Annotated in this window: 45 protein-coding genes, 8 tRNA genes, 3 rRNA genes and 1 riboswitch (2 of these 57 running past the window's edge); of the genes, 44 read left to right on the top strand and 12 right to left on the bottom strand. The window is 54.6% G+C overall.

Annotated elements, in window-relative coordinates; all coding sequences use genetic code 11:
- Positions 1 to 1,074 carry the 5' portion of an acetylornithine deacetylase gene (gene argE, locus G163CM_RS17345; RefSeq protein ID WP_015966482.1) on the bottom strand. It extends 78 nt beyond the left edge of the window, so only the first 1,074 of its 1,152 coding nucleotides appear in the window; its start codon is at positions 1,072 to 1,074; its stop codon lies beyond the left edge, outside the window.
- Between the two features lie 181 nt (positions 1,075 to 1,255).
- Here argE and argC point away from each other — a divergent pair, with 181 nt between their 5' ends.
- The 4 genes from argC (at position 1,256) to oxyR (ending at position 5,793) form a co-directional block, all read left to right on the top strand.
- Entirely contained in the window at positions 1,256 to 2,260 is a 1,005-nt protein-coding gene (gene argC / locus G163CM_RS17340) for an N-acetyl-gamma-glutamyl-phosphate reductase (protein WP_231825748.1), read from the top strand.
- Between the two features lie 12 nt (positions 2,261 to 2,272).
- Positions 2,273 to 3,046: an acetylglutamate kinase gene (argB, locus tag G163CM_RS17335; RefSeq protein WP_015966480.1), complete on the top strand. Its 774-nt coding sequence runs from the start codon at positions 2,273 to 2,275 to the stop codon at positions 3,044 to 3,046.
- A gap of 103 nt (positions 3,047 to 3,149) precedes the next feature.
- Positions 3,150 to 4,523 (top strand): argininosuccinate lyase, encoded by a 1,374-nt coding sequence (gene argH / locus G163CM_RS17330; RefSeq protein ID WP_231825747.1) that lies wholly within the window; start codon positions 3,150 to 3,152, stop codon positions 4,521 to 4,523.
- A 349-nt stretch (positions 4,524 to 4,872) separates the two neighbouring features.
- Complete coding sequence (oxyR, locus tag G163CM_RS17325) at positions 4,873 to 5,793, top strand: DNA-binding transcriptional regulator OxyR (protein ID WP_231825746.1); 921 nt, start codon at positions 4,873 to 4,875, stop codon at positions 5,791 to 5,793.
- On the opposite strand, the gene sthA is transcribed toward oxyR, so the two are convergent.
- Positions 5,776 to 7,176: a Si-specific NAD(P)(+) transhydrogenase gene (gene sthA / locus G163CM_RS17320; protein WP_149464197.1), complete on the bottom strand. Its 1,401-nt coding sequence runs from the start codon at positions 7,174 to 7,176 to the stop codon at positions 5,776 to 5,778. The two genes, oxyR and sthA, sit on opposite strands and share 18 nt — an antisense overlap.
- Before the next feature lie 322 nt (positions 7,177 to 7,498).
- On the opposite strand from sthA, the gene fabR reads away from it, so the two are divergent.
- Positions 7,499 to 8,134 (top strand): HTH-type transcriptional repressor FabR, encoded by a 636-nt coding sequence (fabR, locus tag G163CM_RS17315; RefSeq protein WP_015966476.1) that lies wholly within the window; start codon positions 7,499 to 7,501, stop codon positions 8,132 to 8,134.
- A gap of 15 nt (positions 8,135 to 8,149) precedes the next feature.
- Complete coding sequence (locus tag G163CM_RS17310; protein WP_015966475.1) at positions 8,150 to 8,509, top strand: YijD family membrane protein; 360 nt, start codon at positions 8,150 to 8,152, stop codon at positions 8,507 to 8,509.
- Between the two features lie 55 nt (positions 8,510 to 8,564).
- On the opposite strand, the gene trmA is transcribed toward G163CM_RS17310, so the two are convergent.
- Positions 8,565 to 9,665, bottom strand: coding sequence for a tRNA (uridine(54)-C5)-methyltransferase TrmA (trmA, locus tag G163CM_RS17305; RefSeq protein ID WP_015966474.1), 1,101 nt, complete (start codon positions 9,663 to 9,665; stop codon positions 8,565 to 8,567).
- A gap of 114 nt (positions 9,666 to 9,779) precedes the next feature.
- Positions 9,780 to 9,961, top strand: a riboswitch (cobalamin riboswitch).
- Positions 9,962 to 10,027: 66 nt separating this feature from the next.
- Here trmA and btuB point away from each other — a divergent pair.
- The 9 genes from btuB (at position 10,028) to G163CM_RS17260 (ending at position 18,493) form a co-directional block, all read left to right on the top strand.
- On the top strand, positions 10,028 to 11,896 hold the full coding sequence (btuB, locus tag G163CM_RS17300; protein ID WP_231825745.1) for a TonB-dependent vitamin B12 receptor BtuB: 1,869 nt from the start codon (positions 10,028 to 10,030) through the stop codon (positions 11,894 to 11,896).
- Entirely contained in the window at positions 11,841 to 12,692 is an 852-nt protein-coding gene (gene murI, locus G163CM_RS17295; RefSeq protein ID WP_231825744.1) for a glutamate racemase, read from the top strand. The genes btuB and murI overlap by 56 nt, the downstream gene beginning before the upstream one ends.
- Positions 12,693 to 13,066: 374 nt before the next feature.
- Positions 13,067 to 14,608, top strand: a 16S ribosomal RNA gene (locus G163CM_RS17290).
- A gap of 70 nt (positions 14,609 to 14,678) precedes the next feature.
- Positions 14,679 to 14,755 (top strand) — tRNA-Ile (locus tag G163CM_RS17285).
- Between the two features lie 103 nt (positions 14,756 to 14,858).
- A tRNA-Ala gene (locus tag G163CM_RS17280) sits at positions 14,859 to 14,934 on the top strand.
- 177 nt (positions 14,935 to 15,111) lie between these two features.
- Positions 15,112 to 18,018, top strand: a 23S ribosomal RNA gene (locus tag G163CM_RS17275).
- Positions 18,019 to 18,116: 98 nt separating this feature from the next.
- Positions 18,117 to 18,232 (top strand): 5S ribosomal RNA (gene rrf, locus G163CM_RS17270).
- The 16S, 23S and 5S rRNA genes sit together here with 4 tRNA genes alongside, the layout of an rRNA operon.
- Positions 18,233 to 18,286: 54 nt before the next feature.
- A tRNA-Asp gene (locus tag G163CM_RS17265) sits at positions 18,287 to 18,363 on the top strand.
- A gap of 54 nt (positions 18,364 to 18,417) precedes the next feature.
- Positions 18,418 to 18,493 (top strand) — tRNA-Trp (locus tag G163CM_RS17260).
- Between the two features lie 91 nt (positions 18,494 to 18,584).
- Here G163CM_RS17260 and hdfR read toward each other — a convergent pair.
- On the bottom strand, positions 18,585 to 19,436 hold the full coding sequence (hdfR, locus tag G163CM_RS17255; RefSeq protein ID WP_420851448.1) for an HTH-type transcriptional regulator HdfR: 852 nt from the start codon (positions 19,434 to 19,436) through the stop codon (positions 18,585 to 18,587).
- Positions 19,437 to 19,524: 88 nt separating this feature from the next.
- On the opposite strand from hdfR, the gene G163CM_RS17250 reads away from it, so the two are divergent.
- Complete coding sequence (locus tag G163CM_RS17250) at positions 19,525 to 19,863, top strand: MaoP family protein (RefSeq protein ID WP_015966470.1); 339 nt, start codon at positions 19,525 to 19,527, stop codon at positions 19,861 to 19,863.
- Positions 19,864 to 19,888: 25 nt separating this feature from the next.
- On the opposite strand, the gene G163CM_RS17245 is transcribed toward G163CM_RS17250, so the two are convergent.
- Positions 19,889 to 21,409: a YifB family Mg chelatase-like AAA ATPase gene (locus G163CM_RS17245; protein WP_231825742.1), complete on the bottom strand. Its 1,521-nt coding sequence runs from the start codon at positions 21,407 to 21,409 to the stop codon at positions 19,889 to 19,891.
- Between the two features lie 351 nt (positions 21,410 to 21,760).
- Between G163CM_RS17245 and ilvL the strand changes: the two genes are divergently transcribed.
- The 6 genes from ilvL (at position 21,761) to ilvA (ending at position 28,312) form a co-directional block, all read left to right on the top strand.
- Entirely contained in the window at positions 21,761 to 21,859 is a 99-nt protein-coding gene (gene ilvL, locus G163CM_RS17240; protein WP_015966468.1) for an ilv operon leader peptide, read from the top strand.
- 139 nt (positions 21,860 to 21,998) lie between these two features.
- Positions 21,999 to 23,645: an acetolactate synthase 2 catalytic subunit gene (gene ilvG, locus G163CM_RS17235; protein ID WP_231825741.1), complete on the top strand. Its 1,647-nt coding sequence runs from the start codon at positions 21,999 to 22,001 to the stop codon at positions 23,643 to 23,645.
- Positions 23,642 to 23,905 (top strand): acetolactate synthase 2 small subunit, encoded by a 264-nt coding sequence (gene ilvM, locus G163CM_RS17230; protein WP_015966466.1) that lies wholly within the window; start codon positions 23,642 to 23,644, stop codon positions 23,903 to 23,905. Before ilvG ends, ilvM begins: the two co-directional genes overlap by 4 nt.
- A gap of 17 nt (positions 23,906 to 23,922) precedes the next feature.
- Entirely contained in the window at positions 23,923 to 24,852 is a 930-nt protein-coding gene (locus tag G163CM_RS17225; protein ID WP_231825740.1) for a branched-chain amino acid transaminase, read from the top strand.
- Between the two features lie 62 nt (positions 24,853 to 24,914).
- Positions 24,915 to 26,765: a dihydroxy-acid dehydratase gene (ilvD, locus tag G163CM_RS17220; RefSeq protein WP_231825739.1), complete on the top strand. Its 1,851-nt coding sequence runs from the start codon at positions 24,915 to 24,917 to the stop codon at positions 26,763 to 26,765.
- A 2-nt stretch (positions 26,766 to 26,767) separates the two neighbouring features.
- Positions 26,768 to 28,312 (top strand): threonine ammonia-lyase, biosynthetic, encoded by a 1,545-nt coding sequence (ilvA, locus tag G163CM_RS17215; protein WP_000785599.1) that lies wholly within the window; start codon positions 26,768 to 26,770, stop codon positions 28,310 to 28,312.
- A gap of 51 nt (positions 28,313 to 28,363) precedes the next feature.
- Here the strand turns inward: ilvA and ilvY are convergent, their stop codons facing one another.
- Positions 28,364 to 29,257 carry an HTH-type transcriptional activator IlvY gene (gene ilvY, locus G163CM_RS17210; protein ID WP_231825738.1) on the bottom strand — a complete coding sequence of 298 codons (894 nt, stop codon included), beginning with the start codon at positions 29,255 to 29,257 and terminating at the stop codon, positions 28,364 to 28,366.
- A 149-nt stretch (positions 29,258 to 29,406) separates the two neighbouring features.
- Here ilvY and ilvC point away from each other — a divergent pair, with 149 nt between their 5' ends.
- Positions 29,407 to 30,882 carry a ketol-acid reductoisomerase gene (ilvC, locus tag G163CM_RS17205; protein WP_231825737.1) on the top strand — a complete coding sequence of 492 codons (1,476 nt, stop codon included), beginning with the start codon at positions 29,407 to 29,409 and terminating at the stop codon, positions 30,880 to 30,882.
- Between the two features lie 130 nt (positions 30,883 to 31,012).
- Here the strand turns inward: ilvC and ppiC (G163CM_RS17200) are convergent, their stop codons facing one another.
- A complete protein-coding gene (ppiC, locus tag G163CM_RS17200; RefSeq protein WP_015966460.1) occupies positions 31,013 to 31,294 on the bottom strand; it encodes a peptidylprolyl isomerase PpiC in 282 nt (93 codons plus the stop codon).
- A 49-nt stretch (positions 31,295 to 31,343) separates the two neighbouring features.
- Positions 31,344 to 31,625 carry a peptidylprolyl isomerase PpiC gene (gene ppiC / locus G163CM_RS17195; protein WP_231825736.1) on the bottom strand — a complete coding sequence of 94 codons (282 nt, stop codon included), beginning with the start codon at positions 31,623 to 31,625 and terminating at the stop codon, positions 31,344 to 31,346.
- A gap of 112 nt (positions 31,626 to 31,737) precedes the next feature.
- Here ppiC (G163CM_RS17195) and rep point away from each other — a divergent pair, with 112 nt between their 5' ends.
- Complete coding sequence (gene rep, locus G163CM_RS17190) at positions 31,738 to 33,759, top strand: DNA helicase Rep (protein WP_231825735.1); 2,022 nt, start codon at positions 31,738 to 31,740, stop codon at positions 33,757 to 33,759.
- 88 nt (positions 33,760 to 33,847) lie between these two features.
- Here rep and gppA read toward each other — a convergent pair whose 3' ends face one another.
- Positions 33,848 to 35,332 carry a guanosine-5'-triphosphate,3'-diphosphate diphosphatase gene (gppA, locus tag G163CM_RS17185; RefSeq protein WP_015966457.1) on the bottom strand — a complete coding sequence of 495 codons (1,485 nt, stop codon included), beginning with the start codon at positions 35,330 to 35,332 and terminating at the stop codon, positions 33,848 to 33,850.
- 6 nt (positions 35,333 to 35,338) lie between these two features.
- Positions 35,339 to 36,604: an ATP-dependent RNA helicase RhlB gene (gene rhlB, locus G163CM_RS17180; RefSeq protein ID WP_231825734.1), complete on the bottom strand. Its 1,266-nt coding sequence runs from the start codon at positions 36,602 to 36,604 to the stop codon at positions 35,339 to 35,341.
- A gap of 142 nt (positions 36,605 to 36,746) precedes the next feature.
- Between rhlB and trxA the strand changes: the two genes are divergently transcribed.
- The 20 genes from trxA (at position 36,747) to G163CM_RS17080 (ending at position 55,202) form a co-directional block, all read left to right on the top strand.
- Positions 36,747 to 37,076, top strand: coding sequence for a thioredoxin TrxA (gene trxA, locus G163CM_RS17175; RefSeq protein ID WP_004386384.1), 330 nt, complete (start codon positions 36,747 to 36,749; stop codon positions 37,074 to 37,076).
- Between the two features lie 331 nt (positions 37,077 to 37,407).
- Positions 37,408 to 38,667 (top strand): transcription termination factor Rho, encoded by a 1,260-nt coding sequence (rho, locus tag G163CM_RS17170; protein WP_001054528.1) that lies wholly within the window; start codon positions 37,408 to 37,410, stop codon positions 38,665 to 38,667.
- 237 nt (positions 38,668 to 38,904) lie between these two features.
- Positions 38,905 to 40,008, top strand: a complete 1,104-nt coding sequence (gene wecA, locus G163CM_RS17165) for a UDP-N-acetylglucosamine--undecaprenyl-phosphate N-acetylglucosaminephosphotransferase (RefSeq protein ID WP_231825733.1) — start codon at positions 38,905 to 38,907, stop codon at positions 40,006 to 40,008.
- A gap of 13 nt (positions 40,009 to 40,021) precedes the next feature.
- On the top strand, positions 40,022 to 41,068 hold the full coding sequence (gene wzzE, locus G163CM_RS17160; RefSeq protein ID WP_231825732.1) for an ECA polysaccharide chain length modulation protein: 1,047 nt from the start codon (positions 40,022 to 40,024) through the stop codon (positions 41,066 to 41,068).
- 57 nt (positions 41,069 to 41,125) lie between these two features.
- Positions 41,126 to 42,256 carry a non-hydrolyzing UDP-N-acetylglucosamine 2-epimerase gene (gene wecB, locus G163CM_RS17155; RefSeq protein ID WP_231825731.1) on the top strand — a complete coding sequence of 377 codons (1,131 nt, stop codon included), beginning with the start codon at positions 41,126 to 41,128 and terminating at the stop codon, positions 42,254 to 42,256.
- Positions 42,253 to 43,515, top strand: a complete 1,263-nt coding sequence (wecC, locus tag G163CM_RS17150) for a UDP-N-acetyl-D-mannosamine dehydrogenase (protein ID WP_231825730.1) — start codon at positions 42,253 to 42,255, stop codon at positions 43,513 to 43,515. The genes wecB and wecC overlap by 4 nt, the downstream gene beginning before the upstream one ends.
- Entirely contained in the window at positions 43,512 to 44,579 is a 1,068-nt protein-coding gene (rffG, locus tag G163CM_RS17145; protein ID WP_231825729.1) for a dTDP-glucose 4,6-dehydratase, read from the top strand. The genes wecC and rffG overlap by 4 nt, the downstream gene beginning before the upstream one ends.
- 17 nt (positions 44,580 to 44,596) lie before the next feature.
- The gene (gene rfbA / locus G163CM_RS17140; RefSeq protein ID WP_231825728.1) at positions 44,597 to 45,478 is read left to right on the top strand and encodes a glucose-1-phosphate thymidylyltransferase RfbA; all 882 of its coding nucleotides are present in this window, start codon (positions 44,597 to 44,599) and stop codon (positions 45,476 to 45,478) included.
- The gene (gene rffC, locus G163CM_RS17135) at positions 45,456 to 46,130 is read left to right on the top strand and encodes a dTDP-4-amino-4,6-dideoxy-D-galactose acyltransferase (protein ID WP_231825727.1); all 675 of its coding nucleotides are present in this window, start codon (positions 45,456 to 45,458) and stop codon (positions 46,128 to 46,130) included. The genes rfbA and rffC overlap by 23 nt, the downstream gene beginning before the upstream one ends.
- Before the next feature lie 4 nt (positions 46,131 to 46,134).
- The gene (gene rffA, locus G163CM_RS17130) at positions 46,135 to 47,265 is read left to right on the top strand and encodes a dTDP-4-amino-4,6-dideoxygalactose transaminase (RefSeq protein WP_231825726.1); all 1,131 of its coding nucleotides are present in this window, start codon (positions 46,135 to 46,137) and stop codon (positions 47,263 to 47,265) included.
- Between the two features lies 1 nt (position 47,266).
- A complete protein-coding gene (gene wzxE, locus G163CM_RS17125; RefSeq protein ID WP_231825725.1) occupies positions 47,267 to 48,517 on the top strand; it encodes a lipid III flippase WzxE in 1,251 nt (416 codons plus the stop codon).
- On the top strand, positions 48,514 to 49,593 hold the full coding sequence (locus tag G163CM_RS17120; RefSeq protein WP_231825724.1) for a TDP-N-acetylfucosamine:lipid II N-acetylfucosaminyltransferase: 1,080 nt from the start codon (positions 48,514 to 48,516) through the stop codon (positions 49,591 to 49,593). Before wzxE ends, G163CM_RS17120 begins: the two co-directional genes overlap by 4 nt.
- A complete protein-coding gene (wzyE, locus tag G163CM_RS17115) occupies positions 49,590 to 50,930 on the top strand; it encodes an ECA oligosaccharide polymerase (protein WP_231825723.1) in 1,341 nt (446 codons plus the stop codon). Before G163CM_RS17120 ends, wzyE begins: the two co-directional genes overlap by 4 nt.
- Before the next feature lie 11 nt (positions 50,931 to 50,941).
- Positions 50,942 to 51,682, top strand: a complete 741-nt coding sequence (gene wecG / locus G163CM_RS17110; RefSeq protein WP_149464873.1) for a lipopolysaccharide N-acetylmannosaminouronosyltransferase — start codon at positions 50,942 to 50,944, stop codon at positions 51,680 to 51,682.
- A 215-nt stretch (positions 51,683 to 51,897) separates the two neighbouring features.
- The gene (gene thrP / locus G163CM_RS17105) at positions 51,898 to 53,283 is read left to right on the top strand and encodes a bifunctional threonine/serine APC transporter ThrP (protein ID WP_231825722.1); all 1,386 of its coding nucleotides are present in this window, start codon (positions 51,898 to 51,900) and stop codon (positions 53,281 to 53,283) included.
- Positions 53,284 to 53,385: 102 nt separating this feature from the next.
- A tRNA-Arg gene (locus G163CM_RS17100) sits at positions 53,386 to 53,462 on the top strand.
- Between the two features lie 56 nt (positions 53,463 to 53,518).
- Positions 53,519 to 53,594, top strand: a tRNA-His gene (locus G163CM_RS17095).
- 21 nt (positions 53,595 to 53,615) lie between these two features.
- Positions 53,616 to 53,702, top strand: a tRNA-Leu gene (locus G163CM_RS17090).
- A 41-nt stretch (positions 53,703 to 53,743) separates the two neighbouring features.
- Positions 53,744 to 53,820: transfer RNA gene (locus G163CM_RS17085), tRNA-Pro, on the top strand.
- 143 nt (positions 53,821 to 53,963) lie between these two features.
- Positions 53,964 to 55,202: an anaerobic sulfatase maturase gene (locus G163CM_RS17080; protein ID WP_231825721.1), complete on the top strand. Its 1,239-nt coding sequence runs from the start codon at positions 53,964 to 53,966 to the stop codon at positions 55,200 to 55,202.
- Positions 55,203 to 55,239: 37 nt separating this feature from the next.
- Here the strand turns inward: G163CM_RS17080 and G163CM_RS17075 are convergent, their stop codons facing one another.
- Complete coding sequence (locus G163CM_RS17075) at positions 55,240 to 56,892, bottom strand: arylsulfatase (RefSeq protein WP_231825720.1); 1,653 nt, start codon at positions 56,890 to 56,892, stop codon at positions 55,240 to 55,242.
- A gap of 651 nt (positions 56,893 to 57,543) precedes the next feature.
- Positions 57,544 to 57,671, bottom strand: partial view of a protoheme IX biogenesis protein HemY gene (gene hemY / locus G163CM_RS17070; RefSeq protein WP_231825719.1) — the 3' end only. The gene runs 1,069 nt beyond the window's last position; 128 of the gene's 1,197 nt are visible here — the last part of the coding sequence; its start codon lies off the right edge, out of view; the stop codon is at positions 57,544 to 57,546.

Genomic DNA, 57,671 nt, shown 5'->3' with positions numbered 1-57,671 from the left:
ATCCGGCTGGTGGGCCTGGTTGATAGAGCCCGGTCCGAGTACCAGCGTTGGGCACAGGGTCTGGATAAACGGCGCTTCGGTGCAGTAGTTCACTACTTCGGTTTGTGCACCGAGCAGTTTTTCCACCACCTGAACCAGCTGGTGGTCTGGTGGGCATTCGTAGCCGGGAATCGGTGGGTGCAGTTCGGAGACGGTCAATCGGCCAGGCCACTGGGCGCTTACCGGTTCCAGCGCTTCATCCAGCAACCCGTTGAGATCGTTTAGCGTCATCCCCGGCAGCGGGCGAATATCCATATGCAGCTCGCAGCAGGCACAGATGCGGTTCGAGGCATCGCCGCCGTGAATGGCACCGAGGTTAAGCGTTGGGTAGGGCACGGTGAACGCCTCGTAGTGATAGCGCTCTTTCAGTGAGTCACGCAACTGCATCACGCGGCCAATCGCGTCGTGCATGATTTCAATTGCGTTGACGCCGCGCGCCGGGTCGCTGGAGTGGCCCGATTGCCCCATCACGCGAATGGCGCTGGAGATGTGGCCTTTGTGTGCGCGCACAGGCTGCAATGACGTCGGCTCACCAATGATGGCACAGTCCGGACGCAGAGCGGTGGTTTCGGCAAAGTAGCGCGCGCCTGCCATGCTGGTCTCTTCATCGGCGGTCGCCAGAATGTAGAGCGGTTTTTTCAGCGTTGATACGTCCACATCGCGCAGAGCGTCGAGGATAAAGGCGAAGAAGCCTTTCATGTCGGCGGTGCCCAGGCCGTAGAGTTTGTTTTCATGCTCGGTCAGGGTGAAGGGATCGCGCGTCCAGCGGCCATCGTCAAACGGTACGGTATCGGTGTGACCGGCAAGCAGCAGGCCGCCTGCGCCGTTTCCGGTGCTGGCCAGCATATTGAATTTATTGCGCGTGCCGGGAACCGGCTGAATTTCGACGTTAAAGCCTAACGCGGCAAACCAATCGCCGAGCAGAGTGATTAAAGACGCATTACTTTGATCAAGCGCTTCTTCGGTCGCGCTGATGGAAGGTGTGGCGATCAATGCACGGTAAATCTCGATAAATGGCGGTAAATTGTTTTTCATTGTTGACACACCTCAGGTCGTGATAGTATCAATATTCATGCAGTATTTGTGAATAAAAATACAATATCGTTGAGCGTAAGAAAACCCTTAAACCGTAGGGTAAAAGGCAAAAGACGCTCAACAGGGTGAGGAAGATAAGCATTCTTCCCAGGCATATGACGTAAGAAGGTGAACAGCCCCGATGTTGAATACGCTGATTGTAGGTGCCAGTGGCTATGCTGGCGCAGAGCTTGTGACCTATGTAAATCGCCATCCGCATATGAACATAACCGCTTTGACGGTCTCAGCGCAAAGCAATGATGCAGGAAAGTTAATCTCTGACCTGCATCCGCAGCTGAAGGGCATTGTGGATTTGCCGTTGCAGCCGATGTCGGATATCAGTGAATTCAGCGCCGGTGTGGATGTGGTTTTCCTCGCCACCGCGCACGAAGTCAGCCACGATCTGGCGCCGCAGTTTCTGGCCGCCGGTTGCGTGGTGTTTGACCTCTCCGGGGCGTTTCGCGTGAACAACGCGCCCTTCTACGAAAAATATTACGGCTTCACCCATCAGCATCCTGAATTACTTGAGCAGGCGGTGTATGGCCTCGCCGAGTGGTGCGGCGACGCGCTGAAAGAGACCAACCTGATCGCCGTGCCGGGTTGCTACCCGACGGCGGCGCAGCTCTCGCTTAAACCGCTGATTGATGCCGATCTGCTGGATCTCACCCAGTGGCCGGTGATCGACGCCACCAGTGGCGTGAGCGGCGCCGGGCGTAAAGCGGCGCTCTCTAACAGCTTCTGCGAAGTGAGCCTGCAACCGTATGGCGTGTTTAACCATCGCCATCATCCGGAAATTTCAACCCACCTGGGGGCGCAGGTGATTTTTACCCCGCACCTGGGTAACTTTAAACGCGGCATCCTCGAAACCATCACCTGCCGCCTGAAACCGGGCGTGAATGCAGACCAGGTGGCGACGGCTTTCCAGCAGGCGTATGCCCACAAACCGCTGGTGCGTCTCTATGACAAAGGCGTTCCGGCGCTGAAAAACGTGGTCGGTTTACCGTTCTGCGATATCGGTTTTGCCGTGCAGGACCAGCACCTGATTGTGGTGGCCGCGGAAGATAACCTGTTAAAAGGCGCCGCGGCGCAAGCCATCCAGTGCGCCAATATTCGTTTCGGCTTCGCCGAGACGCAGTCTCTTTTTTAAGGTGTGATGACGATGAATCCATTAATTATTAAATTAGGCGGCGTGTTGCTGGATAGCGAAGAGGCGCTGGAGCGTCTGTTTACCGCACTGGTGAATTATCGTGAGTCACATCAGCGCCCGTTAGTGATTGTGCACGGCGGCGGCTGTGTGGTGGATGAACTGATGAAACAGCTCAATCTGCCGGTGAAAAAGAAGAACGGCCTGCGTGTAACGCCTGCCGACCAGATTGACATCATCACCGGCGCGCTGGCGGGTACGGCCAACAAAACGCTGCTGGCGTGGGCGAAGAAACATGATATCGCCTCTGTGGGCCTGTTCCTGGGCGACGGCGATAGCGTCAAGGTGACCAAACTCGATGAAGAACTGGGCCATGTCGGCCTGGCGATGCCGGGTTCACCAAAACTCATTAACTTGCTGCTGGACGGTGGCTTCCTGCCGGTTGTCAGTTCAATTGGCGTGACGGCTGAAGGCGAACTGATGAACGTCAATGCGGATCAGGCGGCGACGGCGCTGGCGGCGACGCTGGGCGCGGATCTTATTCTGCTTTCTGATGTGAGCGGCATTCTCGACGGCAAAGGCCAGCGTATCGCCGAGATGACGGCGGAAAAAGCAGAGCAACTGATCGAGCAGGGCATTATTACCGACGGCATGATTGTGAAAGTGAATGCGGCGCTGGATGCCGCACGCACGCTGGGTCGCCCGGTGGATATCGCTTCATGGCGTCATGCGGAGCAACTCCCGGCGCTGTTTAACGGCACGCCGATTGGCACGCGGATTCTGGCTTAACTCTTTTTTCGCCCGATGGCGGCTGCGCCTTATCGAGCCTACACCGTAGGCCGGATAAGCGAAGCGCCATCCGGCATTGAAATTCAAAATAAGGAACAGATTTATGGCACTTTGGGGCGGGCGTTTTACTCAGGCAGCGGATCAACGGTTCAAACAGTTTAACGACTCTTTGCGCTTCGACTATCGCCTGGCGGAACAGGATATTACTGGCTCTGTTGCCTGGTCTAAAGCGCTGGTCACGGTAGGCGTGCTGACGGCTGAAGAGCAGCTGCAGCTGGAAGAGGCGCTGAACGTGCTGCTGGAAGAGGTTCGTGCGAACCCGCAGCAAATTCTGCAAAGCGATGCCGAAGACATTCATAGCTGGGTGGAAGGCAAGCTTATCGATAAAGTCGGCCAGTTGGGCAAAAAACTGCATACCGGGCGCAGCCGTAACGACCAGGTGGCGACCGACCTGAAGCTGTGGTGCAAAGATACCGTTGCGGAGCTGCTGTCGGCTAACCGTCAGTTGCAGAGCGCGCTGGTGGAAACCGCGCAGCAGAATCAGGATGCAGTAATGCCGGGTTACACCCACCTGCAACGTGCGCAGCCGGTGACGTTTGCTCACTGGTGTCTGGCTTATGTTGAGATGCTGGCGCGTGATGAAAGCCGCCTGCAGGATGCGGTAAAACGCCTCGATGTTAGCCCGCTGGGTAGCGGTGCACTGGCCGGTACGGCTTACGAAATCGATCGTGAACAACTGGCTGGCTGGTTAGGTTTTGCCTCTGCCACCCGCAACAGCCTGGACAGCGTTTCTGACCGCGACCACGTGCTGGAACTGTTGTCTACCGCTTCAATTGGCATGGTGCACTTGTCGCGCTTTGCCGAAGACCTGATCTTCTTTAATTCCGGTGAAGCGAATTTTGTCGAACTGTCTGACCGCGTGACCTCAGGTTCTTCCCTGATGCCGCAGAAGAAAAACCCGGATGCGCTGGAGCTGATTCGCGGTAAATGTGGCCGCGTGCAGGGCGCGCTGACCGGCATGATGATGACGCTGAAAGGTCTGCCGCTGGCGTATAACAAAGATATGCAGGAAGACAAAGAAGGCCTGTTTGACGCGCTCGACACCTGGCAGGATTGTCTGCATATGGCGGCGCTGGTGCTGGACGGCATTCAGGTGAAACGTCCGCGTTGCCAGGAAGCGGCGCAGCAGGGTTACGCCAATGCCACCGAGCTGGCAGATTATCTGGTCGCCAAAGGCGTGCCGTTCCGTGAAGCGCACCACATCGTGGGCGAAGCGGTGGTCGAAGCCATTAAACAGGGCAAACCGCTGGAAGCGCTGGCGCTGGCCGATCTGCAAAAATTCAGCAGCGTGATTGGCGATGATGTGTATCCGATTCTGTCGTTGCAGTCTTGCCTGGATAAACGTGCGGCGAAAGGCGGCGTGTCACCGAAGCAGGTGGCGCAGGCGATTAGCGATGCGAAACAGCGTTTGATTTAACGATTTTCCCCTCACCTTAACCCTCTCCCGAAGGGAGAGGGAACCGATCGAGCAAAGACATAAGATCTTAATCATTCCGCGGTCTAGCCCCTCTCCCTTCGGGAGAGGGGTTGGGGTGAGGGGTATTCGTACAAAAAAAATGCGGACCTGAGGGTCCGCAAAAGTTCACGTTGGCTTTAGTTATTTCGAGTTTGAGAGAAACTCTGCGAAACATCGCGGTGACTTCAAGGGTTAAGGAGGTACCGCTCCGTTTCTGTGTTGCATTATTGAACAGAAAGCTTGATAGGGATAATCGTTCATTGCTATTCTATCTATCGCCGCGAACTATCGTGGCAATGGAGGATGAATAATGAATATTCGTGATCTTGAATACCTGGTCGCGTTAGCCGAACACCGGCATTTCCGTCGGGCGGCAGACTCGTGCCATGTCAGTCAGCCAACGCTGAGTGGGCAAATCCGCAAGCTGGAAGATGAGCTGGGCGTGATGTTGCTGGAACGCACCAGCCGTAAAGTGCTTTTCACCCAGGCAGGCTTACTGCTGGTGGATCAGGCGCGCACGGTGCTGCGTGAGGTCAAAGTGCTCAAGGAAATGGCAAGCCAGCAGGGAGAGACCATGTCTGGTCCGCTGCATATCGGTTTGATTCCGACGGTCGGCCCGTATCTGTTACCGCACATTATCCCAATGCTTCACCAGACTTTCCCGAAACTCGAAATGTACCTGCATGAAGCGCAAACGCATCAACTGCTGGCACAGCTCGACAGCGGTAAGCTGGACTGCGCCATTCTGGCGCTGGTGAAAGAGAGCGAGGCGTTTATCGAAGTGCCTCTGTTTGATGAGCCAATGATGCTGGCGATCTATGAAGATCATCCGTGGGCCGAGCGCGAGCGCGTGCCGATGTCCGATCTGGCGGGTGAGAAGCTGCTGATGCTGGAAGATGGTCACTGTCTGCGTGACCAGGCGCTGGGCTTCTGTTTTGAAGCGGGCGCGGATGAAGATACGCATTTCCGGGCAACCAGCCTCGAAACGCTGCGTAATATGGTGGCGGCAGGCAGCGGCATTACGCTGTTACCGGCGCTGGCTGTGCCGAAGGAGCGTCGCCGCGATGGCGTTGTCTACCTGCCGTGCATTAAGCCAGAACCTCGCCGTACCGTGGGCCTTGTTTATCGTCCGGGATCACCCCTGCGCAGTCGCTATGAGCAACTGGCAGAGGCTATTCGTGGAGCGATGGAAGGTCACTTCGACGAGAAAGCGTTACCAAAGGCGGTTTAAGCCATTAAGCGCCGCTACCCGATAGGCTTCGGCCATGGTCGGGTAGTTAAAGGTGGTGTTAACAAAGTACTCGATGGTGTTACCGCCGCCTTTTTGCTCCATGATCGCCTGGCCGATGTGAATAATCTCCGCCGCGCGTTCGCCAAAGCAGTGAATACCCAGAATCTCTTTCGTCTCACGGTGGAACAGAATTTTTAGCGTTCCCACGTTCATACCGACAATCTGCGCGCGCGCCAGGTGTTTAAACTGCGCCCGACCCACTTCATACGGCACTTTCATCGCCGTCAGCTGTTGTTCGGTTTTACCCACAGAACTGATTTCCGGAATGGTGTAAATCCCGGTTGGGATGTCTTCCACCAGGTGCGCCGTCGCTTCGCCTTTTACCATCGCGTGCGCGGCAATGCGGCCCTGATCGTAGGCAGCAGACGCCAGGCTCGGATAGCCAATGACGTCGCCCACTGCGTAAATGTGCGGCAGCGCGGTCTGATACATGCTGTTCACTTTTAACTGACCACGGCTGTCACATTGCAGGCCGATATTTTCCAGCGCCAGTGAATCGGTGTTCCCGGTGCGCCCGTTGGCGAACAGCAGACAGTCGGCTTTCAGTTTTTTGCCGGATTTCAGGTGCATGATGACGCCGTCGTCCAGGCCTTCAATTTTCTCGTACTCTTCGTTGTGACGAATCACCACACCGCTGTTCCAGAAGTGATAAGAGAGCGAGTCCGACATTTCCTGGTCGAGGAACGCCAGCAGGCGGTCGCGGGTGTTGATCAGGTCTACTTTGACGTCCATTCCACGGAAAATGGAGGCGTACTCACAGCCAATCACCCCTGCGCCGTAGATAATGACGTGGCGTGGCTCGTGATGCAGGCTGAGGATCGAGTCGCTGTCGTAAATGCGCGGATGGCTGAAATCGACGTCGGCAGGGCGGTAGGGGCGCGAGCCGCAGGCGATGACGAATTTTTCCGCCGTCAGCGTTTCGACCGAACCGTCCGGGCACTCCAGCGCCAGCGTGTGTTCGTCAACGAAATGCGCGTTGCCCTGCAAAATTTCGCAGTGATTACGCTCATAAAAGCCCTGACGCATGCGAGTCTGCTGATTAATCACGCTGTCGGCATGGTTCAGAATGTCGGCGAAAGAGGAACGGAGAAGTCGGGTGTGGTCGCTGTAAAGGGGGTTCTGGTTGAATTCAATAATACGGCTAACGGCATGACGAAGTGCTTTTGAGGGGATGGTGCCCCAGTGGGTACATCCGCCGCCGACATTATGATAACGCTCAATAACGGCGACACGCGCTCCCTGTTTCACCAGACCCATCGCAGCGCCTTCGCCGCCGGGGCCGGAACCAATTACTATTGCATCATAATCGTAGGAATTTGGCATGGTAAGGCTTACCTGTTCTTATACATAAAAGCAACAGAATCATAACATCTTCACTGGGATAACCCAATTATCATTGTGCTTTTTTCATGCAAAAGAGCATAAATCGCCCGTAAACAATCATTCACAAAGCTATGTATACTCAAAATCATTCGAGTTTCGTCAAGGCGGCAAGGGAGAGAATCCCCAGAAGCTTACTGAAGTAAGCGACTGGGGTGAGCGAGCGCAGCCAACGCAGGAGAAACTTGAAGGATGAAGAGTATAAGTCGATTAGTTTTAATCTCTGGTATAGTGCCAACAAGGCATTTGGAAGGATTCAATCATCGTGATGGGCGTTAGAGCGCAACAAAAAGAAAAAACCAGGCGTTCGCTGGTGGAAGCAGCATTTAGTCAACTGAGTGCTGAGCGAAGCTTTGCCAGCCTGAGTCTGCGTGAAGTGGCTCGCGAAGCGGGCATTGCGCCAACCTCCTTTTACCGACATTTTCGTGATGTCGATGAACTAGGGCTGACGATGGTGGACGAAAGCGGCCTGATGCTGCGTCAGTTGATGCGCCAGGCGCGTCAGCGTATCGCTAAAGGCGGCAGCGTGATCCGCACCTCCGTATCGACATTTATGGAGTTCATTGGCAATAACCCGAACGCTTTTCGCCTGCTTTTGCGCGAACGTTCCGGTACGTCTGCGGCGTTTCGTGCTGCGGTCGCGCGCGAAATTCAGCACTTCATTGCGGAACTTGCCGACTATCTGGAAATCGAAAACCATATGCCGCGCGCGTTTACCGAAGCGCAGGCGGAAGCGATGGTGACGATTGTCTTTAGCGCAGGCGCGGAAGCGTTAGATGTCACGCCGGAACAGCGACGCCAGCTGGAAGAGCGGCTGGTGCTGCAATTGCGCATGATCTCGAAAGGTGCGTATTACTGGTATCGTCGCGAACAGGAAAAAACGACACATCATTCCGAATAAGGTGGAAGACGAGCAATGAAACAGTCAGGACAAGATAAAGGAACGCTGTTGCTGGCGCTGATCGCTGGCTTATCAATTAACGGAACTTTTGCGGCGCTGTTTAGCTCCATTGTGCCGTTTTCTGTATTCCCGATTATTGCGCTGGTGCTGACGGTGTACTGTCTGCATCAGCGGTATCAGAATCGCACGATGCCGGTGGGGTTGCCTGGCCTGGCGGCGGCCTGCTTTATTTTGGGCGTGCTGTTATACAGCACCGTGGTGCGCGCGGAGTATCCGGATATCGGCTCTAACTTCCTGCCAGCGGTGCTGTCGGTGATTCTGGTGTTCTGGATTGGCGTGAAAATGCGTAATCGGAAGCACGAGATTTCTGAATAGCGCAATGCTGTATGCCGGATAAGGCGCTGACGCTGCATCCGGCAATACAAAGGGTCTATTTCTTCGTCAGTAGAACGCCGCACTCCATATGGTGCGTATACGGGAACTGATCAAACAGCGCCAGGCGTTCCACATGATGGGTCTGGCTTAATGTTTCCAGATTCTGGCACAGCGTTTCCGGGTTGCAGGAGATGTACAGAATACGCGGGTACGCCTGCACCATTTTCTCGGTTTCGCTATCCAGCCCGCTGCGCGGCGGATCGACAAAAATCGTTTCGCACTGATAGCTTTTTAAATCAATTCCCTGCAAGCGGTTGAATTCCCGCACGCCGTTCATCGCCTGGGTAAACTCTTCCGCCGACATGCGAATAATCTGCACATTATCAATGTGGTTCGCCGCAATGTTGTATTGCGCGGCGGCGACGGACGGCTTGGCGATTTCGGTTGCCAGCACGCGGTCAAAGTTGCGCGCCAGCGCCAGCGAGAAGTTACCGTTCCCGCAGTAGAGTTCCAGCAAATCACCGGTTGAGTTTTCCGTGGCGTTGAGCGCCCACTCCAGCATCTGCACGTTCATTGCCGCGTTCGGCTGGGTGAAGCTGTTTTCCACCTGGCGGTAGATCATCTCTTTCCCGGCGACCGGCAGACGTTCGTCGATATAGTCCTGATCCAGCGCGATTTTCGTTTTCGTCGCGCGGCCGATGATATGCACATTCAGGTTCTGCGCGCGTAATGCATCGCGCAGCGCCTCCGCTTCCACACGCCACGCGTCGTCGAGTTTTTTATGGTACAGCAGAGAAACGATCGCCTGGTTGCTTTGCGTAGACAGATAATCAATCTGGAACAGTTTGTGGCGCAGAGCGTGGTTGTTACGCACGCCGTCCAGCATCGCGGTCATCAGCGTATTGATGAGCTCGCTGGCTGCCGGGAAGGAATCCACGCGGATGCGGCTTTTGGTCTGCTGATCGAAAATGATGTGATACAGGTCGTCCCCATCATGCCAGATGCGAAATTCCGCACGCATGCGGTAATGACTGACTGGCGAGCGAAACACCTCCGGAACCGGCGCGTTGAACGGGGCCATCATCGTTTGCAGACGGACCACTTTCTCGGCCAACTGCGCTTCGTATTGCTCGGTAGGAAGGTGTTCGGGGGTCATGATGCATCCTGAATAATAAAAGTACGCGGGGATTGTAGGGCCTGCTCAGGGGATGTCCAGCGATTGATGTTTTCCTGAATCGTGATGGCAGTCTGGACATCTGTATGTAACTAAATGTAGCATCCGTGTTCCGGTCCTGTGAGTTAAAAGGGAATCCAGTGAAAATCTGGGGCTGACGCGCAGCGGTAAGGAGTGGTGGGATGAACGCATTTTGCAGACACTGCCTGAAAAGGTGGGAAGTCTTCATCCGGTAAACGCCCCCGAGCCCGAAGACCTGCCGGGTGACGTCGCACTGGGTTTTCATCATCGCGGGCTATCGATGAAACCGGCGGCATCCTTATTCTATTGTGGATGCTTTAACAATGATTAAAAAAACTTCGCTGATGACGGCGTTATCCGTCTCGGCTTTTTCCGTTTGGGCGCAGGACAGCACTTCAGATACCCTCGTCGTAACCGCCAGTCGTTTCCAGCAGCCGGTTAATACCGTCCTCGCACCGATGGATATCGTCACCCGAGATGACATCGACCGCTGGCAGGCCAAAAATCTTAATGACGTCATGCGTCGCCTGCCGGGCGTGGATATCGCGCAATATGGCGGGATGGGGCAGAGTTCTTCGCTCTTTATCCGCGGTACCGAAACCAAACAGGTTTTGGTGCTGGTCGATGGTATTCCGATGACCCGCCCCGGTATCTCAAATAACCCGGACCTGAATCAGATCCCGCTTTCGTTAGTTCAGCGCGTGGAGTACATCCGTGGGCCGCGCTCGGCGATTTATGGTTCCGGCGCGATGGGCGGGGTAATCAACATCATTACCCACTCTGACGAGGAACAATCGAAAATTTCCGCCAGCATGGGCTCTAAGGGCTATCAACAATACGATGGCACGTTGCGTCAGCGTTTTGGTGACACGGTAGCGACGGTGGCGGGTTCTTATGAAACCACCAAAGGGTTTGATGTGCAGCCGGGCTCGACCTGGAGCCACGACAACGATCGCGATGGCTTCCGCAATAAAACCTTCTGGGGAAGCCTGGAGCATAAATTCAACGATAGCTTCGATGGCTTCTTCCGTGGCCACAGCTATACCAATAATGTCGATTACGACCTGGGAAGCCCGCCGTACTCGCCTGCGTACAGCGCCGATGAAGAACAACTGTATAACCAGACCTGGGATACCGGCCTGCGATTCCATTCTGGGAGCTACTCTTCTGAGCTTATCGCCAGTTATCAGAAGGTGAAGGACTATAACTACAGCAGCATTTATGGTCGATATAAAGACGGCACGACGCTTGACCGCATGACCCAGCGTAATCTCCAGTGGGGGAACAACCTGATTGTCGGGCATGGCTCGGTAAGCGCCGGGGTAGACTGGCAGCAGCAGCGTTTGACCTCGTCGGATACGGTGATGTCCGATACCTATAAGCGCGACAATACCGGGCTTTATCTCACCGGGCAGCAGCAGTTTGGCGATGTGACGCTGGAAGCCTCTGGCCGTGAAGATCACGATGAACAGTTTGGCTGGCACGGGACCTGGCAAACGGCGGCAGGCTGGCAGTTCGTCGAGAACTATAAAGTGACGTTATCGTATGGTACCGGCTTCCTGGCGCCGTCGTTAGGTCAGCAGTTTGGTTCAACACGCTTTGGTATCAGTTCGAATCCGGACCTGAAACCGGAAGAGTCAAAACAGTGGGAAGCCGGGCTGGAAGGCCTGACGGGTCCGCTGGACTGGCGTTTGTCGGCGTATCACTACAAGATCTCTAACCTGATTACCTACTACTCCGACCCGGTTACCTATGACGGCGAGTACGCCAACATCAACTCGGCAACCATTAAAGGCGTGGAGTGGACCGGCAGTTTTGATACGGGGATCTTTAATCACCGCGTGACGCTGCAATATATGGACCCGCGTAACGATGAGAATGATGAAGTGCTGGCGCGCCGCTCTAAGCGTCAGGCGAAATATCAGCTCGACTGGACATTGTTTGATGTGGACATGGATGTGTCGTGGCAGTACTACGGTCGTCGCTACGATAACAACACGTCACAATACAACCCGAAACAGCAGGTTTTACCGAGCTACAGCACGGTTGATGTTTCCGCGTCATATCCAGTCACCTCACAGCTCACAGTTCGTGGTAAAATAGCCAACCTGTTCGATAAAGATTACGAGACAGTTTATGGCTACCAAACTGCAGGACGGGAATACACCTTGTCTGGCAGCTACACCTTCTGAACCACGGCCTACCGTACTGGTGTTTGACTCCGGTGTCGGTGGGCTGTCGGTCTATGATGAGGTCCGTCAACTTCTGCCGGACCTTCATTACATCTACACCTTCGATAACGTTGCCTTTCCTTACGGGGAAAAAAGCGAGGAGTTCATTGTTGAGCGCGTGGTTGAGATTGTGACCGCCGTTCAGCAACGTTACCCGCTCTCCCTGGCGATTATCGCCTGCAACACCGCAAGCACCGTTTCATTACCGGCCCTGCGCGAGAAGTTTGGCTTCCCGGTTGTCGGCGTGGTACCGGCCATTAAGCCGGCGGCACGTTTATCGGCCAACCGTATTGTCGGCTTGCTGGCAACGCGTGGCACGGTGAAGCGTCCTTATACGCATGAACTCATCGCCCGTTTTGCCAATGAATGCAAAATCGAAATGCTGGGTTCGGCGGAACTGGTGGAGCTGGCGGAAGCGAAATTACACGGCGATCCTGTTTCGCTGGATGAGCTGCGTCGTATTCTGCGCCCGTGGCTGCGGATGAAGGAGCCGCCGGATACGGTTGTGCTTGGCTGCACGCATTTCCCGCTGCTGCGTGATGAACTGCTGCAGGTGCTCCCGGAAGGTACGCGGATGATCGATTCCGGTGCGGCGATTGCGCGTCGCACGGCCTGGCTGCTGGAACATGAAGCACCCGATGCGAAATCGACGGAAGAGAATAAAGCATTTTGCATGGCGTTGACGGCGGAGACTGTACGACTTTTACCCGTTTTACAGCGCTATGGCTTCGAAACGCTTGAAAAACTGCCAGTTTAATGCGGTTTTGCTCAAAAAAGAGACGGTTGAAAAGTTTTTTTTAAACAGGGGTTGTCAACGTCTCAGAACTCCCTATAATGCGCCTCCACTGACACGGAACAACGGCACGCAAGCCGCCGGGTCAGCGAGGTTCTTAAGAGAACTTCAGCAGAGAAAAGTGAAATAAAACTTGACTCTGTGGCGGGATAGCTTAATATGCACACCCCGCGCCGCTGAGAAAAAGCGAAGCGGCACTGCTCTTTAACAATTTATCAGACAATCTGTGTGGGCACTCAATGATACGGATTCTTAACGTCGCAAGACGATAAATGAATACCAAGTCTCTGAGTGAACACGTAATTCATTACGAAGTTTAATTCACGAGCATCAAACTTAAATTGAAGAGTTTGATCATGGCTCAGATTGAACGCTGGCGGCAGGCCTAACACATGCAAGTCGAACGGTAACAGGAAGCAGCTTGCTGCTTTGCTGACGAGTGGCGGACGGGTGAGTAATGTCTGGGAAACTGCCTGATGGAGGGGGATAACTACTGGAAACGGTAGCTAATACCGCATAACGTCGCAAGACCAAAGAGGGGGACCTTCGGGCCTCTTGCCATCGGATGTGCCCAGATGGGATTAGCTAGTAGGTGGGGTAACGGCTCACCTAGGCGACGATCCCTAGCTGGTCTGAGAGGATGACCAGCCACACTGGAACTGAGACACGGTCCAGACTCCTACGGGAGGCAGCAGTGGGGAATATTGCACAATGGGCGCAAGCCTGATGCAGCCATGCCGCGTGTATGAAGAAGGCCTTCGGGTTGTAAAGTACTTTCAGCGAGGAGGAAGGTGTTGTGGTTAATAACCACAGCAATTGACGTTACTCGCAGAAGAAGCACCGGCTAACTCCGTGCCAGCAGCCGCGGTAATACGGAGGGTGCAAGCGTTAATCGGAATTACTGGGCGTAAAGCGCACGCAGGCGGTTTGTTAAGTCAGATGTGAAATCCCCGGGCTCAACCTGGGAACTGCATTTGAAACTGGCAAGCTTGAGTCTCGTAGAGGGGGGTAGAATTCCAGGTGTAGCGGTGAAATGCGTAGAGATCTGGAGGAATACCGGTGGCGAAGGCGGCCCCCTGGACGAAGACTGACGCTCAGGTGCGAAAGCGTGGGGAGCAAACAGGATTAGATACCCTGGTAGTCCACGCTGTAAACGATGTCGACTTGGAGGTTGTGCCCTTGAGGCGTGGCTTCCGGAGCTAACGCGTTAAGTCGACCGCCTGGGGAGTACGGCCGCAAGGTTAAAACTCAAATGAATTGACGGGGGCCCGCACAAGCGGTGGAGCATGTGGTTTAATTCGATGCAACGCGAAGAACCTTACCTACTCTTGACATCCACGGAACTTTTCAGAGATGAATTGGTGCCTTCGGGAACCGTGAGACAGGTGCTGCATGGCTGTCGTCAGCTCGTGTTGTGAAATGTTGGGTTAAGTCCCGCAACGAGCGCAACCCTTATCCTTTGTTGCCAGCGGTTCGGCCGGGAACTCAAAGGAGACTGCCAGTGATAAACTGGAGGAAGGTGGGGATGACGTCAAGTCATCATGGCCCTTACGAGTAGGGCTACACACGTGCTACAATGGCATATACAAAGAGAAGCGACCTCGCGAGAGCAAGCGGACCTCATAAAGTATGTCGTAGTCCGGATTGGAGTCTGCAACTCGACTCCATGAAGTCGGAATCGCTAGTAATCGTAGATCAGAATGCTACGGTGAATACGTTCCCGGGCCTTGTACACACCGCCCGTCACACCATGGGAGTGGGTTGCAAAAGAAGTAGGTAGCTTAACCTTCGGGAGGGCGCTTACCACTTTGTGATTCATGACTGGGGTGAAGTCGTAACAAGGTAACCGTAGGGGAACCTGCGGTTGGATCACCTCCTTACCTTAAAGAACCGTTCCTTGAAGTGTCCACACAGATTGTCTGATGAAAATTAGCAGTAAAAAATCTCTGCAGGCTTGTAGCTCAGGTGGTTAGAGCGCACCCCTGATAAGGGTGAGGTCGGTGGTTCAAGTCCACTCAGGCCTACCAAATTTCTGCTGATGCTGCGTTGCGGCGACACTCACATACTTCAGTATGCTTCGTGTCACCACGCCTTGCCTCAACAGAAATTACGGTCAGAGATAAAAACGATGGGGCTATAGCTCAGCTGGGAGAGCGCCTGCTTTGCACGCAGGAGGTCTGCGGTTCGATCCCGCATAGCTCCACCATCTTTACTGCAAAAAACAAGAAAACTTCAGAGTACACTGAATAAGTGTGCTGCGAAGTTTTGCTCTTTAAAAATCTGGATCAAGCTGAAAATTGAAACGACACACTATTTAAGTGTGTTCGAGTCTCTCAAATTTTCGCAACACGATGGTGTTTTACGAAACATCTTCGGGTTGTGAGGTTAAGCGACTAAGCGTACACGGTGGATGCCCTGGCAGTCAGAGGCGATGAAGGACGTGCTAATCTGCGATAAGCGTCGGTAAGGTGATATGAACCGTTATAACCGGCGATTTCCGAATGGGGAAACCCAGTGTGATTCGTCACACTATCATTACGTGAATACATAGCGTAATGAAGCGAACCGGGGGAACTGAAACATCTAAGTACCCCGAGGAAAAGAAATCAACCGAGATTCCCCCAGTAGCGGCGAGCGAACGGGGAGCAGCCCAGAGTCTGAATCAGCATGTGTGTTAGTGGAAGCGTCTGGAAAGTCGCACGATACAGGGTGAAAGTCCCGTACACCAAAATGCATATGTTGTGAACTCGAAGAGTAGGGCGGGACACGTGGTATCCTGTCTGAATATGGGGGGACCATCCTCCAAGGCTAAATACTCCTGACTGACCGATAGTGAACCAGTACCGTGAGGGAAAGGCGAAAAGAACCCCGGCGAGGGGAGTGAAAAAGAACCTGAAACCGTGTACGTACAAGCAGTGGGAGCCTACTTGTTAGGTGACTGCGTACCTTTTGTATAATGGGTCAGCGACTTATATTCTGTAGCAAGGTTAACCGAATAGGGGAGCCGAAGGGAAACCGAGTCTTAACTGGGCGTTAAGTTGCAGGGTATAGACCCGAAACCCGGTGATCTAGCCATGGGCAGGTTGAAGGTTGGGTAACACTAACTGGAGGACCGAACCGACTAATGTTGAAAAATTAGCGGATGACTTGTGGCTGGGGGTGAAAGGCCAATCAAACCGGGAGATAGCTGGTTCTCCCCGAAAGCTATTTAGGTAGCGCCTCGTGAATTCATCTTCGGGGGTAGAGCACTGTTTCGGCTAGGGGGTCATCCCGACTTACCAACCCGATGCAAACTACGAATACCGAAGAATGTTATCACGGGAGACACACGGCGGGTGCTAACGTCCGTCGTGAAGAGGGAAACAACCCAGACCGCCAGCTAAGGTCCCAAAGTCACAGTTAAGTGGGAAACGATGTGGGAAGGCTCAGACAGCCAGGATGTTGGCTTAGAAGCAGCCATCATTTAAAGAAAGCGTAATAGCTCACTGGTCGAGTCGGCCTGCGCGGAAGATGTAACGGGGCTAAACTGTGCACCGAAGCTGCGGCAGCGACACTAAGTGTTGTTGGGTAGGGGAGCGTTCTGTAAGCCGTTGAAGGTGTGTCGTGAGGCATGCTGGAGGTATCAGAAGTGCGAATGCTGACATAAGTAACGATAAAGCGGGTGAAAAGCCCGCTCGCCGGAAGACCAAGGGTTCCTGTCCAACGTTAATCGGGGCAGGGTGAGTCGACCCCTAAGGCGAGGCCGAAAGGCGTAGTCGATGGGAAACAGGTTAATATTCCTGTACTTGGTGTTACTGCGAAGGGGGGACGGAGAAGGCTATGTTGGCCGGGCGACGGTTGTCCCGGTTTAAGCGTGTAGGTGGGAAGTTTAGGTAAATCCGGACTTCTGTTAACACTGAGACGTGATGACGAGGCACTACGGTGCTGAAGTAACAAATGCCCTGCTTCCAGGAAAAGCCTCTAAGCTATAGGTAACATTGAATCGTACCCCAAACCGACACAGGTGGTCAGGTAGAGAATACCAAGGCGCTTGAGAGAACTCGGGTGAAGGAACTAGGCAAAATGGTGCCGTAACTTCGGGAGAAGGCACGCTGATATGTAGGTGAAGTGATTTACTCATGGAGCTGAAATCAGTCGAAGATACCAGCTGGCTGCAACTGTTTATTAAAAACACAGCACTGTGCAAACACGAAAGTGGACGTATACGGTGTGACGCCTGCCCGGTGCCGGAAGGTTAATTGATGGGGTTAGCGGCAACGCGAAGCTCTTGATCGAAGCCCCGGTAAACGGCGGCCGTAACTATAACGGTCCTAAGGTAGCGAAATTCCTTGTCGGGTAAGTTCCGACCTGCACGAATGGCGTAATGATGGCCAGGCTGTCTCCACCCGAGACTCAGTGAAATTGAACTCGCTGTGAAGATGCAGTGTACCCGCGGCAAGACGGAAAGACCCCGTGAACCTTTACTATAGCTTGACACTGAACATTGAGCCTTGATGTGTAGGATAGGTGGGAGGCTTTGAAGTGTGGACGCCAGTCTGCATGGAGCCAACCTTGAAATACCACCCTTTAATGTTTGATGTTCTAACGTAGACCCGTGATCCGGGTTGCGGACAGTGTCTGGTGGGTAGTTTGACTGGGGCGGTCTCCTCCCAAAGAGTAACGGAGGAGCACGAAGGTTAGCTAATCCTGGTCGGACATCAGGAGGTTAGTGCAATGGCATAAGCTAGCTTGACTGCGAGCGTGACGGCGCGAGCAGGTGCGAAAGCAGGTCATAGTGATCCGGTGGTTCTGAATGGAAGGGCCATCGCTCAACGGATAAAAGGTACTCCGGGGATAACAGGCTGATACCGCCCAAGAGTTCATATCGACGGCGGTGTTTGGCACCTCGATGTCGGCTCATCACATCCTGGGGCTGAAGTAGGTCCCAAGGGTATGGCTGTTCGCCATTTAAAGTGGTACGCGAGCTGGGTTTAGAACGTCGTGAGACAGTTCGGTCCCTATCTGCCGTGGGCGCTGGAGAATTGAGGGGGGCTGCTCCTAGTACGAGAGGACCGGAGTGGACGCATCACTGGTGTTCGGGTTGTCATGCCAATGGCATTGCCCGGTAGCTACATGCGGAAGAGATAAGTGCTGAAAGCATCTAAGCACGAAACTTGCCCCGAGATGAGTTCTCCCTGACTCCCTGAGAGTCCTGAAGGAACGTTGAAGACGACGACGTTGATAGGCTGGGTGTGTAAGTGCAGCGATGCATTGAGCTAACCAGTACTAATGAACCGTGAGGCTTAACCTTACAACGCCGAAGATGTTTTGGCGGAAGACAGACATCAGTTTCAGCTTGATAACAGATTAAATTGACCGGCGATAAGCGGGTTAATACAACAGAATTTGCCTGGCGGCACTAGCGCGGTGGTCCCACCTGACCCCATGCCGAACTCAGAAGTGAAACGCCGTAGCGCCGATGGTAGTGTGGGGTCTCCCCATGCGAGAGTAGGGAACTGCCAGGCATCAAATTGCAGTACGATTGATAAAGATCAGTCATAGTGACAAAGAAATTCGGTGGAGCGGTAGTTCAGTCGGTTAGAATACCTGCCTGTCACGCAGGGGGTCGCGGGTTCGAGTCCCGTCCGTTCCGCCACTTATTAAAAAAATTAAGCCTGCTACATTAGCAGGCTTAATGATAAGAAAATTTAGGGGCGTAGCTCAGTTGGTAGAGCACCGGTCTCCAAAACCGGGTGTCGCGAGTTCGAGTCTCTCCGCCCCTGCCATATATAATCCTTTGCTTATGCAAAGGATTTTTTTTGCCTGAAATTCAGCGAAGTGACATCTCTCGATCCCACTCCTTTCCTCTAAAATGCCCTAAACCAGAACGTTATTTTTCAGGATATCGCGGATTTGCGCCTGTTTATCGCTGTTCTGTAACCAGATGGCATATAACGGACGAGAAAGCGTCGCGCTATCCGCAACCGTATGTAGCCCACCTTTCTCTTTCGCCCACGCGGTAGGTAACCAGGTGCAGCCTTTCAGTGGCTCCAGCTGCTGTCTTGCCAAATCAGCTGAACTGGTCGTCAATAGCGGAACGTCATCGTGCGCGATCAGGCCAGCCTCATGTTGCTGAAAATCCGGGCCCCATTCCAGACGCAAATAGTTGAGTTCTGCTTTCTCACTGGAGGGCGATGCGCAGTAGAGAGCGAGTGTGAAGTTTCCCAATAACTGGCTGCTAAATTCATCCATTTTGGGGGCTTCTGTCGTAATTAGCAGATCAAGCTGCCGCTCATGGAGCTGCTTCACCAGCGACTGACGCTGTGCAATTCGCGCCTCAAATTGAAGATTATCAAACGATTGATAGAGCCTGCCGAGCCAGCCATTCAGCATGCATTCCCACAGCGAGGCGCTGGCCCCGATGGAGAATTCATTATGCCGCGAGGTATGGGCGACCTCTTTCCGTGCCGCCTGCCAGGTATTCATCAGCGTTTCTGCGTAGGGCAGCAGTTTTTCGCCGGCGGCGGTCAGACGGATATTATTGCGATGTCGGGTGAAGAGATTGACCCCTAACTGGTTTTCCAACTGACGGATGCGAAAACTTACCGCAGATTGCGTCAAATAGAGGGCTTCCGCAGCGCGCCCGAAGTGACGAGTTCTGCTCACTTCGAGGAAAGTTTTTAGCAATTCCGTATCCACAGCTTTCTCCGCAAAATTATTTGTCGTTATGATTTAAATCTTTTGTTTTACACTCTGTCAAGCGTAACTAATACTCCGCGCCATAAATAGCTCGGCCAAAGAATTAGGAGCGTGTAGGATGGCGGAAAGCTTTACGACGACTAATCGTTTTTTCGACAATAAAAATTATCCACGCGGGTTCTCTCGTCATGGTGATTTCACCATCAAAGAGGCTCAATTGCTTGAACGTTGTGGCTATGCCTTCAACGAACTCGATCTCGGCAAACGTGAACCGTCTACCGATGAAGAGAAGCAGTTTGTTGCGGTGTGCCGTGGCGAACGTGAGCCAGCGACCGAAGCTGAGCGCGTGTGGAATAAGTATGTGACGCGCATTAAGCGTCCTAAGCGTTTCCACACGCTGTCTGGCGGGAAGCCGCAGGTGGAAGGCGCTGAAGACTACACTGAAAGCGACGACTAACAAGAAAGGGGCTTCGGCCCCTTTTTTAATGCAGCAGCTTTTGCAGATGAATCAGCACCCGGTCAATACCCCGATAACTCAGCGCCTCCTGGAGATGATGACGCGCAATCGCGTCCACCCCTTCGAGATCGGCAATGGTGCGCGACACCTTCAACAATCGCTGCCAGGCACGTATCGATAACCCCAACGCGGTGAGCGTTTGCTCCAGCCATAGCGCATCGTCATCGCATAGCGTACAGAAGCGGCGAATATCACTGCTACCCAGCCTGGCGTTGAGCTGCCCCTGACGATGATACTGACGCGCCTGCGCTTCAATCACGCGTGCCTGTACCGTCTGGCTATTCTCTTCTTCCTGGCGCACCTGACTCAGTATGCCTGGCGGGGGTAACGGTATCTCAAGGGAAAGATCAAAGCGGTCCAGAAACGGACCCGATAAACGCCCCAGATAACGCAGCGTTTGCTCTGGCGAACAGCGATTGTGATTTCCCTGATAATGCCCGGTTGGGCTGGGATTCATTGCCGCAATCAATTGAAAACGCGCCGGATAGGTAATTTTTGCCCTTGTTCGCGAAATGTGAATCTGCCCTGACTCAATGGGTTCGCGCAGGGCATCCAGCACCCGGCGTTCAAATTCCGGAAGTTCATCGAGAAACAGTACGCCGTTATGCGCCAGCGAGATCTCGCCAGGCCCCGGAATAGACCCGCCGCCCACCATGGCGGTTAACGATGCGCTATGGTGCGGCGAACGGAAAGGGCGCTGACGCCACTGTTTCTGCACGCTACCGGCATTCTCCAGGCTGATAATCGCCGCCGTTTCCAGCGCTTCCCGATCGTTGAGCGGGGGCAGCAGCCCGCGCAGACGCGAGGCGAGCATCGTTTTCCCGGTACCTGGAGGGCCAATAAGCAAAAGATTGTGGCCACCTGCGGCGGTAACTTCGAGCGCACGCTTCCCCTGCTGTTGCCCGATGACGTCGCTCAAGTCCTCACATATCAGGGGCACTGGCGTCGCATCAGGCTGCGCCGTGCGTAATGCGTGTTTTCCTTCAAGAAAGGCGCAGACCTCCTGCAAATGGCTGGCGATGTAGCATTCATTGCCGCCCAATAGGCCAACCTGCGCAGCATCATCTTCAGCCACCACAATCTGTCGACCGGCTTTATCCGCTTCAATTGCCGCTGAAATTGCACCGGGAATGCCGCGTAACGCGCCTGTAAGCGCAAGTTCGCCCACAAACTCGTATTGACCCAGCTTCTGTGGATTGAGCTGCTCAGAGGCCGCCAGAAGCGCGAGAGCGATAGGTAAATCATATCGGCCTCCCTCCTTCGGCAGATCGGCAGGTGCCAGGTTTATCGTGATTTTCTTTGCCGGAAACGCATAACCGCTGTTGATAATTGCGCTACGAACGCGATCGCGCGCTTCTTTTACGGTCGTTTCCGGCAGTCCCACCATGGTGAGGCCTGGTAACCCCTGACTAATGTGAACTTCAACGGTAATGAGCGGGGCGGTGACGCCTAGCGCCGCGCGTGTGTAGACAACGGATAGTGACATAATGCCTCCTGGTGTGCGGCATTATGCGCGTCATTGCGATGTGAATAACCGTCGAGTTTTCGATTTTACGGCGAGGATTCCGGCATATCGCTGCTGTTTCATAGCATCGCAATAAAATCAGAATACGACTCGCATTTTTAACTGGCAGGGTGCTCCTGAAGGCGCAATAGTGTTGAAAACGCTCAACAGGTGAAAAAAATTCAATTCATAATTTTTTCATATAAAACAATTGTCTTGTGCAAATTACGCAGCATGATGAATATCACAGTAATAAAAAAAACTTGTGCTGTTCTTAACGTCTGTGGTAACTCTGTAGGTATTCCTTCGAACAAGATGCAAGAATAGACAAAAATGAAAGCCCTTCTACGAGTGATTAGCCTGGTCGTGATTAGCGTGGTGGTGATTATTATCCCACCGTGCGGGGCTGCACTTGGACGAGGAAAGGCTTAGAAATCAAGCCTTAACGAACTAAGACCCCCGCACCGAAAGGTCCGGGGGTTTTTTTATGACTTAAAAACAATAGCGAGGAGCAGATTATGAGTTGTAGCACAAAATCCTGTTTCTCCCGATCTACGGCGGGGAACTAACTATGAATGGGGCACAGTGGGTAGTACATGCGTTGCGGGCACAAGGAGTCGAGACAGTTTTCGGTTATCCAGGTGGCGCAATTATGCCGGTTTACGATGCATTGTATGACGGCGGCGTGGAGCACCTGTTGTGCCGACACGAGCAGGGCGCGGCGATGGCGGCAATTGGTTATGCGCGTGCCACCGGTAAAACGGGTGTCTGCATCGCAACCTCTGGTCCTGGTGCAACCAACCTGATAACCGGCCTCGCTGATGCCCTGCTGGACTCTGTTCCGGTCGTCGCCATCACCGGCCAGGTGGCTTCTCCGTTCATCGGAACGGATGCGTTTCAGGAAGTGGACGTCCTCGGTTTATCACTCTCCTGCACCAAACATAGTTTCCTGGTGCAGTCGCTGGAAGAGTTGCCGCGCGTGATGGCAGAAGCATTCCAGGTGGCAAACTCAGGCCGTCCAGGCCCCGTTCTGGTAGATATCCCGAAAGATATTCAGGTGGCGCAGGGCGATCTGGAACCCCATTTTTCCACCGTCGACAGCGAAGATGTTTTCCCGCATGCCAACGTTGACGTCGCGTGTCAGATGCTGGCGCAGGCGAAAAAACCGATGCTGTATGTGGGCGGTGGCGTTGGGATGGCGCAGGCGGTTCCCGCGTTACGCGAATTTATCGCCGTCACTCAGATGCCTGCAACTTGCACGTTGAAAGGCCTTGGCGCGGTTGATGCTGATTATCCGTATTATCTCGGCATGTTGGGGATGCACGGCACCAAAGCCGCGAACCTGGCAGTGCAGGAGTGTGACCTGCTGATCGCCGTCGGCGCGCGCTTTGACGACCGCGTGACCGGCAAGCTGAATACCTTCGCACCGCACGCCAAAGTAATCCACATGGATATCGACCCGGCGGAAATGAACAAGCTGCGTCAGGCACACGTTGCTCTGCAAGGCGATATGAATGCGTTACTGCCCGCGCTGCAACAGTCGCTGTCGATTGATGCGTGGCGTCAGCACAATGCAGAACTGCGCGCGGAACACGCGTGGCGTTACGATCATCCGGGCGAGGCTATCTATGCGCCGTTGCTGCTCAAACAGCTTTCCGATCGAAAGCCTGCTGATAGCGTTGTCACCACCGACGTGGGTCAGCACCAGATGTGGTCCGCACAACACATGACCTACACCCGCCCGGAAAACTTCATCACCTCCAGCGGATTAGGCACCATGGGCTTCGGCCTGCCGGCGGCGGTTGGCGCACAGGTTGCCCGTCCGAACGATACGGTTATCTGCATCTCCGGCGATGGCTCGTTCATGATGAACGTACAAGAGCTGGGCACCGTGAAGCGTAAACAGTTGCCGTTGAAAATTGTCCTGCTGGATAACCAGCGTTTAGGCATGGTTCGCCAGTGGCAGCAGCTGTTCTTCCAGGAACGCTACAGCGAAACCACGCTTACCGATAACCCTGATTTTCTCACCCTGGCCAGCGCCTTCGGCATCCCTGGCCAGCACATCACCCGTAAAGACCAGGTTGAAGCGGCACTCGACACCCTGCTGGAAAGCGAAGGCCCGTACCTGCTTCATGTCTCAATAGACGAACTTGAGAACGTCTGGCCATTGGTACCGCCCGGTGCCAGTAATGCAGAAATGCTGGAGAAATTATCATGATGCAACATCAGCTTGCCGTGCAGGCTCGCTTCAACCCGGAAACGCTGGAACGTGTGTTACGCGTGGTTCGCCATCGCGGTTTTCAAATCTGCGCCATGAATATGGAAGCGGCCTCCGATGCACAGAATATAAATATCGAATTGACCGTTGCCAGTCCCCGCCCGGTCGAATTACTGTTTAGTCAGTTAAGTAAACTGGTGGACGTTGCTTCTGTCGCCGTCCATCAGTGTCAGACAACATCACAACAAATTAGCGCCTGAGCGCAAAAGGAAGAAAAATGACGACGAAAAAAGCTGATTACATTTGGTTCAACGGTGAGATGGTTCCTTGGGGCGAAGCGAAAGTTCACGTGATGTCCCATGCGCTGCACTACGGTACTTCTGTCTTCGAAGGTATCCGTTGCTACGACTCTCACAAAGGGCCAGTGGTGTTCCGCCATCGCGAACACATGCAGCGTCTGCATGACTCAGCCAAAATCTATCGCTTCCCGGTCTCTCAGAGCGTTGATGAATTAATGGAAGCCTGCCGCGCGGTGATCCGCAAAAACAATCTCACCAGCGCCTATATTCGTCCGCTGGTCTTCGTGGGCGATGTCGGTATGGGCGTGAACCCGCCGGATGGCTACAAAACTGACGTGATCATTGCCGCGTTCCCATGGGGCGCGTACCTGGGCGCAGAGGCGCTGGATCAGGGGATTGATGCGATGGTCTCTTCCTGGAACCGCGTTGCGCCGAACACCATCCCGACAGCGGCGAAAGCCGGTGGTAACTACCTCTCTTCCCTGCTGGTTGGCAGCGAAGCGCGTCGCCACGGTTATCAGGAAGGCATCGCGCTGGACGTGAACGGTTATATCTCTGAAGGTGCGGGCGAAAACCTGTTTGAAGTGAAAGATGGCATTCTGTTTACACCGCCCTTCACCTCTTCCGCGCTGCCGGGCATCACCCGTGACGCCATCATCAAACTGGCGAAAGATCTCGATATCGAAGTCCGCGAACAGGTGCTGTCGCGCGAATCACTGTACCTGGCGGATGAAGTGTTTATGTCCGGTACGGCGGCGGAAATCACGCCAGTGCGTAGCGTCGATGGCATCCAGGTTGGTGCAGGCCGTTGTGGCCCGGTCACCAAATGTATTCAGCAAGCATTCTTTGGCCTCTTTACCGGTGAAACCGAGGATAAATGGGGCTGGTTGGATCAGGTTAATCACTAACAAAGAAAGGGGACGGCACGCACCGTCCCTTTTATTAGACAGACACTGGGAGTAAATAAAGCATGCCTAAGTATCGTTCCGCTACCACCACCCATGGCCGCAATATGGCGGGTGCCCGCGCACTGTGGCGCGCCACCGGGATGACCGACGCCGATTTCGGTAAGCCGATTATCGCGGTTGTAAACTCGTTTACCCAGTTCGTGCCGGGCCATGTGCACCTGCGCGACCTCGGTAAACTGGTTGCTGAACAGATTGAAGCGGCAGGCGGCGTAGCCAAAGAGTTCAACACCATTGCGGTGGATGACGGTATCGCCATGGGCCACGGGGGCATGCTTTATTCACTGCCATCTCGCGAGCTGATCGCTGACTCCGTTGAGTATATGGTGAACGCCCACTGCGCCGATGCGATGGTCTGTATCTCCAACTGCGACAAGATCACCCCGGGGATGCTGATGGCCTCCCTGCGCCTGAATATTCCGGTGATCTTTGTTTCCGGCGGCCCGATGGAAGCCGGAAAAACCAAACTGTCCGATCAGATAATCAAACTCGATCTGGTGGATGCGATGATCCAGGGCGCGGACCCGAAAGTTTCTGACTCGCAGAGCGAGCAGGTTGAACGTTCTGCCTGTCCGACCTGCGGTTCCTGCTCCGGGATGTTCACCGCTAACTCGATGAACTGCCTGACCGAAGCGCTGGGCCTGTCGCAGCCGGGTAACGGCTCGCTGCTGGCAACCCACGCCGACCGTAAGCAGCTGTTCCTCAATGCCGGTACGCGCATTGTTGAGCTGACCAAACGCTATTACGAGCAGGATGATGCCTCTGCGCTGCCGCGCAATATTGCCAGTAAAGCGGCGTTTGAAAACGCCATGACGCTGGATATCGCGATGGGCGGCTCTACCAACACCGTTCTCCACCTGCTGGCGGCGGCGCAGGAAGCGGAAATCGACTTCACCATGAGTGATATCGATAAGCTCTCCCGCAAGGTACCGCAGCTGTGTAAAGTCGCGCCGAGTACGCAGAAGTACCATATGGAAGATGTTCACCGCGCAGGCGGCGTACTGGGGATTCTGGGCGAGTTGGATCGCGCTAACTTACTGAATCGCGATGTGAAAAACGTGCTGGGCCTGACGTTGCCGCAAACGCTTGAGCAATACGACATCGTCGTGACTCAGGATGATGCGGTGAAAAATATGTTCCGTGCCGGCCCGGCGGGTATCCGTACCACCCAGGCGTTCTCGCAGGATTGCCGTTGGGATTCTCTCGATGACGACCGCGCAAACGGCTGCATCCGCTCGCTGGAGCACGCGTACAGCAAAGACGGCGGCCTGGCGGTACTCTACGGTAACTTTGCGGAAAACGGCTGCATCGTGAAAACCGCAGGCGTCGATGACAGTATCCTCAAATTCACCGGCCCGGCGAAAGTGTACGAAAGCCAGGACGACGCGGTTGAAGCGATCCTCGGCGGTAAAGTCATCGCGGGTGATGTCGTGGTGATCCGCTACGAAGGTCCGAAAGGCGGCCCTGGCATGCAGGAAATGCTCTATCCGACCACCTTCCTGAAATCGATGGGCCTTGGCAAAGCCTGTGCGTTGATCACCGACGGTCGCTTCTCTGGCGGCACTTCCGGCCTTTCCATCGGCCACGTTTCACCGGAAGCGGCAAGCGGCGGCAATATCGCGATCATTGAAGATGGCGACCTGATTGAAATCGACATTCCGAATCGCGGCATTCAGTTGCAACTGAGTGACCAGGAAATTGCCGCGCGTCGTGAAGCGCAGGAAGCCCGTGGTGAACAGGCTTGGACGCCGAAAAACCGTGAACGCCAGGTTTCCTTTGCCCTGCGTGCCTACGCCAGCCTGGCGACCAGCGCCGACAAAGGTGCGGTGCGCGATAAATCGAAACTGGGGGGTTAATGATGGCTGACTCGCAACCCCTGTCCGGCGCCCCGGAAGGTGCCGAATATTTAAGAGCGGTGCTACGCGCGCCGGTCTACGAAGCGGCGCAGGTCACGCCGCTACAGAAAATGGAAAAACTGTCGTCGCGTCTTGATAACGTGATTCTGGTGAAGCGCGAAGACCGCCAGCCGGTGCACAGCTTTAAGCTGCGCGGCGCATACGCCATGATGGCGGGCCTGACGGAAGAACAGAAAGCGCACGGCGTGATCACCGCCTCGGCGGGTAACCACGCGCAGGGCGTGGCGTTCTCCTCCGCGCGGTTAGGCGTGAAGGCGCTGATCGTCATGCCAACCGCCACCGCCGATATTAAAGTCGACGCGGTGCGCGGCTTTGGCGGCGAAGTGCTGCTTCACGGTGCGAACTTTGATGAAGCGAAAGCCAAAGCGATCGAACTGTCGCAGCAGCAGGGCTTCACCTGGGTGCCGCCGTTCGATCATCCGATGGTGATTGCCGGGCAGGGCACGCTGGCGCTGGAATTGCTCCAGCAGGACGCTCATCTTGACCGCGTATTTGTGCCAGTCGGCGGCGGCGGTCTGGCTGCTGGCGTGGCGGTGCTGATCAAACAACTGATGCCGCAAATCAAAGTGATCGCCGTAGAAGCGGAAGACTCCGCCTGCCTGAAAGCAGCGCTGGATGCGGGTCATCCGGTTGATCTGCCACGCGTGGGACTGTTCGCCGAAGGTGTCGCGGTAAAACGCATCGGCGACGAAACCTTCCGTTTATGCCAGGAGTATCTCGACGACATCATCACCGTCGATAGTGATGCGATCTGTGCGGCGATGAAGGATTTATTCGAAGATGTGCGCGCAGTGGCGGAACCCTCTGGCGCGTTGGCGCTGGCGGGAATGAAAAAATATATCGCTCAGCACAACATTCGCGGCGAACGCCTGGCGCATATTCTTTCCGGTGCTAACGTGAACTTTCACGGCCTGCGCTACGTCTCGGAACGCTGCGAACTGGGCGAACAGCGTGAAGCGTTGCTGGCGGTGACCATTCCGGAAGAGAAGGGCAGCTTCCTCAAATTCTGCCAGCTGCTTGGCGGGCGTTCGGTCACCGAGTTCAACTACCGTTTTGCCGATGCCAAAAACGCCTGCATCTTTGTCGGCGTGCGCCTGAGCCGCGGCCTCGAAGAGCGCAAAGAAATTTTGCAGATGCTCAACGACGGCGGCTACAGCGTGGTTGATCTCTCCGACGACGAAATGGCGAAGCTGCATGTGCGCTATATGGTTGGCGGGCGTCCATCGCATCCGTTGCAGGAACGCCTCTACAGCTTCGAATTCCCGGAATCACCGGGCGCGCTGCTGCGCTTCCTCAACACGCTGGGTACGCACTGGAATATCTCTTTGTTCCACTATCGCAGTCATGGCACCGATTACGGACGCGTACTGGCGGCGTTCGAACTCGGCGATCATGAGCCGGATTTCGAAACCCGGTTGAATGAGTTGGGTTACGATTGCCACGACGAAACCAATAACCCGGCGTTCAGGTTCTTTTTGGCGGGTTAGGGAAAAATGCCTGATGGCGCTTCGCTTATCAGGCCTACCCGCGCGACAACGTCATTTGTGGTTCGGCAAAATCTTCCAGAACGCCTCAATCAGCGGCTCATGCAGCCGCTTTTTTTGTGCGCACACGCCCAGTTCAAACGGCGTTTTCTCATCGCTTCGTTCGAGAATCATTACACGATTGCGCACCGGTTCCGGGCTGTTTTCCAGCACCACTTCCGGCAACAGCGCCACGCCACAGCCGAGCGCCACCATCGAGACCATTGCTTCATGCCCGCCGACCGTGGCGTAAATCATCGGGTTGCTGATTTTATTGCGTCGAAACCACAGCTCAATGCGGCGGCGTACCGGTCCCTGATCGGCCATGATAAACGGCACTGTAGACCAGTCCGGCTTCTCTGCCGAGACCTGGTTACGCACCGGGCAGGGCAGCGCGGGGGCAATCAGCACTACTGCCAGATTCTCCAGCATCGAAAACGCCACCGCGCCGGGCAAGGTTTCCGGCTTCCCGGCAATCGCCAGATCCGCTTCACCGGTGACGACCTTTTCCATCGCATCTGCCGCATCACCAGTGGTGAGTTTGATCTCCACCGACGGGTGTTCCGCGCGAAAGCGGTCGAGAATCGGCGGTAGATGGCTGTAAGCGGCGGTCACCGAGCAAAAAATATGTAACTCGCCAGAGAGCGACGGCCCTTGCTGATCGATGGTGTGGCGCAATTGCTGATACTGCAATAATGTTTGCTGGGCGAAAACGCGTAATTCTTCGCCCGCTTCGGTCAGCGTCACCGTCCGGTTATCGCGCACAAATAATGCCTGACCGAGATCGTCTTCCAGGCGCTGAATCTGCCGAGAGAGCGTGGATGGGCTAACGTGCATCGCCCGCGCGCTGCGGCCAAAATGGCGGCTTTCCGCCAGATGCAGGAAGGTTTTCAGATCGCGTAAATCCAATGGCGCAGCCCTCAATGTTGACGTTGCGAAAATTGCAATGTGACGTTGTGAATATATCAATTTCCGCAATAAATTTCCTGTCATATAGTGAATTCAATCTCGCAAACGCGAACCGAACAATAAGAAGCACAACATCACGAGGAATCACCATGGCTAACTACTTCAATACACTGAACCTGCGCCAGCAGCTGGCACAGCTGGGCAAATGTCGCTTTATGGGTCGCGACGAATTCGCCGACGGCGCGAGCTACCTTCAGGGTAAAAAAGTGGTCATCGTCGGTTGTGGCGCGCAGGGTCTGAACCAGGGCCTGAACATGCGTGATTCTGGTCTGGACATCTCTTATGCTCTGCGTAAAGAAGCGATTGCTGAGAAGCGCGCGTCCTGGCGTAAAGCGACCGAAAACGGTTTCAAAGTTGGCACTTACGAAGAACTGATCCCGCAGGCGGATCTGGTCGTTAACCTGACGCCGGACAAACAGCACTCTGACGTCGTGCGTTCTGTTCAACCGCTGATGAAAGACGGCGCGGCGCTGGGCTACTCTCACGGCTTTAATATCGTAGAAGTGGGCGAGCAGATCCGTAAAGACATCACCGTGGTGATGGTTGCACCGAAATGCCCGGGCACCGAAGTACGTGAAGAGTACAAACGTGGATTCGGCGTACCGACGCTAATTGCCGTTCACCCGGAAAACGATCCGAAAGGCGAAGGCATGGCGATCGCTAAAGCATGGGCGGCAGCAACCGGTGGTCACCGTGCAGGCGTGCTGGAATCGTCCTTTGTTGCGGAAGTGAAATCTGACCTGATGGGCGAGCAAACCATCCTGTGCGGTATGTTGCAGGCCGGCTCTCTGCTGTGCTTCGACAAGCTGGTGGAAGAAGGCACCGACCCGGCATATGCCGAAAAACTGATTCAGTTCGGCTGGGAAACCATCACCGAAGCGCTGAAACAGGGCGGCATCACGCTGATGATGGACCGTCTCTCTAACCCGGCGAAACTGCGTGCTTATGCGCTGTCTGAACAGCTGAAAGAGATCATGGCACCGCTGTTCCAGAAACATATGGACGACATCATCTCCGGCGAATTCTCCTCCGGCATGATGGCTGACTGGGCCAACGACGATAAGAAACTGCTGACCTGGCGTGAAGAGACTGGCAAAACCGCATTCGAAACCGCGCCGCAGTATGAAGGCAAAATCGGCGAGCAGGAGTACTTCGATAAAGGCGTACTGATGATCGCGATGGTAAAAGCAGGCGTTGAGCTGGCGTTCGAAACCATGGTGGATTCCGGCATTATCGAAGAGTCTGCATACTATGAATCACTGCACGAACTGCCGCTGATTGCCAATACCATCGCCCGTAAGCGTCTGTATGAAATGAACGTGGTTATCTCTGATACCGCTGAGTACGGTAACTATCTGTTCTCTTACGCTTGCGTGCCGCTGCTGAAATCGTTCATGACGGAAATTCAGCCGGGCGACCTGGGTAAAGCGATTGCCGAAGGCGCGGTTGATAACGCGCAGCTGCGTGATGTGAACGAAGCGATTCGTGGCCATGCGATTGAGAAAGTCGGCCAGAAACTGCGTGGCTATATGACGGATATGAAACGTATTGCGGTTGCAGGCTAAGCGGCTACATGTGGTGCCGGATGGCGGCGTAAACGCCTTATCCGGCCTACACAAAGTGCACGTTCTGTAGGCCTGATAAGCGCAGCGCCATCAGGCAAAAACCCGGTGTTCAGAAGCACCGGGTTTTTTGTTAGTTACGGTACAGCACCTTAATGATGTGATAGCCGAACTGGGTGTGCAGCGGGCCAGTCGGCTCCAGCACCGGGCAGGAGAACACCACTTTATCGAACGCCGGAACCATCTGACCCTGGCGGAATTCCCCTAAATCCCCACCGCGTTTGCCTGACGGACAGGTAGAGTGCTTCTTCGCCAGCTTTCCGAAATCGGCGCCGTTTTTAAGTTGTTCCAGAAGATCCAGAGCCAGTTTTTCTTCTTTTACAAGGATATGCAGTGCTGCTGCTGTTTTTGCCATGATATGCGCCTTCGAAAGGGGTCAATAAGGCTGGCGATTTTAGCACGCGTTATCGGCGATATAACACCTTGATGATGTGATAGCTAAATTTGGTTTTCACCGGCCCGTAAGGTTTCAACAATGGGCAACTGAAGACGGCGTCATCGAACGGTTTCACCATCATGCCCTGTTTGAATTCGCCTAAATCGCCGCCGTTGCGCCCGGACGGACAGCTAGAATAGCGTTTTGCCAGATGGTCAAAGCTGACGCCGCGATCCAGTTTGGCGAGGATCTCCAGGGCGAGTTTTTCGGTTTTGACCAGGATGTGCAGGGCTGCGGCGCTCTTTGCCATGGTGAGGTTCTCATCGAGTTGTACTGTTAAACACTTTACCATTCGGCGGGTAAATCTCAGCGCAACTTTCTGCTACAATCCTCCCCCCGTTCGAAGATTGAGCAATATTCCTATGCGTTTAAACCCCGGCCAACAACAAGCTGTCGAATTCGTTACCGGCCCCTGCCTGGTGCTGGCGGGCGCGGGTTCCGGTAAGACTCGCGTGATCACCAATAAAATCGCCCACCTGATCCATCAATGCGGCTATCAGGCGCGACACATTGCGGCGGTCACCTTTACCAATAAGGCGGCGCGCGAGATGAAAGAGCGTGTCGCGCAGACGCTGGGGCGCAAAGAGGCGCGCGGCCTGATGATCTCGACGTTCCACACTCTGGGGCTGGACATCATCAAGCGCGAATACGCCGCATTGGGAATGAAATCCAACTTCTCTCTCTTCGACGATACGGATCAGGTCGCCCTGCTGAAGGATCTCACCGAAGGGTTGATCGAAGACGATAAAGTGCAGCTGCAACAGCTGATCTCGACGATCTCCAACTGGAAAAACGATCTGAAATCACCCGCGCAGGCGGCGGCTGGCGCGAAAGGCGAGCGGGATCGTATTTTTGCCCACTGTTATGGCCTGTACGACGCGCATATGAAAGCGTGCAATGTGCTCGATTTCGATGACCTGATTTTACTGCCGACGCTGCTGCTGCAACGTAATGAAGAGGTGCGCGAGCGCTGGCAGAACAAGATTCGCTATTTGCTGGTGGACGAATATCAGGATACCAACACCAGCCAGTATGAGCTGGTAAAGCTGCTGGTAGGGCAACGGGCGCGCTTTACCGTGGTAGGCGACGATGACCAGTCGATTTACTCCTGGCGCGGCGCGCGTCCGCAAAACCTGGTGCTGCTGAGCGAGGATTTTCCGGCGCTACAGGTGATTAAGCTTGAGCAGAACTACCGTTCCTCCGGGCGTATTCTGAAAGCGGCGAATATCCTGATTGCGAATAACCCGCACGTTTTTGAAAAACGGCTGTTCTCTGAGCTGGGTTACGGGAAGGAGCTCAAAGTGCTGAGCGCCAACAATGAAGAGCATGAAGCCGAGCGCGTAACCGGCGAGCTGATCGCCCATCACTTTGTGAACAAAACGCAGTATAAGGATTACGCCATCCTTTATCGCGGCAATCACCAGTCGCGGGTGTTCGAAAAATTCCTGATGCAGAACCGCATCCCGTACAAAATTTCCGGCGGCACGTCGTTTTTCTCGCGTCCGGAAATTAAAGATCTGCTGGCGTATCTGCGCGTGCTAACCAACCCCGATGACGACAGCGCGTTCCTGCGTATCGTCAACACGCCGAAGCGTGAAATCGGCGCGGCAACAATGCAAAAGCTGGGCGAGTGGGCGATGACCCGCAATAAAAGCCTGTTTGCCGCCAGTTTTGATATGGGCCTGACGCAGACGCTCACCGGGCGCGGCTACGAATCCTTAACCCGTTTTACTCAGTGGTTAGCTGAAGTGCAGCGTCTATCCGAACGTGAACCCATCGCGGCGGTGCGCGACCTTATCCACGGGATTGATTACGAGTCCTGGCTGTTTGAAACCTCCGCCAGCCCGAAAGCTGCCGAAATGCGCATGAAAAACGTCAATACGCTGTTTGGCTGGATGACGGAAATGCTGGAAGGAAGTGAAATCGACGAACCGATGACCCTGACGCAGGTAGTCACCCGCTTTACGCTGCGCGATATGATGGAGCGCGGAGAAAGCGAAGAAGAGCTGGATCAGGTACAGCTGATGACCCTGCACGCGTCGAAAGGCCTGGAATTCCCGTACGTGTTCCTGGTTGGGATGGAAGAGGGGTTATTACCGCACCAGAGCAGCATCGATGAAGACAACGTCGATGAAGAGCGCCGTCTGGCCTACGTGGGCATTACCCGCGCGCAGAAGGAACTGATTTTTACCCTGTGTAAAGAGCGCCGTCAGTACGGCGAACTGGTGCGCCCGGAGCCGAGCCGCTTTTTACTGGAGCTTCCGCAGGATGATTTACAGTGGGAGCAGGAGCGTAAAGTGGTCAGCGCTGAAGAGCGGATGCAGAAAGGGCAGAGCCATCTGGCGAATCTGAAAGCGATGATGGCGGCGAAACGCGGTCAATAAAACAGTGCCGGGGAGCGGCCTCGCCTTACCCGGCCTGATATAGCAAAAATTCTCTGTAGGTCGGATAAGCGAAGCGCCATCCGCTTTTTTACTGCACGATCAAAGGCCAGTGCACATAGCTCTGCCACTGACACTCCTGATCGACAATCTCTTTACCCAATGGATGATGTTCCAGCCAGCCCGCAGGTAGTCTCAGCGTCAACGTCTCTTCATTGGCCGTAATCGTGATTTGCGGCAACAGGTCGTCGCGGCGGCGGTTGGCGAAGATAATCGCCAGGCGCAGCAGACGACACAGATGCTCGGCCACGCGTGGCGGCACGGCATTTTGCTGATGCAATGAGGAGAGATCGATAGCGTTGGTTTGGTTGAGCAGCAGCGTCGCCAGCAGTTTTTTCTGCGCGGGCGTAAAGCCTGGCAAATCAAGGTTGCGTACCAGATACGCCGCATGTGCTGGCGCTTGTTTGAAATCGACGCTCAAACCAATTTCATGAAGATGACAGGCACTTAGCAGCAGTTCGCGGCTTAATGGCTCAATATCCCACTGTTTTTCGATTTGATCGGCAAAGTGAGACGCCAGCTGCGACACGCGCGCCGCCTGTTCTGTATCGACAATAAACCGGCGCTGCACGTTGCGCAGCGTGCGGCTGCGGATGTCTTCGTCCACCGCCAGATGCAGCATGCCGTAAACCAGGCCTTCGCGCAGGGCGCCACCGGCCAGCGTCATACACTGGATATTCAGCTCAGTGAAAATGGCGATTAAAATCGCCAGGCCGCTCGGGAACACTAACGCGCGTTCCAGCGTCAGGCCTTCGATTTCCAGCTCTTCCAGACGTCCACACTGAATCGCACGCTGTTTTAACTGCTGAAGTTTGGCAAGCGTAATGCGCTCGTCCATCCCCTGCGCCATCATGATTTCCTGCAACGCCTGTACCGTACCAGACGCCCCTACGCACACTTTCCAGCCATGTGCGCGCAGTTCATCGGCGACCGGGCGCAGCACATCGCGCGCGGCTTTTTCCGCCTCGTCGAAGTTTTCCTGCGCCAGATTACGATCGGTAAAGAAACGCTCAAGCCAGGTGACGCAGCCCATCGACAGGCTGAACAGCGAAGTGGTTTGCGCACCTTTGCCCGTGACCAGCTCGGTACTGGCGCCGCCGATATCCACGACCAGACGACGATCGTCGCCGCCTGTAGTGTGTGCCACACCCTGGTAAATCAGGCGCGCTTCTTCTTCACCGCGAATCACCTGCACCGGGCAACCAAGAATCTCCTGCGCTTTATCGAGGAAGTCTTGTGCATTGACGGCCAAACGAAGCGTTGCGGTTGCGACGACGCGAATTTGCGGCTGGGGAATATCCTGTAAACGCTCGGCAAACAGGCGCAGGCATTGCCACCCACGCTCCATCGCTTCTGCCGACAGAATATTATCGCTGCTCAGGCCAGCAGCCAGACGGACTTTGCGCTTGATGCGCGTCAGCGTCTGAATACTTCCAGCCACCTCACGAACAACCAGCATATGGAAACTATTGGAACCAAGGTCTATAGCTGCATACAGCGAGGTGGAGCTGGGCATATTCTTTTAACCTGAACGACGACGATTACGCGGCGCACCGGAACGGCGCGGACCATTGCCCTGACGCACGCGCGTCAGACGTAACGGTTTCGGCAGATCGGTTAACAGCGCATCGGGGTTGTACTTACTGACCGGAATGGAGTGACCGATATAGGCCTCAATCGCCGGCAGGTTCAGCGCGTACTCTTCACAGGCGAGGCTGATAGAGTGACCGCGTGCGCCCGCGCGACCGGTACGGCCAATGCGGTGAACGTAGTCTTCGCAGTCGTCCGGAAGATCGTAGTTAAAGACGTGCGTAACGGCAGGAATATGCAGGCCGCGCGCGGCAACGTCGGTCGCAACCAGAATATCGAGGTCGCCACGGGTAAATTCTTCGAGAATACGCAGACGTTTCTTCTGCGCCACGTCGCCGGTCAGCAGACCTACGCGATGGCCATCTGCCGCCAGGCTGCCCCAGATATCTTCACAACGGTGCTTGGTGTTGGCGAAGATAATGGTGCGATCTGGCCACTCTTCTTCTAACAGCGTTTGCAGCAAACGCATTTTTTCTTCGTTAGACGGATAGAAGAGCTCTTCTTTAATACGGTGGCCCGTTTTCTGCTCAGGCTCGACTTCAACGTATTCGGCGTTGTTCATCTGTTCGAACGCCAGTTCGCGAACACGGTAAGAAAGGGTGGCAGAGAACAGCATGTTCAGGCGCTGGTTGGCTGGTGGCATACGACGGAACAGCCAGCGGATATCTTTAATGAAGCCCAGATCGTACATGCGATCGGCTTCGTCCAGCACAACAACCTGAATTGCCGCGAGGTTAATGTGGTTTTGCTTCGCGTAGTCGATCAGACGACCGGTGGTGCCGATAAGAATATCAACGCCGCTTTCCAGCACTTTCAGCTGTTTATCGTAGCCGTCGCCGCCGTAGGCCAGCCCCAGTTTCAGGCCCGTTGCCTGAGCCAGCGGCTCGGCATCGGCGTGAATCTGCACGGCGAGCTCACGCGTCGGCGCCATGATCAGCGCGCGCGGTTGGTTCACCTGGCGGTCAGCAATTGCCGGGTGAGAAAGAAGATAATGAAACGTTGACGTCAGAAACGCCATCGTTTTCCCGGTACCGGTTTGCGCCTGCCCGGCAACGTCACGGCCCGCCAGCGTCAGCGGGAGTGCGAGTGCCTGAATGGGCGTACAATTATGAAACCCTTTAGTTTCAAGGGCTTCAATCACCTTCGGATGCAGGGCGAAGTCGGAAAACTTCTGTTCTGTTAAATGTGTTTTGCTCATAGTGTGGTAGAATATCAGCTTACTATTGCATTAAGAAAGCGTATCCGGTGAAATAACGTCAACCTTTGTTGGCGAAAGTAGAATCAACACGCCGTTGATTAATGCTACACAACACATCAGGCTTATTCCTGTGGAGTTATATATGAGCGATAAAATTATTCACCTGACTGACGACAGTTTTGACACGGACGTACTCAAAGCTGACGGGCTGACACTCGTCGATTTCTGGGCAGAGTGGTGTGGTCCGTGCAAAATGATCGCCCCGATTCTGGATGAAATCGCTGACGAGTATCAGGGTAAACTGACCGTTGCTAAACTGAACATCGATCAGAACCCGGGCACCGCGCCGAAGTATGGCATTCGTGGTATCCCAACCCTGCTGCTGTTCAAAAACGGCGAAGTGGCTGCAACCAAAGTGGGCGCACTGTCCAAAGGTCAGCTGAAAGAGTTCCTCGACGCTAACCTGGCGTAAGAGATCCTTATACGGGCGTGCAGTGGTCCTAAAATAGCCAGGACTCTGGACGCCCGGCTTCAGTCGTGCTAAGTTAACTTTGACTTCGTTTTAAACATATCTTTGTTTGAATCTTGTTCGACCCGATACTTCCCGTTGGTACAACGCGTGAAGTTGACAGATTCCTGGCTTGTCACTCTTTCCGTCTTGTCGTTTCAGCTCTGTGTACGCTCTTGTTACCAGACCGCGAACAGACATGAGTTGATGGCCGTAAACAGGCATGGATGACCCTGCCATACCATTCACAACATTAAGTTCGAGTATTACCCCGAGTTTAAGAACCCACACCATTATGAATCTTACCGAATTAAAGAATACGCCGGTTTCTGAGCTGATCACTCTCGGCGAAAATATGGGGCTGGAAAACCAGGCTCGTATGCGCAAGCAGGACATTATTTTTGCCATCCTGAAGCAGCACGCAAAGAGTGGCGAAGATATCTTTGGTGATGGCGTACTGGAGATATTGCAGGATGGATTTGGTTTCCTCCGCTCTGCAGACAGCTCCTACCTCGCCGGTCCTGATGACATCTACGTTTCCCCCAGCCAAATCCGCCGTTTCAACCTCCGCACAGGTGATACCATCTCTGGTAAGATTCGTCCTCCGAAAGAGGGTGAGCGTTACTTTGCGCTGTTGAAAGTTAACGAAGTTAACTACGATAAGCCGGAAAACTCGCGCAACAAGATCCTGTTCGAGAACTTGACCCCGCTGCACGCAAACTCTCGTCTGCGCATGGAACGTGGTAACGGTTCTACCGAAGATTTAACCGCACGTGTGCTCGATTTGGCCTCGCCAATTGGCCGTGGTCAGCGTGGTCTGATTGTGGCACCGCCGAAAGCCGGTAAAACCATGCTGCTGCAGAACATCGCGCAGAGCATCGCTTACAACCACCCAGACTGCGTACTGATGGTACTGCTGATTGACGAACGTCCGGAAGAAGTGACCGAGATGCAGCGTCTGGTGAAAGGTGAAGTTGTCGCTTCTACCTTTGACGAACCGGCATCTCGCCACGTTCAGGTTGCGGAAATGGTTATCGAGAAGGCGAAACGCCTGGTTGAGCACAAGAAAGACGTGATCATCCTGCTCGACTCCATTACCCGTCTGGCGCGTGCCTACAACACCGTCGTACCGGCTTCCGGTAAAGTGTTGACCGGTGGTGTGGACGCCAACGCCCTGCATCGTCCGAAACGCTTCTTCGGTGCCGCGCGTAACGTGGAAGAGGGCGGCAGCCTGACCATCATCGCCACGGCGCTGATCGATACCGGTTCCAAAATGGACGAAGTTATCTACGAAGAGTTTAAAGGTACAGGCAACATGGAACTGCACCTCTCTCGTAAGATTGCTGAAAAACGCGTCTTCCCGGCTATCGACTACAACCGTTCCGGTACCCGTAAAGAAGAGCTGCTCACCACTCAGGAAGAGCTGCAGAAAATGTGGATCCTGCGCAAAATCATTCACCCGATGGGCGAAATCGATGCGATGGAATTCCTCATCAATAAACTGGCGATGACCAAAACCAACGACGACTTCTTCGACATGATGAAACGTTCGTAAACATCGTTGAGTAGAAAAACGCCACGCTTTGCGTGGCGTTTTTGTTTTGCAGTTCCATACTGTCAATTAATAACAAATTTATCACTGATAGTTATCCTTTACGGCGACAGGATTGCTTTGTTCGTAGAATTGGTTGTAAATCAGTCGATTTTTGGCAAATCTCATCCGACTTCCTCTTCTGATAAAGGCCTATCGTGGGTATACTTTCGCTATTAATATTCTCTGCGAGTATATATTGTGAGTTTGCTGACCGTCGGTGCTGATCTGATCAGTATTTTCTTGTTCACGACCCTGTTCCTCTTTTTTGCGCGCAAAGCAGCGAAAAAAGTGGGTTTGGTGGACAAACCTAACTACCGTAAGCGTCACCAGGGATTAATTCCGCTGGTTGGCGGGATTTCTGTGTACGCAGGGATCTGCTTCACCTTCGGTATCGTGGACTACTACATCCCTCACGCTGAACTCTACCTGGCCTGTGCCGGCGTTCTGGTCTTTATCGGCGCGCTGGATGACCGCTTTGACATCAGTGTCAAAATTCGCGCCACGATTCAGGCGCTGATCGGCATCGTGATGATGGTGGTGGGCAAACTCTATCTTAGCAGCCTGGGCTATATCTTTGGTTCCTGGGAGCTGGTGTTGGGGCCGTTCGGTTTCTTCCTGACGCTGTTCGCCGTGTGGGCCGCCATCAACGCCTTTAATATGGTGGATGGTATTGATGGCCTGCTGGGCGGGCTTTCCTGCGTCTCCTTTGCGGCGATGGGACTGATTCTGTGGTTTGACGGACAGACCAGCCTGGCGATGTGGTGCTTTGCGATGATCGCCGCCATTCTGCCGTATATCATGCTTAACCTCGGTATTCTGGGCCGCCGCTATAAAGTCTTTATGGGCGATGCGGGCAGTACGCTTATCGGCTTTACCGTTATCTGGATCCTGCTGGAAACCACGCAGGGTCAACGTCACCCGATTAGTCCGGTTACGGCCTTGTGGATTATTGCGATTCCGTTGATGGACATGGTTGCCATCATGTATCGTCGTCTGCGCAAAGGGATGAGCCCATTCTCTCCAGACCGCCAGCACATTCATCACCTGATCATGCGCGCCGGTTTTACTTCCCGTCAGGCATTTGTCCTAATTACGCTTGCCGCTGCGCTTCTGGCCTCCATTGGTGTGGCCGCGGAGTATACTCACATCGTGCCGGAATGGGCCATGCTGATATTATTTTTGGCTGCTTTTTTCCTGTATGGTTACTGCATCAAAAGAGCGTGGAAAGTGGCGCGTTTTATCAAACGCGTGAAGCGCAGAATGCGCCGCAACAGTGGCAAAACACAAAACTTAACCAAGTAATACTGGGGATGTAATGACTCAACCATTACCGAAAGCGCCGCTGCAAGGTGCTGAGAATGAACTGGATATTCGCGGTCTGTTTCGCGCGTTGTGGTCGGGAAAACGTTGGATTATTGGCTTTGCGGTTCTGTTTGCCGTCATCGTCCTGATTTATACCTTTTTTGCCCGTCAGGAGTGGAGTGCTACAGCGATCACCGATCGCCCAACGGTGAACATGCTGGGCGGCTACTATTCCCAACAGCAATTCCTGCGTAATCTTGATGCGAAGGCGAGTCCGGCAGGCACTATCCAGCCTTCGGTAATGGATGAGGCGTATAAAGAGTTCATCATGCAACTCGCCTCATGGGATACGCGTCGCGATTTCTGGTCGCAGACCGATTACTACAAGCAGCGCATGGTGGGGAATTCTCGCGCCGATGCGGCGTTACTTGATGATCTTATCAACGACATTCAGTTTATGCCGGGCGACGTGCTTAAAAGCGTGAGCGACAGCGTGAAGCTGACGGCGGAAACCGCGCCGGACGCCAACAACCTGTTGCGCCAGTACGTGGCATTCGCCAGCCAGCGTGCGGCGGGTCATCTTAACGATGAGCTCAAAGGTGCCTGGGCGGCGCGGACTATCCAAATGAAAGCGCAGGTCAAACGCCAGGAAGAAGTGGCGCAGACCATCTTTAAGCGCCGCATCCATAGTGTAGAATCTGCGCTGAAAGTCGCGGAGCAACACAATATTTCCCGCAGCGAAACGGACGTTCCCGCGGAGGAACTCCCGGATTCCGAACTGTTCATGCTGGGCCGCCCGATGTTGCAGGCGCGTCTGGAAAACCTTCAGGCCAGCGGGCCGACCTACGATCTGGATTACGATCAGGGTCGCGCCATGCTCAACACGCTCAATGTTGGCCCAACACTCGACCCGCGCTTTCAGACATATCGTTATTTGCGTACGCCAGAAGAACCTGTAAAACGCACCAGCCCACGCCGCGCATTCCTGATGGCGATGTGGGGTATCGTAGGTGCGCTGGTCGGTGCGGGTGTTGCGCTGACGCGTCGTCGCGTCCAGTAACTGCATCGTCATAATGAAGGGCGATGGGCCTGTCTCATCCAATCGAAGAGAATCGATGTGAAAGTACTGACTGTATTTGGTACGCGTCCGGAGGCGATCAAGATGGCGCCTCTGGTTCATGCGCTGGCAAGAGATCCTCATTTTGAGGCCAAAGTCTGTGTCACCGCACAGCATCGTGAGATGCTCGATCAGGTGCTAAATCTCTTCTCTATCGTCCCTGATTACGACCTCAATATTATGAGTCCGGGTCAGGGGCTGACGGAAATTACCTGCCGAATCCTCGAAGGATTAAAGCCGGTTCTGGAATCATTCAAACCGGACGTCGTGCTGGTGCACGGCGACACCACGACAACCGCTGCCGCGAGTCTGGCCGCTTTCTATCAACGTATTCCGGTCGGTCACGTCGAAGCCGGGCTGCGAACCGGTAATCTCTACTCTCCGTGGCCGGAAGAAGCCAACCGTACCCTGACCGGGCACCTGGCCATGTATCACTTCGCGCCGACGGAAACGTCGCGCCAGAATCTGCTGAAAGAGAACATCGCTGACACGCGTATTTTTGTCACCGGCAACACGGTCATCGATGCGCTGTTTTGGGTGCGCGATCGCGTGCTGAGCAACGAAACGCTGCGCAATGCGTTGTCACAGCGCTATCCTTTCTTAGCCAACGGTAAAAAGATGATTCTGGTTACCGGCCATCGCCGTGAAAGTTTTGGCCGTGGATTTGAACATATCTGCCATGCGCTGGCTGAAATCGCCGCTACCCATCCGGACGTGCAAATTGTCTACCCGGTGCACCTCAACCCGAACGTCAGCGAGCCGGTAAACCGCATTCTGGGCCATGTGGAAAACGTCATTCTGATTGAGCCGCAGGATTACCTGCCGTTCGTCTGGCTGATGAATCACGCCTGGCTTATCCTCACCGATTCCGGCGGTATTCAGGAAGAAGCGCCGTCGTTGGGTAAACCGGTACTGGTGATGCGTGACGCAACCGAACGCCCGGAAGCAATTGATGCCGGCACGGTACGCCTGGTGGGCACCGACAGCCGTCGAATTGTCGAAGAAGTATCGCGCTTGCTCCATGATGAAAACGAATATCAGGCGATGAGCCGCGCACATAACCCGTATGGTGACGGCCTGGCATGCGAACGTATCTTATCAGCCCTTAAAAGTAATCAGGTAACGCTATGAGTTTCTCTACCATCTCGGTAATTGGTCTTGGCTATATTGGCCTCCCTACTGCGGCGGCCTTTGCTTCCCAGCAAAAAGAGGTCATCGGCGTGGATATCAACCAACACGCGGTTGATACGATTAACCGTGGCGAAATTCATATCGTTGAGCCAGACCTCGACAAAGTTGTGAAGACGGCGGTAAGCGCAGGCCATCTGCGCGCGACCACCACCCCGGTAGAAGCGGATGCCTATCTGATTGCCGTGCCGACGCCGTTTAAAGGCGATCATGAGCCGGATATGGTCTTTGTTGAAGCGGCGGCGAAGTCGATTGCGCCGGTGCTGAAAAAAGGCGCGCTGGTGATCCTTGAGTCAACCTCGCCGGTGGGCGCGACGGAGCAAATGGCTGCCTGGCTGGCTGATTTGCGCCCGGATCTTACCTTCCCGCAGCAGGCGGGTGAGCAGGCGGATATTAACATCGCCTACTGCCCGGAGCGCGTATTGCCGGGGCAGGTGATGGTCGAGCTCATCAAAAATGACCGCGTAATTGGTGGTATGACGCCGGTGTGCTCCGCGCGCGCCAGCGAACTGTACAACATTTTCCTCGAAGGCGAATGTGTGGTGACTAACGCCCGCACGGCGGAGATGTGCAAGCTGACGGAAAACAGCTTCCGCGACGTTAACATCGCCTTTGCCAACGAACTTTCGCTGATTTGCGCCGATCAGGGGATAAACGTCTGGGAACTGATTCGCCTGGCGAACCGTCACCCGCGCGTAAACATTCTGCAACCGGGCCCGGGCGTGGGCGGACACTGTATTGCGGTCGATCCGTGGTTTATCGTGGCACAGAATCCTCAGCAGGCGCGCTTGATTCGCACCGCCCGCGAAGTAAACGATCACAAACCATTCTGGGTGATTGATCAGGTCAAAGCCATCGTGGCGGATTGCCTGGCGGCGACCAACAAACGCGCCAGCGAACTGAAAATTGCCTGCTTCGGCCTGGCATTTAAACCCAACATTGATGACCTGCGTGAAAGCCCGGCAATGGAAATCGCCGAACTGATTGCCCAATGGCACGCCGGTGAAACGCTGGTCGTCGAACCGAACATTCATCAGTTGCCGAAAAAACTCGACGGGCTGTGTACGCTGGTTTCTACCGCCGATGCGCTGGCTCAGGCAGATGTCATCGTCATGTTGGTCGATCACAATGAATTTAAAGCCATCGCCGCCGAGAACGTGACGCAGCCCTTTATCGTAGATGCGAAAGGGGTGTGGCGTTGAAACGGATTCTGGTCACCGGCGGGGCCGGGTTTATCGGCTCGGCGGTCGTGCGTCACATTATCGAACACACGCAAGATGCCGTCGTGGTCGTCGATAAACTGACTTACGCGGGAAATCTGGCGTCGCTGGCCCCCGTCGCGCATAGCGAGCGTTTTGCGTTTGAGCAGGTCGATATCTGTGACAGCGCGGCGCTCACGCGTGTCTTTGACGAATACCAACCGGATGCGGTGATGCATTTGGCGGCGGAGAGCCATGTCGACCGTTCTATTGACGGCCCGGCTGCTTTTATCGAAACCAATATTGTTGGCACTTACACGTTGCTGGAAGCGGCGAGAAGCTACTGGAATACGCGGGCAGATGAAACAAAATCGGCGTTTCGCTTCCACCATATCTCGACCGACGAAGTGTATGGCGACCTGCACTCATTGGATGATTTCTTTACCGAAACCACGCCTTACGCGCCCAGCAGCCCTTATTCCGCGTCGAAGGCAAGCAGCGACCATCTGGTGCGCGCATGGCTGCGTACCTATGGCCTGCCGACGCTGATCACCAACTGTTCCAATAACTATGGTCCGTATCACTTCCCGGAAAAGCTAATCCCGTTGATGATCCTTAACGCGTTGGCGGGGAAATCGCTACCGGTGTACGGTAACGGCCAGCAGATCCGCGACTGGCTGTATGTGGACGATCACGCGCGCGCGCTGTATCGGGTAGTGACAGACGGCGTGGTAGGCGAAACCTACAATATCGGCGGCCATAACGAGCGTAAAAACCTTGAGGTGGTCGAGACCATTTGTGCGCTGCTGGAAGAACTGGTGCCGAAGAAGCCGCAGGGCGTTGCACACTATCGCGATCTCATCACCTATGTTGCTGACCGGCCGGGGCACGATCTGCGTTATGCAATCGATGCGTCGAAAATCGAACGTGAACTGGGCTGGGTGCCTGAAGAGACATTCGAGAGCGGAATGCGCAAAACCGTGCAATGGTATCTTGCCAACGAAACCTGGTGGAAACAGGTGCAGGACGGCAGCTATCAGGGCGAACGTTTAGGTCTGAAGGGTTAACCCGGAGGAGAAAACGGATGAAAGGTATTATTCTGGCTGGCGGGTCCGGGACTCGTCTGCATCCTATTACGCGCGGCGTATCAAAACAGCTACTGCCTGTTTATGATAAGCCGATGATCTACTATCCGCTGTCAGTGTTGATGCTGGCGGGGATCCGCGACATTCTGATTATTACCACGCCTGAGGATAAAGGCTACTTCCAGCGCCTGCTGGGTGATGGCAGCGAGTTCGGCATTCACCTCGAATACGCGGAACAACCTAGCCCGGATGGGCTGGCGCAGGCGTTTATCATTGGTGAAACGTTCCTCAACGGCGAGCCTTCTTGCCTGGTGCTGGGCGATAACATCTTCTTCGGCCAGGGCTTCAGCCCGAAATTGCGCAGCGTCGCTACGCGCGCCGAAGGCGCAACGGTCTTTGGCTATCAGGTGATGGACCCGGAACGTTTCGGTGTGGTGGAGTTTGACGACAACTTCCGCGCGATTTCGCTGGAAGAAAAACCGAAGCAGCCAAAATCCAACTGGGCGGTAACCGGCCTCTATTTCTATGACAGTAATGTGGTGGAGTATGCGAAACGGGTAAAACCGTCTGAGCGCGGTGAGCTGGAGATTACCTCAATCAACCAGATGTACCTGGAAGAAGGGAAGCTCACCGTTGAACTGCTGGGGCGAGGCTTTGCCTGGCTTGATACCGGCACGCACGACAGCCTGATTGAAGCGAGTATGTTCGTGCAGACGGTTGAAAAACGACAGGGATTCAAAATTGCCTGTCTGGAAGAGATCGCCTGGCGCAACGGCTGGCTGGATGACGAAGGCGTTAAGCGCGCCGCCGCTCAGCTCGCCAAAACAGGCTACGGCCAATATCTGCTGGAGCTGCTCCGTGCCCGTCCGCGCCAGTATTGAACCGCTGAACTGGGAAAACCAGTTCTTCGGCATTAACAGCGCGAAGGTTCTTTTTGACGAACAGGCCGCGCCGTTGACGCTGGAAGCTCTGAACGGCTGGTCACGCGTGCAGGCGAAAATTGCCGCTCATCAGACGGACCAACTGGATGCGTTGCAACAGCTGGGCTTTCAACTGGTGGAAGGTGAGGTGGATTTGGCGCTGACGGTTAAAGCCGTTGCCCATTCATGCGCCGAAGTGGCGACGGTTGACGATATCCCGCAACTTCGCCAGCTTGCCGCGCAGGCATTCGCGCAAAGCCGTTTTCGCGCGCCGTGGTATGCCATCGACGCCAGCGGGCGCTTTTACGCACAGTGGATTGAAAACGCCGTAAAAGGCACGTTCGACGATCAATGCCTGGTTTTTCGCCACGATGACGGCACGATCCGTGCATTTGTTTCTCTGCGTGAAGTGAACGCCAGCGAAGCGCGTATTGGCCTGTTGGCCGGGCGCGGCGCGGGGGCAGAATTAATGCAGGCGGCACTGTGCTGGGCACAGACGCGCGGCCTGTCGACGCTGCGGGTTGCGACGCAAATCGGCAATACCGCAGCACTGAAACGCTACATTCAAAGCGGGGCGAACATTGTCAGCACCGCATACTGGTTATACAGGTGACACCATGATTCCATTTAACGCCCCGCCGGTGGTGGGAACCGAACTCGACTATATGCAATCCGCGATGGGCAGCGGCAAACTGTGCGGCGATGGCGGTTTTACCCGTCGCTGCCAGCAGTGGATGGAGCAGCATTTTGGTAGCGCGAAAGTGCTGCTGACGCCGTCCTGTACCGCATCGCTGGAGATGGCGGCGCTGCTGCTGGATATCCAGCCGGGCGATGAAGTGATCATGCCGAGCTACACCTTTGTATCTACCGCCAACGCGTTTGTCCTGCGTGGTGCCAAAATCGTCTTTGTGGATGTGCGTAAAGACACCATGAACATCGACGAAACGCTGATTGAAGCGGCAATCACTGACAAAACCCGCGCGATTGTGCCGGTACATTATGCGGGTGTGGCCTGTGAAATGGACACCATTATGGCCATCGCGAAAAAGCATAATCTGTTTGTGGTGGAAGACGCCGCGCAGGGCGTGATGTCGACCTACAAAGGCCGCGCGCTGGGTTCTATCGGCCACATTGGCTGCTTTAGCTTCCATGAAACCAAAAACTACACTGCAGGCGGCGAAGGCGGCGCGACGTTAATCAACGATAAAGCGCTGGTGGAACGCGCGGAGATCATCCGCGAAAAAGGCACCAACCGCAGCCAGTTTTTCCGTGGCCTGGTGGATAAATACACCTGGCGTGATATTGGCTCCAGCTACCTGATGTCCGATTTGCAGGCGGCGTATCTGTGGGCACAGCTGGAAGCAGCAGAACGCATTAACCAACAGCGCCTGGCGCTGTGGCAAACCTACTATGATGCGCTGCAACCGCTGGCAAAAGCCGGGCGTATTGAGCTGCCGTCGGTACCGGAAAACTGCGGCCATAATGCGCATATGTTCTATATCAAGCTGCGCGATAACAACGATCGCAGCAAGCTCATCGCTTTCCTGAAAGAAGCAGAGATTCTGGCGGTCTTCCACTACATTCCGCTGCACAGTTGTCCGGCAGGCGAGAAGTTTGGTGAATTCCATGGGGAAGATCGGTTCACCACCCAGGAAAGCGAGCGTTTGCTCCGCCTGCCGCTGTTCTACAATCTGGCGGCAGTCAATCAGCGCACGGTGATCAATACGCTGCTGAACTACTTCGCCTGATATGTCGCTGGCTAAAGCTTCCGTGTGGACCGCCGCGTCCACGCTGGTAAAAATTGGCGTCGGCCTGCTGGTGGTCAAACTGCTGGCGGTGTCGTTCGGGCCGTCGGGCGTGGGGCAGGCGGGCAACTTCCGCCAGCTGGTTACCGTACTTGGCGTGCTGGCGGGCGCAGGGATTTTTAACGGCGTTACGAAATTTGTTGCCCAACATCATGACGACCCCGCGCAGCTGCGTAAAGTGGTTGGCACCTCGTCGGCGATGGTGCTGGGGTTTTCCACATTGCTCGCCATCGTTTTCCTGCTGGCCGCCGCACCTATCAGCCAGGGCCTATTTGGTCACACGGAGTATCAGGGGCTGGTGCGCCTGGTTGCGCTGGTGCAGATGGGTATTGCGTGGGCGAACCTGCTGCTGGCGCTGATGAAAGGCTTTCGCGATGCGGCGGGCAATGCGCTATCGCTGATTGCCGGGAGCATTATTGGCGTCGTGGCCTATTACGCCTGTTATCACTTTGGCGGCTATCAGGGCGCGCTGCTAGGCCTGGCGCTGGTGCCAGCGCTGATTGTTATTCCGGCGGCGGTAATGCTCACGCGTCGCGGTACCATTCCGTGGGTATACCTGAAGCCGCAGTGGGACACGTGGCTTGCCGGGCAACTCGGTAAATTCACCCTGATGGCGCTCATCACCTCGGTCACGCTCCCCGTGGCGTATGTGATGATGCGAAACCTGATGGCGGCGCATTACAGCTGGGATGAAGTGGGGATCTGGCAGGGGGTAAGCAGTATTTCCGATGCTTACCTGCAATTTATTACCGCGTCGTTTAGCGTCTATCTGCTGCCAACGTTATCGCGTCTGACAGGAAAATCGGAGATCACCCGCGAAATTCTTCGCTCGCTGAAATTTGTTTTACCGGCCGTCGCGGCGGCGAGCTTTACCGTGTGGTTGCTGCGCGATTTCGCTATCTGGCTGCTCTTTTCCGCGAAGTTTGCCGCCATGCGCGACCTGTTTGCGTGGCAACTGGTGGGCGATGTGCTGAAAGTCGGCGCTTACGTATTTGGTTACCTGGTGATTGCCAAAGCATCGCTGCGCCTGTATATCCTTGCAGAAATCAGCCAGTTCACGTTACTTACGGCATTTTCACACTGGCTGATCCCGGCACATGGCGCGCTGGGCGCGGCACAAGCCTATATGGCAACCTACATTGTTTATTTCGCCCTTTGTTGCGGCGCGTTTTTAATCTGGCGTAAACGGCTATGACAGCACTGATACATGTACTGGGATCGGATATCCCTCACCATAACCAGACCGTGCTGCGGTTCTTTTCCGAAGAACTGGCGGGCGTAAGTGAACATGCGCGCCGGTTTATGGTGGTGAGCCGCGACGAAAGCCTTGCGGCGGCATTTTCCGCGCTGGCTATCGAGTGTTACCCCGATAAAGCGACGCTGGCGAAAGCGGTAGTGGCGCGAGCGAAAGCGTCACGCGCGCAGCATTTCTTTTTCCACGGTCAGTTCAACACTGGCCTGTGGCTGGCGCTGCTGAGCGGCGGTATCAAACCCGCACAGGTTAGCTGGCACATCTGGGGGGCAGATCTCTACGAGGTCTCTCAGGGGCTGAAGTTCCGCCTGTTCTATCCGCTGCGCCGCATGGCGCAAGGGCGGGTGGGGCGCGTGTTCGCTACGCGCGGCGATCTCAGCTATTTTGCCCGTTTGCACCCGCGCGTGCCCGGCGAGCTGCTCTACTTCCCGACACGTATGGACCCGGCGTTAAACGCGCTGGCGCCGGACGCGCCGCGCAGCGGGAAGCTCACCATTCTGGTGGGTAACTCCGGCGATCGCAGTAACGAGCATGTCGCCGCGTTAAAGGCGGTTCATCAGCAGTTTGGCGACACGGTCACGGTGATTGTGCCGATGGGCTATCCGGCCAATAACGACGCGTACATCAACGAAGTTCGCACCGCCGGGCGGGCGCTGTTTAGCGAAGAGAATCTGCAAATTCTCAGTGAAAAGCTGGAATTTGACCACTACCTGACGTTATTACGCCGCTGCGACCTGGGCTACTTTATTTTTGCCCGCCAGCAGGGCATTGGCACGCTGTGTCTTTTAATTCAGGCGGGTGTTCCCTGCGTGCTCAACCGGCAGAATCCCTTCTGGCAGGATATGACCGAGCAGCACATCCCGGTACTGTTTACCGAAGATGCGCTGGATGAAGCGGTGGTGCGCGAAGCCCAGCGTCAACTGGCGCTGGTCGATAAAAGTGCGATCGCTTTCTTCCGCCCCAATTATCTTGCGCCCTGGCATCGCGCCCTGCGTTTAGCCGCCGGAGAGCCGACATGACGGAAATGCAATTCACCGGTCTGTTTGTCGTCTGGCTACTGTCATCGCTGTTTATCGGCACGCTTACGTGGTTTGAATTCCGCCGGGTGCGTTTTAACTTCAACGTTTTCTTCTCGTTGCTGTTTTTACTGACGTTCTTCTTCGGCTTCCCGCTCACCTGTACGCTGGTGTTCCGCTTCGACGTGGGCGTTGCACCGCCGGATGTTCTGCTGCAAACGCTGCTGGCCTCGGTCTGTTTCTACGCCGTGTACTATGTCAGCTACAAAACGCGCCTGCGACCGGCGTCGTCCGCGTCGCTGCGCAGGCCGATGTTCACCATGAACCGGGTAGAGACTAACCTGACGTGGATCCTGCTGATGGGGCTGGCGCTGCTGACGGTCGCCATCTTCTTTATGCATAACGGCTTCCTGCTGTTCAAGCTGCGCTCATACAGCCAGATTTTCTCCAGCGAAGTTTCCGGCGTGGCCCTGAAACGCTTCTTCTACTTCTTTATTCCGGCGATGCTGGTGGTTTACTTCCTGCGTCCTGGCTGGAAAGCGTGGATCTTCTTCCTGCTGAGCACGGTGGCATTTGGTTTACTGACCTACGCCATCGTCGGCGGCACGCGCGCGAACATTATTATCGCCTTCGCCATCTTCCTGTTTATCGGCATCATTCGCGGCTGGATTTCCCTGTGGATGCTGGTGGCGGCAGGCGTGATGGGAATTGTCGGCATGTTCTGGCTGGCGCTGAAGCGCTATGGCATGAACGTGAGCGGCGACGAAGCGTTCTACACCTTCCTCTACCTGACGCGCGATACCTTCTCGCCGTGGGAAAATCTGGCGCTGCTGCTACAGAATTACGACAAAATTGATTTCCAGGGGCTGGCACCAATTGCCCGTGACTTCTATGTCTTCATTCCAACCTGGCTGTGGCCAGACCGTCCCGGCATTGTGCTCAATACCGCTAACTACTTCACCTGGGAAGTGCTGAATAACCACTCCGGGCTGGCGATTTCGCCGACGCTGATTGGTTCGCTGGTGGTGATGGGCGGCGTGTGGTTTATCCCACTGGGCGCGGTGGTGGTGGGGCTTATCATTAAGTGGTTCGACTGGCTCTACATGCTGGGCAATGAAGAGACCAACCGCTATAAAGCGGCCATTCTGCACAGTTTCTGTTTTGGCGCTATCTTCAATATGATTGTGCTGGCGAGGGAAGGGCTGGATTCATTTGTTTCGCGCGTGGTCTTTTTCCTGGTTGTTTTCGGCCTCTGTTTACTGGTGGCAAAATTGTTGTACTGGCTGTTTGAAAGTGCGGGGCTGATTCATCAACGATTTAAACAGCTTAAGCATGTTTGAAAAGGATACTCATGACTGATTCACATACCGCGCCAACCTACGAGCTGCGCGGTCTGAAGCTTGTCGGCTGGCGTAACATGCAGCATGCGCTGGACTTTCTGTATGCCGATGGGCAGCTCAAAAGCGGCACGCTGGTGGCGATTAACGCCGAGAAAATGCTCACGGCGGAAGATAACGCTGAAGTCCGTACGCTCATTAACGCGGCGGAATACAAATATGCCGATGGCATTAGCGTGGTACGCTCGGTACGCAAAAAATATCCGCAGGCAGACGTTTCGCGCGTCGCCGGGGCCGATCTCTGGGAAGCCTTAATGGAACGGGCGGGTAGAGAGGGTACGCCGGTCTTTCTGGTGGGCGGTAAACCGGAAGTGATGGCACAGACGGAAGCGAAGCTGCGTCAGCAGTGGAATGTGAATTTGGTCGGCACGCAGGACGGCTACTTTAAACCGGAACAACGGCAGGCGCTGTTTGAGCGCATTCGCGACAGCGGGGCGAAAATCGTCACCGTTGCCATGGGCTCGCCTAAGCAGGAGATCCTGATGCGTGACTGTCGCGAAATCTATCCGGATGCGCTCTATATGGGCGTGGGCGGCACCTACGATGTCTTTACCGGTCACGTGAAGCGCGCGCCGAAGTTCTGGCAGAATCTGGGGCTGGAGTGGCTTTACCGCCTGCTTTCACAGCCGAGCCGCATTACCCGCCAGCTTCGCCTGCTGCGCTATCTGCGCTGGCACTACACCAATCAGCTGTAATCCCTTCCTGAAAATGTGAATGATTGCGCAATATTTGCGCGATTCATTCGCATATTTAATACTTTGTTTGCCATTTATCAAAAATTGTTAAACCATTCGCCCCCTTGATGGAAAATCCGTCTGTTTTTTGATATCCCCCTACCTGTAAGCGTTATGCGTTTTACACATAAAAATAACCGGCAATGACCGGAAATCATGCAAACACAAGAGGATTTATGGCAGAGAAAAAACCGGAGCTCCAGCGCGGTCTGGAAGCCCGTCACATCGAATTAATCGCCCTTGGCGGCACCATTGGTGTCGGCCTGTTCATGGGTGCTGCAAGTACGCTGAAGTGGGCTGGTCCGTCCGTACTGCTGGCCTACATTTTGGCTGGGGTATTTGTCTTCTTCATCATGCGTTCAATGGGCGAAATGCTGTTTATCGAGCCGGTCACCGGGTCGTTCGCCGTTTACGCGCACCGCTATATGAGCCCGTTCTTTGGCTATCTCACCGCCTGGTCCTACTGGTTTATGTGGATGGCGGTGGGGATCTCGGAAATTACCGCTATTGGCGTCTACGTACAGTTCTGGTTCCCGGAGATGGCGCAGTGGATACCGGCGCTGATTGCCGTCGGGCTGGTGGCGCTGGCGAACCTGGCGGCGGTGCGTCTTTACGGCGAAATCGAATTCTGGTTCGCGATGATCAAAGTCACCACCATCATTGTGATGATTGTGATTGGCCTTGGCGTGATTTTCTTCGGCTTCGGTAATGGCGGCCACTCGATTGGTTTCGACAACCTGACGGCGCACGGCGGTTTCTTTGCGGGCGGCTGGAAAGGCTTCCTGACGGCGCTCTGTATCGTGGTTGCATCGTATCAGGGTGTTGAATTGATCGGTATGACCGCCGGGGAAGCGAAAAACCCGCAGGTCACGCTGCGCAGCGCGGTAGGCAAAGTGTTGTGGCGTATCCTGATTTTCTATGTCGGCGCCATCTTTGTTATTGTCACTATCTTCCCGTGGAATGAAATCGGCACTAACGGCAGCCCGTTTGTGCTCACCTTCGCTAAGATAGGTATTACCGCGGCGGCGGGGATTATTAACTTTGTGGTGCTGACGGCGGCGCTCTCCGGCTGTAACAGCGGGATGTACAGCTGTGGCCGTATGCTCTACGCGCTGGCGAAGAACCGCCAGCTTCCGGCGGCGATGGCGAAAGTATCGCGCAGCGGTGTTCCGGCAGCGGGCGTGGCGCTCTCTATCGTGATTCTGCTGATTGGCTCGTGCCTCAACTACATTATTCCTAACCCGCAGCGCGTGTTTGTTTATGTGTATAGCGCCAGCGTCCTGCCGGGGATGGTGCCGTGGTTTGTGATTCTGATTAGCCAGATTCGCTTCCGTCGCGCACACAAAGAAGCGATTGCCAGCCATCCGTTCCGTTCGCTGCTCTTCCCGTGGGCCAACTATTTAACGATGGCGTTCCTGGTTTGTGTGCTGATCGGCATGGGAATCAACGAAGATACCCGCATGTCGCTGTTTGTCGGCATTCTCTTTTTAGCGGTCGTTACCCTGGTTTATAAAGTTTTTGGCCTGAATCGGGGCGTGGATCTGCAAAAAGTGGAGAAATAAGCGACAAAACGCACAAACCCTGAGCAAACGATAATTTTCTTTAAAAAGGCACTAGACAGCGGGGTGGGAAGTCCGTATTATCCGACCCCGCAACGGCGCTAAGCGCCCGTAGCTCAGCTGGATAGAGCGCTGCCCTCCGGAGGCAGAGGTCTCAGGTTCGAATCCTGTCGGGCGCACCATTTACCCGGTGCTGGAGCTGCGGTGGTTTTGATAACCGCGTAAAAGATTTGCAGTGGTGGCTATAGCTCAGTTGGTAGAGCCCTGGATTGTGATTCCAGTTGTCGTGGGTTCGAATCCCATTAGCCACCCCATTATTTGAAAGTTGTGACAATGCGAAGGTGGCGGAATTGGTAGACGCGCTAGCTTCAGGTGTTAGTGTTCTTACGGACGTGGGGGTTCAAGTCCCCCCCCTCGCACCACGACTTTAAAGATTGAACTAAAAATTCAAAAAGCAGTATTTCGGCGAGTAGCGCAGCTTGGTAGCGCAACTGGTTTGGGACCAGTGGGTCGGAGGTTCGAATCCTCTCTCGCCGACCAATTTTGAACCCCGCTTCGGCGGGGTTTTTTGTTTTCTGCGCGTCGCGCACATTTCTGAATTTCCCTCCATTCGCAAAAAACGCCCCTTTCGCAAACCTGCATATCACTATGATGGCGGATTCTGATGCTTAAGGATGGCGACGATGTCACACCAGATCCCAATCCGCGCGTTTCATGCGATGGCGAAACCCAGCGGATCCGAATGCAACCTCAACTGTACCTACTGTTTCTACCTGGAAAAGCAGGCGCTTTATCCCGACGCTGGCGCGTGCTCGCGGATGAACGATGCGACGCTCGATGCCTACATCAAAAACTATATTGCTGCTGTTGAAGGGCAGGCTGAGGTGGCGTTTACCTGGCAAGGGGGGGAGCCGACGCTGTTGGGGCTCGATTTTTATCGCCGCGCGGTGACGTTACAGGCGAAATATGGCGCGGGTCGGCGTATCAGCAACAGTTTTCAGACCAACGGTGTGCTGCTGGATGACGAATGGTGTCTTTTTTTTCGTGAGCACCGTTTTTTAATTGGCCTGTCGCTGGATGGCCCGGCGGACATTCATAACGAATACCGCCTCACGAAAGGCGGAAGACCGACGCACAAACTGGTGATGCGCGCGCTGTCGCTGCTGCAAAAGCATGGCGTCGACTACAACGTGCTGGCCTGCGTCAACCGGCAAAGCGCCCTTGAACCGCTGAAAGTCTATGATTTTCTCTGCGAGGCCGGGGTGCAGTTCATCCAGTTTATCCCGGTGGTTGAACGACAGGCCGGGCCGTGGGAAGCCAATGCAGGGCTTTCTCTGCACGGGCCAGGAAGTGAAAAGACGACTCAGGGCGTCACGGCGTGGTCGGTTCGCCCGAAAGCGTACGGTGAGTTTCTGACGGCGGTGTTCGATCGCTGGATCCAGCGCGATGTTGGTTCTATCTTTGTGATGAACATTGAATGGGCGTTCGCCAACTTTGTCGGCGCGCCTGGCGCGGTGTGCCATCATCAGCCCACCTGCGGTCGCTCGGTGGTGGTGGAGCATAACGGCGATGTTTACGCCTGCGATCACTACGTTTACCCGGAATTTCAGCTGGGTAATCTTCATCATGACACGTTTGCGGACATGATTGATACGCCCGCCCAGCAGCAGTTTGGCCAGGATAAATACGCGCGTTTGCCGATGGCCTGCAAGCAGTGCGAGGTGTTACGAGCCTGCTGGGGAGGCTGCCCGAAGCATCGCTTTATGCCAGGAGACGACGGCGAGATGAATTATCTCTGCGAAGGCTTCCGGCACTACTTCCGCCATTTGCCACCCTATCTGAAAGCGATGCGTGATCTCCTCGCCAGCGGTCGCCCGGCCAGTGATATCATGAAGGCGCATCTCATTTTTCCGCAAAAATAAAAAAAGCCCGCCGGAATTCGGCGGGCCTGCACAAGCGTTACAGCTTAACCTGCACTTTAGGCGGGTACTTCTTCAGAATTTCCATGTAGGCATGGGCTTCTGTCTGCAACGGCACGCCCATTGGGATGTGGCGCACGCCAACGGAATCTGATTCCTGCGGATCGGTGTACAGGTTAAATACCATCGATCCGGCGGTTTGCATCACGGCGCCAGTGAAGCCGCCCTGATAGCCGCTCTGGGTAAACGCATACGGCTGCTGAATAACCATATGGTATTTGAACTCATCCATACGAATCGCCGCCAGTTGGCCGTTCAGGAAGTAGTGCTCTGCCTTACGGTTAGACTGGCCGTTATCGCCGACGAAGAATGACGTTTGATCCACGCCATCAATAAAGGTGGTTTTAGGAACCAGTTTTGCCAGCTCCGCCCCCGGATGACCAGCCAGGCTCAACGCGGTTGGGAAAAGGTCAGCCAGATCGACAATACCGTCCGATTTACGCGGCTGAACCATGCCTTTCCAGTAAACGAAGGTTGGTACGCGTACGCCGCCTTCCCAGGTAGATCCTTTAGCGCCGCGGAACGGCGTACGACCGTGCGGCGGAACTTCCGCTTCCGGGCCGTTATCGGAAGTGAAGACAATCAGCGTGTTATCCAGCTGGCCGGTTTTCTCCAGCGTTTTGTACAGGTTGGCGAAGACGTCGTTCATCTCAACCATGCAATCGCCATAGGAGGTGCGTGCCGGGGAACTGCCTGCATATTTCGCATTCGGGTAGTTATCGAAGTGGCAGCCGCGCGTACCGTAGTAGAGGAAGAACGGTTTATCGCTTTTCGCCATCTTATTGATAAAGTCGACGCCGTATTTCATCCAGCGCTGGTCGAGATCTTCCATATACTTCGGCGTGATATCGGCAACCGCTTCCTGTTTGCCGCCGCGAACGGCGTGAACATCGTCTTTGCTGAACGGCAGTTTTTTGATGTATTCCGAACGTGCCGGGCTAAGCGCCACTTCCGGGTTAACGTTCACGTCGCGCCACTCGGTGTACATGTCTGATACCGAGTTAAAACCTCGGAAATCATCAAAGCCGACGTTCTGCGGCTGCGAGCCTTCGTTTTCGCCCATATGCCATTTACCAATGGCCTGCGTCACGTAGCCCTGATCGTGCAGCAACTGCGGCAGCGTGGTCAGCCCTTCCAGCCCGCCGGGCATGCCATACATTGGCGGCATCAGAATGCCGTGGTGTACGGAATACTGGCCGGTCATGATGGTGGCGCGAGTCGGGGAAGAACTTGGCTGGGAATACGCAGAGGTGAGGATTAACCCCTGGCTGGCAACGGCGTCGATATCCGGCGTCGGGTTACCGACCGCCACACCGCCGCCGTTAAAGCCGACATCCATCCAGCCCACATCATCTAAAACAAAGATCACGACGTTCGGTTTTTTGCCGGTTTTTTTCTCTAACTCAGCCAGTTTCTGCTGCGTTTGTTTATCCTGCGCCGGGTGCTGCATAACCGGCATCAGGTTATCGGCAATTTTGGTAGCCGGGGTGACCAGGTACTGGTTAGGGTGATCGTATCCAGAAAAGCCCTTACGCGCGGTGGCCGAGGTGGGGGTATCCGCCGCGCTGGCAAGTACGGGAATTGCCGCGGCCATCGCGACAACAAGCAATTTTGGTGAAAAAGAAAAATCCATTATTAATGCTCCGTTTTCATATCATCCACATGAAGGAGTAATTACGTGTTAATGCGCATAAATATTAATTTGATAAATGGATAAAAATATTTTTGCGTCCAGGATATCCTACACGTCGACTGTTTGTTTTGTAAGGCGAAAGGTGAGCATCTCTTTGATTATTACTGCTATTTAATATTCCATGAATGGATAATATTTATATTATTCATTGGTTTTAAAGTAATATTATATAAGTAAATATAGGTTTATTTTATGGGGTATTTTTATATATTTATAATGTTTATTATTAGGCCGGAATAGCGATGAAACAGGTCGTTATTACCGGTGAGCACGATTTTTGTACAGAAAATTCCCATTCCGTCAGAAAGGGGATGATTTTGTGTCAAAGTGTGTGCAATAATGCGCGCCGTAGATGCTCATTCCATCTCTTATGCTCGCCTTCTGGCCTCATAAACTCAGGAATGACGCAGAGCCGTTTACGGTGCTTATCGTCCGATGACAGATGTCGCTCAGGCCTCATCAGACACCATGGACATAACGTTGAGTGAAGCACCCATTGTTGTCATAAAGACCTGTTTTAACGCCTGCTCCTGTGAGCAGGCGTTTTTTTATGGCCAAAAAAAGGGGCCGAATGGCCCCCTGAAGCAGTGATTACTGCGGCGGGTTATTTTGCAACGTAAGCATCAACCCATCGCGGCGCATCGCCGCCGCCTCTTCCGGCTTCTTCAGACGGTCGAGGGTGTCGGCAAGCCAGGCGTAATCGTAAGCATCCGGACGCT

It is taken from the genome of Pseudocitrobacter corydidari (assembly GCF_021172065.1).
In the GTDB taxonomy this organism is placed as follows: Bacteria; Pseudomonadota; Gammaproteobacteria; order Enterobacterales; family Enterobacteriaceae; genus Pseudocitrobacter; species Pseudocitrobacter corydidari.
Note: the sequence above shows the minus strand (reverse complement) of the source record. Positions and strands in the feature narration are given on the sequence as shown.

What these genes read in the sequence shown, in the direction of transcription:
- wzyE (WP_231825723.1), top strand. Translation starts at nt 49,590, where the DNA reads ATGACGGAAATGCAATTCACCGGTCTGTTTGTCGTCTGGCTACTGTCA.
- ilvD (WP_231825739.1), top strand. Translation starts at nt 24,915, where the DNA reads ATGCCTAAGTATCGTTCCGCTACCACCACCCATGGCCGCAATATGGCG.
- trxA (WP_004386384.1), top strand. Translation starts at nt 36,747, where the DNA reads ATGAGCGATAAAATTATTCACCTGACTGACGACAGTTTTGACACGGAC.
- btuB (WP_231825745.1), top strand. Translation starts at nt 10,028, where the DNA reads ATGATTAAAAAAACTTCGCTGATGACGGCGTTATCCGTCTCGGCTTTT.
- ppiC (WP_231825736.1), bottom strand. Translation starts at nt 31,625, where the DNA reads ATGGCAAAGAGCGCCGCAGCCCTGCACATCCTGGTCAAAACCGAAAAA.
- rfbA (WP_231825728.1), top strand. Translation starts at nt 44,597, where the DNA reads ATGAAAGGTATTATTCTGGCTGGCGGGTCCGGGACTCGTCTGCATCCT.
- gppA (WP_015966457.1), bottom strand. Translation starts at nt 35,332, where the DNA reads ATGCCCAGCTCCACCTCGCTGTATGCAGCTATAGACCTTGGTTCCAAT.
- argH (WP_231825747.1), top strand. Translation starts at nt 3,150, where the DNA reads ATGGCACTTTGGGGCGGGCGTTTTACTCAGGCAGCGGATCAACGGTTC.
- wecG (WP_149464873.1), top strand. Translation starts at nt 50,942, where the DNA reads ATGACTGATTCACATACCGCGCCAACCTACGAGCTGCGCGGTCTGAAG.
- G163CM_RS17225 (WP_231825740.1), top strand. Translation starts at nt 23,923, where the DNA reads ATGACGACGAAAAAAGCTGATTACATTTGGTTCAACGGTGAGATGGTT.
- G163CM_RS17310 (WP_015966475.1), top strand. Translation starts at nt 8,150, where the DNA reads ATGAAACAGTCAGGACAAGATAAAGGAACGCTGTTGCTGGCGCTGATC.
- oxyR (WP_231825746.1), top strand. Translation starts at nt 4,873, where the DNA reads ATGAATATTCGTGATCTTGAATACCTGGTCGCGTTAGCCGAACACCGG.
- rhlB (WP_231825734.1), bottom strand. Translation starts at nt 36,604, where the DNA reads ATGAGCAAAACACATTTAACAGAACAGAAGTTTTCCGACTTCGCCCTG.
- wecC (WP_231825730.1), top strand. Translation starts at nt 42,253, where the DNA reads ATGAGTTTCTCTACCATCTCGGTAATTGGTCTTGGCTATATTGGCCTC.
- ilvC (WP_231825737.1), top strand. Translation starts at nt 29,407, where the DNA reads ATGGCTAACTACTTCAATACACTGAACCTGCGCCAGCAGCTGGCACAG.
- G163CM_RS17080 (WP_231825721.1), top strand. Translation starts at nt 53,964, where the DNA reads ATGTCACACCAGATCCCAATCCGCGCGTTTCATGCGATGGCGAAACCC.
- rep (WP_231825735.1), top strand. Translation starts at nt 31,738, where the DNA reads ATGCGTTTAAACCCCGGCCAACAACAAGCTGTCGAATTCGTTACCGGC.
- wzxE (WP_231825725.1), top strand. Translation starts at nt 47,267, where the DNA reads ATGTCGCTGGCTAAAGCTTCCGTGTGGACCGCCGCGTCCACGCTGGTA.
- thrP (WP_231825722.1), top strand. Translation starts at nt 51,898, where the DNA reads ATGGCAGAGAAAAAACCGGAGCTCCAGCGCGGTCTGGAAGCCCGTCAC.
- ilvA (WP_000785599.1), top strand. Translation starts at nt 26,768, where the DNA reads ATGGCTGACTCGCAACCCCTGTCCGGCGCCCCGGAAGGTGCCGAATAT.
- murI (WP_231825744.1), top strand. Translation starts at nt 11,841, where the DNA reads ATGGCTACCAAACTGCAGGACGGGAATACACCTTGTCTGGCAGCTACA.
- ilvG (WP_231825741.1), top strand. Translation starts at nt 21,999, where the DNA reads ATGAATGGGGCACAGTGGGTAGTACATGCGTTGCGGGCACAAGGAGTC.
- G163CM_RS17120 (WP_231825724.1), top strand. Translation starts at nt 48,514, where the DNA reads ATGACAGCACTGATACATGTACTGGGATCGGATATCCCTCACCATAAC.
- G163CM_RS17075 (WP_231825720.1), bottom strand. Translation starts at nt 56,892, where the DNA reads ATGGATTTTTCTTTTTCACCAAAATTGCTTGTTGTCGCGATGGCCGCG.
- ppiC (WP_015966460.1), bottom strand. Translation starts at nt 31,294, where the DNA reads ATGGCAAAAACAGCAGCAGCACTGCATATCCTTGTAAAAGAAGAAAAA.
- G163CM_RS17245 (WP_231825742.1), bottom strand. Translation starts at nt 21,409, where the DNA reads ATGTCACTATCCGTTGTCTACACACGCGCGGCGCTAGGCGTCACCGCC.
- sthA (WP_149464197.1), bottom strand. Translation starts at nt 7,176, where the DNA reads ATGCCAAATTCCTACGATTATGATGCAATAGTAATTGGTTCCGGCCCC.
- rffA (WP_231825726.1), top strand. Translation starts at nt 46,135, where the DNA reads ATGATTCCATTTAACGCCCCGCCGGTGGTGGGAACCGAACTCGACTAT.
- ilvL (WP_015966468.1), top strand. Translation starts at nt 21,761, where the DNA reads ATGAAAGCCCTTCTACGAGTGATTAGCCTGGTCGTGATTAGCGTGGTG.
- argC (WP_231825748.1), top strand. Translation starts at nt 1,256, where the DNA reads ATGTTGAATACGCTGATTGTAGGTGCCAGTGGCTATGCTGGCGCAGAG.
- argB (WP_015966480.1), top strand. Translation starts at nt 2,273, where the DNA reads ATGAATCCATTAATTATTAAATTAGGCGGCGTGTTGCTGGATAGCGAA.
- wzzE (WP_231825732.1), top strand. Translation starts at nt 40,022, where the DNA reads ATGACTCAACCATTACCGAAAGCGCCGCTGCAAGGTGCTGAGAATGAA.
- trmA (WP_015966474.1), bottom strand. Translation starts at nt 9,665, where the DNA reads ATGACCCCCGAACACCTTCCTACCGAGCAATACGAAGCGCAGTTGGCC.
- rho (WP_001054528.1), top strand. Translation starts at nt 37,408, where the DNA reads ATGAATCTTACCGAATTAAAGAATACGCCGGTTTCTGAGCTGATCACT.
- ilvM (WP_015966466.1), top strand. Translation starts at nt 23,642, where the DNA reads ATGATGCAACATCAGCTTGCCGTGCAGGCTCGCTTCAACCCGGAAACG.
- G163CM_RS17250 (WP_015966470.1), top strand. Translation starts at nt 19,525, where the DNA reads ATGGCGGAAAGCTTTACGACGACTAATCGTTTTTTCGACAATAAAAAT.